The organism is Klebsiella sp. GW_Kp181, from assembly GCF_040062315.1.
Lineage (GTDB): Bacteria > Pseudomonadota > Gammaproteobacteria > Enterobacterales > Enterobacteriaceae > Klebsiella > Klebsiella oxytoca.
In genome coordinates, this window is the sequence record NZ_JBEAFR010000051.1 from 1 (window position 1) to 57,671 (window position 57,671).

Annotated in this window: 50 protein-coding genes (1 of these 50 running past the window's edge); 21 read left to right on the forward strand and 29 right to left on the reverse strand. The window is 59.3% G+C overall.

Translation table 11 applies throughout. The features are described from left to right. Positions 1-192 precede the first annotated feature (192 nt). The gene (locus ABLV11_RS10635; RefSeq protein WP_004100028.1) at positions 193-957 is read right to left on the reverse strand and encodes an SDR family NAD(P)-dependent oxidoreductase; all 765 of its coding nucleotides are present in this window, start codon (positions 955-957) and stop codon (positions 193-195) included. A gap of 182 nt (positions 958-1,139) precedes the next feature. Here ABLV11_RS10635 and ABLV11_RS10640 point away from each other — a divergent pair, with 182 nt between their 5' ends. Then, positions 1,140-2,477 carry an aspartate aminotransferase family protein gene (locus tag ABLV11_RS10640; RefSeq protein WP_108704092.1) on the forward strand — a complete coding sequence of 446 codons (1,338 nt, stop codon included), beginning with the start codon at positions 1,140-1,142 and terminating at the stop codon, positions 2,475-2,477. A 96-nt stretch (positions 2,478-2,573) separates the two neighbouring features. Here ABLV11_RS10640 and ABLV11_RS10645 read toward each other — a convergent pair whose 3' ends face one another. From ABLV11_RS10645 to ABLV11_RS10665, 5 genes are all read right to left on the reverse strand, one after another. Beyond that, a complete protein-coding gene (locus tag ABLV11_RS10645; protein ID WP_004100030.1) occupies positions 2,574-3,278 on the reverse strand; it encodes an ABC transporter ATP-binding protein in 705 nt (234 codons plus the stop codon). After that, positions 3,265-4,101, reverse strand: a complete 837-nt coding sequence (locus tag ABLV11_RS10650) for an ABC transporter ATP-binding protein (protein WP_004100031.1) — start codon at positions 4,099-4,101, stop codon at positions 3,265-3,267. The genes ABLV11_RS10645 and ABLV11_RS10650 overlap by 14 nt, the downstream gene beginning before the upstream one ends. Then, a complete protein-coding gene (locus tag ABLV11_RS10655) occupies positions 4,094-4,927 on the reverse strand; it encodes an ABC transporter permease (protein WP_004100032.1) in 834 nt (277 codons plus the stop codon). Before ABLV11_RS10655 ends, ABLV11_RS10650 begins: the two co-directional genes overlap by 8 nt. After that, on the reverse strand, positions 4,927-5,976 hold the full coding sequence (locus tag ABLV11_RS10660; protein ID WP_004100034.1) for an ABC transporter permease: 1,050 nt from the start codon (positions 5,974-5,976) through the stop codon (positions 4,927-4,929). Before ABLV11_RS10660 ends, ABLV11_RS10655 begins: the two co-directional genes overlap by 1 nt. A 164-nt stretch (positions 5,977-6,140) precedes the next feature. Further along, on the reverse strand, positions 6,141-7,709 hold the full coding sequence (locus ABLV11_RS10665) for an ABC transporter substrate-binding protein (protein WP_348855304.1): 1,569 nt from the start codon (positions 7,707-7,709) through the stop codon (positions 6,141-6,143). Positions 7,710-7,918: 209 nt separating this feature from the next. Between ABLV11_RS10665 and ABLV11_RS10670 the strand changes: the two genes are divergently transcribed. Continuing rightward, the gene (locus tag ABLV11_RS10670) at positions 7,919-8,614 is read left to right on the forward strand and encodes a GNAT family protein (protein ID WP_016808358.1); all 696 of its coding nucleotides are present in this window, start codon (positions 7,919-7,921) and stop codon (positions 8,612-8,614) included. Between the two features lie 139 nt (positions 8,615-8,753). Here the strand turns inward: ABLV11_RS10670 and betA are convergent, their stop codons facing one another. The 3 genes from betA to betI are packed head-to-tail and all read right to left on the reverse strand — an operon-like array spanning position 8,754 to position 12,509. Beyond that, positions 8,754-10,418 (reverse strand): choline dehydrogenase, encoded by a 1,665-nt coding sequence (gene betA, locus ABLV11_RS10675; RefSeq protein ID WP_004100038.1) that lies wholly within the window; start codon positions 10,416-10,418, stop codon positions 8,754-8,756. 14 nt (positions 10,419-10,432) lie between these two features. Further along, positions 10,433-11,905, reverse strand: a complete 1,473-nt coding sequence (gene betB, locus ABLV11_RS10680) for a betaine-aldehyde dehydrogenase (protein ID WP_064372242.1) — start codon at positions 11,903-11,905, stop codon at positions 10,433-10,435. Positions 11,906-11,915: 10 nt separating this feature from the next. Then, positions 11,916-12,509, reverse strand: a complete 594-nt coding sequence (gene betI / locus ABLV11_RS10685) for a transcriptional regulator BetI (RefSeq protein WP_004100040.1) — start codon at positions 12,507-12,509, stop codon at positions 11,916-11,918. 129 nt (positions 12,510-12,638) lie between these two features. Between betI and ABLV11_RS10690 the strand changes: the two genes are divergently transcribed. Continuing rightward, positions 12,639-14,672 carry a choline transporter gene (locus ABLV11_RS10690; protein WP_348855305.1) on the forward strand — a complete coding sequence of 678 codons (2,034 nt, stop codon included), beginning with the start codon at positions 12,639-12,641 and terminating at the stop codon, positions 14,670-14,672. Between the two features lie 222 nt (positions 14,673-14,894). Beyond that, the gene (locus ABLV11_RS10695; RefSeq protein ID WP_004100044.1) at positions 14,895-15,047 is read left to right on the forward strand and encodes a Hok/Gef family protein; all 153 of its coding nucleotides are present in this window, start codon (positions 14,895-14,897) and stop codon (positions 15,045-15,047) included. A gap of 145 nt (positions 15,048-15,192) precedes the next feature. Here ABLV11_RS10695 and yqaB read toward each other — a convergent pair whose 3' ends face one another. From yqaB to ABLV11_RS10740, 9 genes are all read right to left on the reverse strand, one after another. Beyond that, positions 15,193-15,774 carry a fructose-1-phosphate/6-phosphogluconate phosphatase gene (gene yqaB, locus ABLV11_RS10700; RefSeq protein WP_017146391.1) on the reverse strand — a complete coding sequence of 194 codons (582 nt, stop codon included), beginning with the start codon at positions 15,772-15,774 and terminating at the stop codon, positions 15,193-15,195. A gap of 74 nt (positions 15,775-15,848) precedes the next feature. Beyond that, positions 15,849-16,634, reverse strand: coding sequence for an SDR family oxidoreductase (locus ABLV11_RS10705; RefSeq protein ID WP_004111223.1), 786 nt, complete (start codon positions 16,632-16,634; stop codon positions 15,849-15,851). A 179-nt stretch (positions 16,635-16,813) separates the two neighbouring features. Further along, on the reverse strand, positions 16,814-17,611 hold the full coding sequence (locus tag ABLV11_RS10710) for an SDR family oxidoreductase (protein WP_224258123.1): 798 nt from the start codon (positions 17,609-17,611) through the stop codon (positions 16,814-16,816). Positions 17,612-17,671: 60 nt separating this feature from the next. Continuing rightward, on the reverse strand, positions 17,672-18,727 hold the full coding sequence (locus ABLV11_RS10715) for an ABC transporter permease (RefSeq protein WP_004100048.1): 1,056 nt from the start codon (positions 18,725-18,727) through the stop codon (positions 17,672-17,674). A gap of 17 nt (positions 18,728-18,744) precedes the next feature. Beyond that, complete coding sequence (locus ABLV11_RS10720) at positions 18,745-20,289, reverse strand: sugar ABC transporter ATP-binding protein (protein ID WP_004100049.1); 1,545 nt, start codon at positions 20,287-20,289, stop codon at positions 18,745-18,747. Between the two features lies 1 nt (position 20,290). Next, complete coding sequence (locus ABLV11_RS10725; RefSeq protein ID WP_004111235.1) at positions 20,291-20,911, reverse strand: DUF2291 domain-containing protein; 621 nt, start codon at positions 20,909-20,911, stop codon at positions 20,291-20,293. 43 nt (positions 20,912-20,954) lie between these two features. Continuing rightward, positions 20,955-21,890 (reverse strand): D-ribose ABC transporter substrate-binding protein, encoded by a 936-nt coding sequence (locus ABLV11_RS10730; RefSeq protein WP_004100051.1) that lies wholly within the window; start codon positions 21,888-21,890, stop codon positions 20,955-20,957. Between the two features lie 133 nt (positions 21,891-22,023). Then, positions 22,024-23,544 (reverse strand): FGGY-family carbohydrate kinase, encoded by a 1,521-nt coding sequence (locus tag ABLV11_RS10735; RefSeq protein ID WP_348855306.1) that lies wholly within the window; start codon positions 23,542-23,544, stop codon positions 22,024-22,026. 364 nt (positions 23,545-23,908) lie between these two features. Then, the gene (locus ABLV11_RS10740) at positions 23,909-24,859 is read right to left on the reverse strand and encodes a sugar-binding transcriptional regulator (protein WP_142478319.1); all 951 of its coding nucleotides are present in this window, start codon (positions 24,857-24,859) and stop codon (positions 23,909-23,911) included. Between the two features lie 364 nt (positions 24,860-25,223). Between ABLV11_RS10740 and ABLV11_RS10745 the strand changes: the two genes are divergently transcribed. Both ABLV11_RS10745 and ABLV11_RS10750 read left to right on the forward strand, forming a co-directional pair. Next, positions 25,224-26,054, forward strand: coding sequence for a transketolase (locus ABLV11_RS10745; protein ID WP_024273892.1), 831 nt, complete (start codon positions 25,224-25,226; stop codon positions 26,052-26,054). Beyond that, complete coding sequence (locus tag ABLV11_RS10750; protein ID WP_023329423.1) at positions 26,047-26,982, forward strand: transketolase C-terminal domain-containing protein; 936 nt, start codon at positions 26,047-26,049, stop codon at positions 26,980-26,982. Before ABLV11_RS10745 ends, ABLV11_RS10750 begins: the two co-directional genes overlap by 8 nt. Before the next feature lie 53 nt (positions 26,983-27,035). Here ABLV11_RS10750 and entD read toward each other — a convergent pair whose 3' ends face one another. Beyond that, positions 27,036-27,659, reverse strand: coding sequence for an enterobactin synthase subunit EntD (gene entD, locus ABLV11_RS10755; RefSeq protein ID WP_017146386.1), 624 nt, complete (start codon positions 27,657-27,659; stop codon positions 27,036-27,038). 67 nt (positions 27,660-27,726) lie between these two features. Continuing rightward, positions 27,727-29,976, reverse strand: a complete 2,250-nt coding sequence (locus ABLV11_RS10760; protein ID WP_004100062.1) for a TonB-dependent siderophore receptor — start codon at positions 29,974-29,976, stop codon at positions 27,727-27,729. 318 nt (positions 29,977-30,294) lie between these two features. On the opposite strand from ABLV11_RS10760, the gene fes reads away from it, so the two are divergent. The 3 genes from fes to entF are packed head-to-tail and all read left to right on the forward strand — an operon-like array spanning position 30,295 to position 35,617. After that, a complete protein-coding gene (fes, locus tag ABLV11_RS10765) occupies positions 30,295-31,494 on the forward strand; it encodes an enterochelin esterase (protein ID WP_134882914.1) in 1,200 nt (399 codons plus the stop codon). Between the two features lie 27 nt (positions 31,495-31,521). Next, the gene (locus ABLV11_RS10770) at positions 31,522-31,725 is read left to right on the forward strand and encodes an MbtH family NRPS accessory protein (RefSeq protein ID WP_004100064.1); all 204 of its coding nucleotides are present in this window, start codon (positions 31,522-31,524) and stop codon (positions 31,723-31,725) included. A gap of 10 nt (positions 31,726-31,735) precedes the next feature. Further along, positions 31,736-35,617: an enterobactin non-ribosomal peptide synthetase EntF gene (entF, locus tag ABLV11_RS10775; RefSeq protein ID WP_049127341.1), complete on the forward strand. Its 3,882-nt coding sequence runs from the start codon at positions 31,736-31,738 to the stop codon at positions 35,615-35,617. 222 nt (positions 35,618-35,839) lie between these two features. Here entF and fepC read toward each other — a convergent pair whose 3' ends face one another. From fepC to fepD, 3 genes are read right to left on the reverse strand one after another with little or no spacing between them, the layout of a single operon-like run. Further along, positions 35,840-36,634: an iron-enterobactin ABC transporter ATP-binding protein gene (fepC, locus tag ABLV11_RS10780; protein ID WP_016807587.1), complete on the reverse strand. Its 795-nt coding sequence runs from the start codon at positions 36,632-36,634 to the stop codon at positions 35,840-35,842. After that, positions 36,631-37,623, reverse strand: a complete 993-nt coding sequence (fepG, locus tag ABLV11_RS10785; RefSeq protein WP_032704620.1) for an iron-enterobactin ABC transporter permease — start codon at positions 37,621-37,623, stop codon at positions 36,631-36,633. Before fepG ends, fepC begins: the two co-directional genes overlap by 4 nt. Next, entirely contained in the window at positions 37,620-38,627 is a 1,008-nt protein-coding gene (gene fepD, locus ABLV11_RS10790) for a Fe(3+)-siderophore ABC transporter permease (RefSeq protein WP_123830235.1), read from the reverse strand. The genes fepG and fepD overlap by 4 nt, the downstream gene beginning before the upstream one ends. 112 nt (positions 38,628-38,739) lie before the next feature. Here fepD and entS point away from each other — a divergent pair, with 112 nt between their 5' ends. Beyond that, the gene (entS, locus tag ABLV11_RS10795; RefSeq protein WP_348855307.1) at positions 38,740-39,981 is read left to right on the forward strand and encodes an enterobactin transporter EntS; all 1,242 of its coding nucleotides are present in this window, start codon (positions 38,740-38,742) and stop codon (positions 39,979-39,981) included. Positions 39,982-40,440: 459 nt separating this feature from the next. On the opposite strand, the gene ABLV11_RS10800 is transcribed toward entS, so the two are convergent. Further along, a complete protein-coding gene (locus ABLV11_RS10800) occupies positions 40,441-42,582 on the reverse strand; it encodes a glycosyl hydrolase family 18 protein (RefSeq protein ID WP_126488766.1) in 2,142 nt (713 codons plus the stop codon). A 230-nt stretch (positions 42,583-42,812) separates the two neighbouring features. Continuing rightward, positions 42,813-43,772, reverse strand: coding sequence for a Fe2+-enterobactin ABC transporter substrate-binding protein (fepB, locus tag ABLV11_RS10805; protein ID WP_023320536.1), 960 nt, complete (start codon positions 43,770-43,772; stop codon positions 42,813-42,815). A gap of 188 nt (positions 43,773-43,960) precedes the next feature. Here fepB and entC point away from each other — a divergent pair, with 188 nt between their 5' ends. From entC to entH, 5 genes are read left to right on the forward strand one after another with little or no spacing between them, the layout of a single operon-like run. After that, complete coding sequence (entC, locus tag ABLV11_RS10810) at positions 43,961-45,136, forward strand: isochorismate synthase EntC (protein ID WP_004100073.1); 1,176 nt, start codon at positions 43,961-43,963, stop codon at positions 45,134-45,136. A 9-nt stretch (positions 45,137-45,145) separates the two neighbouring features. Then, positions 45,146-46,753: a (2,3-dihydroxybenzoyl)adenylate synthase EntE gene (entE, locus tag ABLV11_RS10815; RefSeq protein WP_004100075.1), complete on the forward strand. Its 1,608-nt coding sequence runs from the start codon at positions 45,146-45,148 to the stop codon at positions 46,751-46,753. Between the two features lie 13 nt (positions 46,754-46,766). After that, positions 46,767-47,618 (forward strand): enterobactin biosynthesis bifunctional isochorismatase/aryl carrier protein EntB, encoded by an 852-nt coding sequence (entB, locus tag ABLV11_RS10820; protein ID WP_004100078.1) that lies wholly within the window; start codon positions 46,767-46,769, stop codon positions 47,616-47,618. Continuing rightward, on the forward strand, positions 47,618-48,373 hold the full coding sequence (entA, locus tag ABLV11_RS10825) for a 2,3-dihydro-2,3-dihydroxybenzoate dehydrogenase EntA (protein ID WP_023320538.1): 756 nt from the start codon (positions 47,618-47,620) through the stop codon (positions 48,371-48,373). The genes entB and entA overlap by 1 nt, the downstream gene beginning before the upstream one ends. Beyond that, positions 48,374-48,787 carry a proofreading thioesterase EntH gene (gene entH, locus ABLV11_RS10830; RefSeq protein WP_023320539.1) on the forward strand — a complete coding sequence of 138 codons (414 nt, stop codon included), beginning with the start codon at positions 48,374-48,376 and terminating at the stop codon, positions 48,785-48,787. It abuts the gene before it with no gap. Positions 48,788-48,948: 161 nt separating this feature from the next. Here entH and ABLV11_RS10835 read toward each other — a convergent pair whose 3' ends face one another. Then, a complete protein-coding gene (locus ABLV11_RS10835; RefSeq protein WP_348855308.1) occupies positions 48,949-49,170 on the reverse strand; it encodes a hypothetical protein in 222 nt (73 codons plus the stop codon). A gap of 39 nt (positions 49,171-49,209) precedes the next feature. Here ABLV11_RS10835 and cstA point away from each other — a divergent pair, with 39 nt between their 5' ends. Both cstA and ABLV11_RS10845 read left to right on the forward strand, forming a co-directional pair. After that, positions 49,210-51,315, forward strand: coding sequence for a pyruvate/proton symporter CstA (gene cstA, locus ABLV11_RS10840; protein ID WP_032727939.1), 2,106 nt, complete (start codon positions 49,210-49,212; stop codon positions 51,313-51,315). 55 nt (positions 51,316-51,370) lie between these two features. Beyond that, positions 51,371-51,568 (forward strand): YbdD/YjiX family protein, encoded by a 198-nt coding sequence (locus ABLV11_RS10845; RefSeq protein WP_004100083.1) that lies wholly within the window; start codon positions 51,371-51,373, stop codon positions 51,566-51,568. On the opposite strand, the gene ABLV11_RS10850 is transcribed toward ABLV11_RS10845, so the two are convergent. From ABLV11_RS10850 to ABLV11_RS10860, 3 genes are all read right to left on the reverse strand, one after another. Next, entirely contained in the window at positions 51,565-51,969 is a 405-nt protein-coding gene (locus ABLV11_RS10850; RefSeq protein WP_004100084.1) for a helix-turn-helix domain-containing protein, read from the reverse strand. The genes ABLV11_RS10845 and ABLV11_RS10850 overlap by 4 nt on opposite strands. Further along, entirely contained in the window at positions 51,950-52,243 is a 294-nt protein-coding gene (locus ABLV11_RS10855) for a type II toxin-antitoxin system RelE/ParE family toxin (protein WP_004100085.1), read from the reverse strand. The genes ABLV11_RS10850 and ABLV11_RS10855 overlap by 20 nt, the downstream gene beginning before the upstream one ends. 187 nt (positions 52,244-52,430) lie before the next feature. Then, positions 52,431-53,519: an oxidoreductase gene (locus tag ABLV11_RS10860; RefSeq protein WP_004100087.1), complete on the reverse strand. Its 1,089-nt coding sequence runs from the start codon at positions 53,517-53,519 to the stop codon at positions 52,431-52,433. 160 nt (positions 53,520-53,679) lie between these two features. Between ABLV11_RS10860 and ABLV11_RS10865 the strand changes: the two genes are divergently transcribed. From ABLV11_RS10865 to ABLV11_RS10880, 4 genes are all read left to right on the forward strand, one after another. After that, complete coding sequence (locus tag ABLV11_RS10865) at positions 53,680-55,182, forward strand: sugar ABC transporter ATP-binding protein (protein WP_004100089.1); 1,503 nt, start codon at positions 53,680-53,682, stop codon at positions 55,180-55,182. Continuing rightward, positions 55,179-56,177 (forward strand): ABC transporter permease, encoded by a 999-nt coding sequence (locus tag ABLV11_RS10870; RefSeq protein ID WP_004100091.1) that lies wholly within the window; start codon positions 55,179-55,181, stop codon positions 56,175-56,177. The genes ABLV11_RS10865 and ABLV11_RS10870 overlap by 4 nt, the downstream gene beginning before the upstream one ends. A 20-nt stretch (positions 56,178-56,197) precedes the next feature. Then, on the forward strand, positions 56,198-57,262 hold the full coding sequence (locus ABLV11_RS10875) for a sugar ABC transporter substrate-binding protein (RefSeq protein ID WP_004100093.1): 1,065 nt from the start codon (positions 56,198-56,200) through the stop codon (positions 57,260-57,262). Between the two features lie 75 nt (positions 57,263-57,337). Next, on the forward strand, positions 57,338-57,671 hold the 5' end (the start) of the coding sequence (locus tag ABLV11_RS10880) for an LVIVD repeat-containing protein (protein ID WP_004111283.1). 908 nt of this gene lie beyond the right edge of the window; only the first 334 of its 1,242 coding nucleotides appear in the window; the start codon lies at positions 57,338-57,340; the stop codon falls past the right edge of the window.

A 57,671-nucleotide genomic window follows, 5' to 3' on the forward strand; every position in this document is an offset into this window, starting at 1 on the left:
GGGACCGCGGGGATTGTAAAGGGGGAGACGGTTTTCTCCCCCTTTACCCGTTCACCTACCACGTTGAGACATTTTCTGCGGGATAATAGTGAACGGAACCCCTGCACACTTTCCCGGAGGCGGCGCTTATCGCGCCTGTCCGGGCTACCATTCCCGGAGGCAGCGCTTCGCGCCTCTCCGCCCTACCAAACCTCAATCCCGATCGATCGCGAACGGCTGCCAGGCTTGACGTACCGGCATTACCTCGACCCGGTTAATGTTCATATGGTCCGGCAGGGTGGCGATATAAAACATCTGTTCGGCAATATCCCGCGCGCTCAGCGGCGTGGTGCCTCGATACAGATTGTCCGACGCCGCCTGGTCGCCTTTGGTGCGCACCAGGGTAAATTCCGTTTCGGCAATACCCGGCGCGAGATCGGTCACCCGCACCCCGGTCCCGAGCAGATCGCAGCGCAGGTTATAGCTGAACTGCTTCACGAAAGCCTTACTGGCGCCGTAGACGTGGCTGCCGGGATAGGGCCACTGCCCGGCGATAGAGCCAATATTGATGATGCTCGCCCCCGCGCCGTGACGAATCAGCGTCGGTAGCAGGGCATGGGTCACGTTGACCAGCCCGGTGACATTGGTGTCGATCATCGTTTTCCAGTCGTCCAGATCCACTTTCTGCGCGGGCTGCGGCGACAGCGCCAGCCCGGCGTTGTTAATCAGCGTCGTGATATCGGCGAATTCAGCGGGCAGCGCCGCCACGGCCCCGGCGACCGCATCGCTATCGCGGACGTCGAGTTCGATAATGTGCACCGGCACCTGCGAGGCGAGCTTATCCTGTAGCGCCTTCAGCCGCTCAAAACGGCGTCCGCTCAGCACCAGCGACCAGCCCGCATCGGCGAAGACCTGCGCCGCTGCTTCCCCAAAACCCGAGGTCGCCCCGGTAATAAACACCACTTTGCTCGTTGCCATTTCATTCTCCTGTGCAGGTTGTCGCTCCCACTATAAAAACCCCGCGCGCGCGGGCACAGAGCCAGTCGGCGCGCGGCGATGTGACACGGTGTCACATCATTTTCGCCTGACTGGCTCTATCCGTTTCTGCCCTGAACGACCAATGATGAGGCCAACAACAACGACATGAGAGAGGGCAGGGTATGAAGCTGGCACTACAGAACGAGGTAGCGATAAGCAATGATGAAGTTCGGCAGCTGGATCGCGCTTATGTGTTTCATTCATGGTCGATGCAGGGCAATTTAAATCCGCTGGTGATCGCCGGGGCTAAAGGCTGCGAGCTGTGGGATTACGAAGGCAATACTTACCTGGATTTCAGCAGCCAGCTGGTCAACGTCAACATTGGCTATCAGCATCCGCGCGTGCTGGCGGCGATGAAAGCCCAACTGGAAGAGCTGGTGACCATCGCGCCCGCCACCGCCAACCTCGCCCGCGGCGAAGCGGCGAAGCGCATCGTCGAGCTGGCGCCGGAAGGCTTTAGCAAAGTGTTCTTCACCAACGCCGGCGCCGACGCCAACGAGAACGCCATCCGCATGGCGCGGCTCTATACCGGGCGCGACAAAGTGCTCTCCGCCTATCGCTCCTATCACGGCAACACCGGCAGCGCCATTGCCGCCACCGGCGACTGGCGCCGGGTGCCGAACGAGTATTCCCGCGGCCACGTACACTTTTTCAATCCCTACCTCTATCGCAGCGAATTTAACGCCGCGACGGAAGAGGAGGAGTGCCAGCGCGCGCTGGCCCATCTGCGGCGGATGATTGAATGCGAAGGCCCGAACGCGATAGCCGCGATTCTGCTGGAGTCGATTCCGGGCACCGCCGGGATTCTTGTCCCGCCCGAGGGCTATATGCAGGGGGTGCGGGCGCTGGCCGATGAGTTCGGTATTGTGCTGATCCTTGATGAAGTGATGGCCGGTTTTGGTCGTACCGGGAGTTGGTTTGCCTTCGAGCAGGATGGCGTGGTGCCGGATCTGGTGACTTTCGCCAAAGGGGTCAATGCGGGCTACGTCCCGGCCGGCGGCGTGCTGATTAGCGAGCCAATCGCCCGCTACTTTGATGACCATTTCTTTGCCGGGGGGCTGACCTATTCCGGCCATCCGCTGGCGATGGCGGCGATTGTCGCCACCATTGACGCGATGAAGGAAGAGAAGGTGGTGGAGAACGCGGCGACCATCGGCAACGAGGTGCTGCGTCCGGGGCTGGAGGCGCTGGCGGAGAAGCACGCGATTATCGGCAACGTGCGCGGCCGCGGTCTGTTCCAGGCGCTGGAGCTGGTCAGCAGCCGCGAACATAAAACGCCGCTGGGCGCTGCCGATATGGCGGCCATTAAAGGCGCGTTAACCGAAGCCGGCCTGCTGGCGTTTGTGGTGGAGAACCGCATTCATGTGGTGCCGCCGTGCACCATCAGCGCCGGGCAGGTGGCAAAAGGCCTGGCGATTTTTGATGCGGTATTCGCCCGCTTCGCGAACCTGGCTCAGTAAGGGGATGATTTCCCGGGTTGCGGCGTAAACGCCTTACCCGGGCGACCTTCTCGCAGATGGCGTCGAACCCGTAGCCCCGCAAGCGGGGGCGGGTTTTCAGTCTAACCGATGTTCGCCGTTCGCCAGCGCTTCGCGGTCAAAGAAGCGCTGAATCACGCCCTCCGCCATAAACGCTGCCCGGTCCGACATATGGGCAATCACATCGGCATCGTGGCTGACCAGCAGATAGGTCATTCCGTGCTCCTGCTTTAGCCGATTGAGCAGATTCAGTATTTCCGCCTGCACCGACATATCCAGCGCCGACGTTGGCTCATCCAGCAGCAGAATCTTTGGCCGCAGCAGCAGCGCGCGAGCAATCGCCACCCGCTGGCGCTGGCCGCCGGAAAGCTGGTGCGGATAGCGGCGCGCGGCGTCGGCAGGCAGCCCCACCTCTTCCAGGGCGGTGGACACCCGCTGCTCGATCTCGCCGATAGCGTGAATTTTCAGCGGCTCCGCCAGCGTACGCCATAGCGTATGATTGGGATGCAGCGAGGCGTACGGGTCCTGAAACACCATCTGTACGTTGCGCCGCAGTTCGCCCTGAAAACGCGCGCCCGGCGTAATGGCCTTATCGAACAGTTCAACGCGGCCGCGCCAGTCCCGCTGCAGCCCGGCTAATACCCGGAGAATCGTCGATTTTCCGCAGCCGGATGCGCCGATCAGGCTGAACGTTTCCCCTGCATCAACGGCAAAGCTGGCGGCGGACACCGCGGTTTTTTCAGCAAAATTCACCTGTAGATTGTTGAGATTAACGATTGCCATGCGCTGCCTCCGTCAAGTTCAGGGTTCGGTCGAGGGTCGGCAGCATCTGACCGTAAGTTTGCGCGGCCGGGCGACAGGTCCAGAGCGTACGGGTGTAGGGATGCGTCGCCGTCGGCAGATCTCGCGCCGCCATCTCATCGACCTTTTTCCCTTGATACAGGACCAGCACCCGCTGGCAGTGCTCGGCCACCAGCGGCAGGTCGTGGCTAATCAATAGCATCGCCATCCGCCGCTGTTCGCACTGCTCTACCAGCAGTTCAAGGATCTGATTGCGCAGTCGGGCATCGAGGGCTGAAGTGGGCTCATCGGCGATCAGCACCTGCGGATTATTGAGCAGCGCAAGGGCAATCATCACCCGCTGGCCCATCCCGCCGGAGAGTTCGCCAGGATAGCGGTTGAGCACCGGTAAATCCAGACCGACGGCGGCAACGGCGGCTTTGACCGCCTCCAGCCGTGCGCGGCGGCTAAGGCGCTGATGCAGAGTTAATGCCTCTTCCAGCTGCGCCTGAATGCTTTTTACCGGATTGAGCGCGTAGCGCGGATCCTGCAGCACCATCGCAATATCGTTGCCGCGTAGCGCGCGCCAGCCGCGCTCGCGAAGGGTTAATGCGTCGCGCCCCAGCACGTTGAGCGCATCGGCGCTGACGACGCCGGGCCGGCGGACCAGCCCCATCAGGGCGCGTGCGGTCATGGATTTACCGGAGCCGGATTCGCCGACCAGCGCCAGCCGCTCGTTGCCGAGCGTGAAGCTTAAATGGTCCACCACTCTGGCGGTGGGATAGTCGATGGTCAATCCCTGAACGATCAGACGAGTATCAGTCATGTTGCGGCTCCAGAACGTCGCGCAGGCCATCGCCCAGCAGGTTAAACGCCAGGCTGGCGATCAGGATGACGGCGCCAGGGGCGGCGGCGATCCACCACTGGTCAAAAATGACCTGCATGCCGTCGGCGATCATCGCGCCCCATTCCGCCATTGGCGGGCGGGCGCCGAGGCCAAGGAAGCCGAGACCGGCAGCGGCGAGAATAATCCCGGCTAGATCCAGCGCCAGCCGGACGATCGCCGAGGGCAGACAGAGCGGCAGAATATGGCCAATCAGCAGACGCCAGCCGCGAATGCCCATCATCTCCGCCGCCGCCAGATAGTCGCTGTGGCGCAGGCGCTGAATTTCGCTGCGCGCCTGACGGGCGTAAGCGGGCCAGGTCGTTAGCGCCAGCGCCAGGGCGCCGTTCACCAGGCCCGGGCCGAGCATCGCGACAAACGCGAAGGCCAGAATTAGCCGCGGCATCGACATTACCACGTCGGTAAAACGCATCAGCACGCGCTCCAGCCAGCCGCCGTAATAGCCGGACAGGATCCCCACCAGCAGACCGGCGGGGAGCGTAATCGCTGTCACCAGCGCAACCAGCCCCAGCGCCGGACGGGTGCCGAAAATCAGCCTTGAGAGAAGATCGCGACCGTAGCTGTCGGTGCCGAGCCAGTGCCGCGCGCCCGGACCCTGCAGCCGCGCGGCGGCGTCCTGCCAGTTCGGGTCGAGCGGAGCCAGCCAGGGCGCAAAGAGCGCAGTCAGCAGGAGTAACGTAATGATGATCAGACCGCAAAAGGCGGCGGGAGAACGGCGCAGGCGGCGTAAAAAAAGGTAGCCAGGCATCAGCGTATCCTCGGATCGGTCAGCCGCACCAGCAGGTCGGTGAGGTTATTAATCAGCACAAAGCTCGCGCCGATCAGCAGCGTACCGCCCATAATCGCCGTGGTATCGCCGGCAAAGAGCGCGGTGGTCAGATAGCGGCCAATTCCCGGCCAGGAGAAGACGGTTTCGGTCAACACCGCCCCTTCCAGCATGGAGGTCCAGGCGAGGGCGGTCACCGTCAGCAGGGTGCCGCGGATATTGGGCAGGACGTGACGCAGCAGAATCGTCATCTCACCGGCCCCTTTGGCGCGCGCCAGCAGGATGTACTCTTTGTTCATTTCGCTCAGGCAGGCGGAACGGGTCAGGCGGGTGATGCTCGCCAGAGAGTAATAGGCCAGCAGCAGCACCGGCAGCAGCAGGTGCCCGGCGGCGTTTTTAACCGCCTCTTTATCACCCGAGAGCCAGGTATCAATGAGCGCAAAGCCGGTGCGCGGTTCGACGGTGTACTGATAAATATCGTCCAGCCGCCCCGGCCCCGGCGTCCACTGCAGTTTGGCGTAAAACAGCGCCAGCATCAGCAGGCCGAGCCAGAAGATCGGCACCGAGTTGCCGAGCAGCGTAAAGGTGCGCATCGCCAGATCCCACGGCGAGCCGACGTAGCGGGCGCAGAGAACGCCTGCGATAACGCCCGACAGCGCGCCGATAATCAGCGCCAGCGTGGCCAGTTCGAGGGTGGCCGGGAACGCGGCAAGCAGGTCGTGCAGCACCGGCTGGCCGGTTGAGCTGGCGATTCCAAGATCGCCGTGGGCGAGATTCAGCAGATAGTGCCAGAACTGCAGCGGCAACGGCTGGTCGAGGCCGAGCTGGTGGCGTACCTGGTCATAGGTGGACTGACTGGCGTGGTCGCCGACGATTTGCAGCACCCGATCAACCGGCGACAGCGCAGAGAGCGCAAAGGTCACCAGCAGCAGGCCGAGCAGCGTCAGGGCCAGCGTCAGCAGTCCCTGAAACAGCGCGAGCAGGGGGCGTTTTGCGCGCCGCTCTGCTCGGGGAGGTAAAACAGCAGACATGGTTATTCCGTTGGTAAAAAGTACAGTGTTATCAGCTGGTGCGATCTGTTGTTGTAGCCCGGTCAGCGCAGCGCCAACGGGAAAACATAAGGTATCGGGGCCTGCGTTCCCGGAGGCGGCGCGTTGCGCCTGTCCGGGCTACCTGATCGTACCTGCCCCAGGCGTTATTTGGTTACCCGGTCATACCACACCATATCGGCATTGAGACCCTGCTGATAACCCTTCACGTTATCGCGAACCACAATCTGGGTTTTACCCTGATCGATAAACACGTAAGGCGAATTGCGCTGCAGTTCCTCCTGCATGTTTTTATACAGATCCTGGCGCTTCGCTGCGTCCGGCTCGGCGACTGCCGCCAGGGTCGCTTTATTCAGCTCCGGGATCTGCCAGCCGTTTAGCCCGGCGACGGTACTGGATTTACCGTCGTTGTAGGCAAAGGCGCTGGCGTTAGAGTGGGCGTCGAAATAGTCAGGGATCCACAGCCGAATCGCCGCCTGATGCTGTTTGGCGCGCACGCGAGCATAGACCTGGCTACCCGCGGCCGGCAGCAAATCCACCTTCACGCCGCCCTGGGCGAAGCTCGCCTGCATCGACTGAGCAATAGTGATAAACGGCGGCTTGTTTTCGACGTCGAGGGTGAAATGCGCCTCATTAATGCCCGCTTTAGCGAGGATGTCTTTGGCTCTTTGCGGGTTGAATGTAAACGGGTTATTCTCCAGCGCGCCCGGCAGGCCGACCGGCAGGAAGCTCTGATGGACGAAATATTGCCCTTTCAGCAAATCTTTCGTGATGCCGTTGTAATCCACCAGCCAGCGCGCCGCTTCCCAGAAGGCCGGGTTTTTCAGCAGCGGGTTAGCGCTGTTGCCGGTATTAAAGACCAGATAGTTCTGCTCAGCGGAGGGGATGCTGAGAACCTTGACGCCCGCTTTACCCTGCAGAGCCGCAATCTGGTCGGCGCCGAGATCGCGCGCCACGTCAGCATCACCCTGCTGGATGAGAAGACGACGTGAGGCCGGGTCCGGAACGTTTTTAATGATGATGCTTTTCAGCTTCGGCGCGCCGCCGGGTGCGCTGCTGTTGGCCTCCAGCACGATGGCCTGATGCGGCTGATAGACCCGCATTTTATACGCGCCGCTGCCCGCCGAGTGCATTTTCAGCCAGCCGTTGCCGAAGTCGTTATCTTTGGCGTTCGGGGCGACCTGTTTCTCATCGACGATAGAGGCGATCGGCGTGGAGAGAATATTCAGCGCCACCGCCGGGCTGACGTCGGCAGTCCAGCGTAGCGTGAGGGTATGGTCGTCTACCTTCTTCAACTGGCTGGCGATGTTATCCGGCTGCCAGCCGAGGACGTTAAGAATAAATGCCGGCGATTTGTTCAGGGTGACCGCGCGGGTGTATGAGTAAATGACATCTTCCGGGCGTAGCGGGTTACCGGAGGCGAATTTGGCGTCGGGCTTTAGCTTGATGGTCAGGGTTTTCGCCGCCGGATCGGCCTGCCAGCTTTCGGCCAGGATCGGGGTGATTTTTTCAGGGTTATCGCGGTCCGGCTGCACCAGACGCTGATAGAGGCTCGGTACCGTCTGGATGCTGGAGAGCTCGTTGGCTTCCGCCGGGTCGAGGCTGACGATATCGTCGAGGCCCTGGGCGACCACCAGGGTCCCCGGCGGCGTGGCGGCGTGAACGGCGGCGGATAACGCGGCGAGCGCCAGCAGCGGCAGCAGTTTTTTAGTCATATGCGATCCCTGAAAAAAGTTATTGTGATTATTGATGTTTCGCTACGTTAGGCCGCTTAATTACGGGCGTAAAGTCAAAGATCGGCTAAGTTTATGCTTAAAAAGCATAAGCAAGACCAATGGGTTATGACGATCGATCGTACCGGGCATCTTCCGCCCGTTCGGCTTTCTTGCTATAACAATTTGATAACAATACGGGAGAGATAAGCGTGCCGGAAATTAATGAATTTGGTCAGCAGGTCAACGATCGCGTGCCCGGGTGGCGGGGGGCGGGGCTTCTGCGCCGCACGGCGTTAAATGGCCGCTATTGCCGACTGGAGCCGCTGGATACCGACCGGCACGCGGCGGATCTGTTTGCTGCCTATGCTCTCGGCGACGACAGTGACTGGACGTGGCTGGCGAGCACGCGCCCGCAGAGCGTTGAGTCAACGGCGAACTGGATCACCGGCAAGGTTATGGATGACGGACTGGTGCCCTACGCGGTTGTCGATCTGCGCTGCGAGCGAGCCGTCGGGCTGGTCAGCTATATGGCGATTGAGCGGGCGATGGGCACGGTGGAGATTGGCCACGTCACCTGGTCGCGGGCGATGAAAAATACGCCGCTCGGCACCGAGGCGGTCTGGCTGCTGCTGCAAAATGGTTTTGCCCATGGCTATCGTCGACTGGAGTGGAAGTGTGACTCAATGAATATTGCTTCCCGCCGCGCCGCTGACCGACTGGGATTCACCTGGGAAGGACGCCTTCGCCAGAGAATGGTGCGTAAAGGACGAACCCGTGATAGCGATATGCTGTCGATTATCGACAGCGAATGGCCCGCGCGCGATGCGGCGCTGCGGGCCTGGCTGGCGCCGGAGAATTTTGATGCTAATGGATGGCAGATAAAGCGGCTGGAAGATTTTCGCTAGTTTTCCCTCTCCCGGATGGAGAGGGAGAGGGAGCCGTTCGGCGCAAACGTTGCCTCCCGGCACAGGGCCTGAGGGGGCTACTGATGCGGTTTTCGCCCTCGCCCCGTTGGGGAGAGGGCGGGGTGACGGGAACCGCCTCTTACCGGCGAACCGGCGCGCCGTTCGCCACGTAATACGCCGCCGTGCTCTTCGGCAGCGGCTGACGGCCACGAATGGCATCAGCCATTTTTTCGCCAATCATAATTGTGGTCGCGTTAAGGTTGCCGGTAATAATCTGCGGCATGATCGAGGCGTCGACCACGCGCAGGCCTTCCAGTCCGTGAACCCGACCTTCGCCATCGACCACCGCCATCTCGTCATAGCCCATTTTACAGGTGCCGCACGGATGGAAGGCGGTTTCCGCATGATTGCGCACGAACTCATCCAGCTCGGTATCGCTCTGGCACTCCGCACCCGGGCTGATCTCCCGGCCGCGATAGTTATCCAGCGCCGGCTGATGCATGATTTCGCGGGTAATCCGAATCGCATCGCGAAACTCCTGCCAGTCCTGTTCGCTGGACATATAGTTAAACAGAATCGCCGGATGTTCGTGCGGATCGCGCGATTTCAGCCGCACGTGGCCGCGACTCGGGGAGCGCATAGAGCCGACGTGGCACTGGAAGCCGTGCTCTTTCACCGCGTTTGAGCCGTTGTAGTTAATCGCGACCGGCAGGAAGTGATACTGAATATTCGGCCACGTAAAGGCTTCACGGCTGCGAATAAATCCGCCCGCTTCAAACTGGTTGCTGGCGCCGATGCCGGTTCCGCCGAACAGCCATTCGGCGCCGATTTTCGGCTGGTTCCACCACTGCAGCGCCGGGTAAAGCGACACCGGCTCTTTGCATTCGTACTGCAGATACATCTCCAGATGATCCTGCAAGTTTTCCCCGACGCCCGGCAGGGCGTGTACCAGCGGAATATCGAACTGGCGCAACAGTTCCGGGCTGCCGACACCGGATCGCTGCAGAATTTGCGGCGAAGCGATAGCCCCCGCGCAGAGCAGCACTTCTTTATTGGCGGTCGCTTTCGACGGCGCGGTGCTGTCGCCCTCCAGCCACTCGACGCCGACGGCGCGCTTGCCGGCAAAAATAATATGATCGGTCAGCGCATGGGTGCGAATAGTCAGATTGGGACGCGCGCGCGCCTGGTCGAGATAGCCGCGCGCGGTACTGGCGCGGCGTCCCTGCGGCGTTACGGTACGATCCATCGGGCCAAACCCCTCCTGCTGGTAGCCGTTAAGATCGTCGGTGCGCGGATAGCCCGCCTGTACGCCGGCTTCAATCATCGCGTGGAACAGCGGATTATTGCCCTGCTTTGGCGTGGTGACGCTGACCGGGCCGTCGCCGCCGTGGTAATCGTTGGCGCCGATATCGCGGGATTCTGCTTTGCGGTAATAGGGCAGGCAGTCCAGGTAGCTCCAGTGCTCAAGCCCCGGCGCCGAGGCCCAGTTATCAAGATCCATAGCGTTGCCGCGGATATAGCACATGCCGTTGATTAACGAGGATCCGCCGAGTCCCTTACCGCGTCCGCACTCCATGCGGCGATGGTTCATATGCGGTTCAGGCTCGGTCTCGTAGGCCCAGTTATAGCGACGCCCCTGTAGAGGAAACGCCAGCGCGGCGGGCATCTGGGTGCGGAAGTCGAAACGGTAATCCGGGCCGCCCGCTTCCAGCAGCAGGACGGTGGTGTCAGGATCTTCCGTCAGTCGTGTAGCCAGTACGTTGCCGGCGGAACCGGCACCAATAATAATGTAGTCAAACTGCAAAAATGACCTCCTGGTTAAAATATGGATTGAAACTGACCCATCTCAACCTGGATGGATTTTATCTGGGTGTAGCTGTGCAGCGTCTGTACGCCGTTTTCGCGGCCAATCCCGGAGTGCTTGTAGCCGCCGACCGGCATCTCCGCAGGGGATTCGCCCCAGGTGTTGATCCAGCAGATCCCGGCCTCCAGCCGATGAATCAGACGATGGGCGCGGTTTAAATCCGGCGTGACGACGCCAGCGGCGAGGCCGTATTCGGTGGCATTGGCGCGGCGAACCGCTTCTTCCTCATCGTCGTAGCTCAGAATCGACATCACCGGGCCGAAGATCTCTTCGCGGACGATGGTCATCTGGTCATCGCAGTCGGTAAATACCGTCGGGGCGACCCATGCCCCGTGGTCGAAGCCTTCCCCTTTCAGCACTTCGCCGCCGCAGAGCAGGCGCGCGCCTTCTTGTTTACCCGTCTCGATGTAGCGCAGCACGTTCTCGCGGTGCGGGAAGCTCACCAGCGGCCCGAAGTTGGTGCTTTCAGCAAACAGATCGCCGGGGTGGATACGCGCCACGCGGGCGAGGACTTTCTCTTCAAATACCGCTTTCAGGCGCGCCGGAACGAATACCCGGGTGCCGTTGGTGCAGACCTGGCCTGAACTGTAGAAGTTAGCCATCATCGCGATGTCGGCGGCGAGGTCGAGGTTGGCGTCTTCGCAGACGATCAGCGGTGATTTGCCGCCCAGCTCCATGGTCACTTCCTTCAGTGAGGAGGCGGCGGAGTTGGCCATCACTTTTTTGCCGCTGGCGACGCCGCCGGTGAAGGAGATTTTGGCGATGTCCGGGTGCTCGGTGAGATACTGGCCGGTTTCGGCGCCGGTGCCCGGCAGCACGTTAAATACGCCCGCCGGTAGTCCCGCTTCGTGGTAAATTTCCGCCAGCTTCAGGGCGGTGAGCGGGGTGACTTCACTCGGCTTAAAGATCATCGCGTTCCCGGCCGCCAGCGCCGGGGCTGATTTCCATAAGGCGATCTGGATCGGGTAGTTCCAGGCACCGATCCCGGCGACGACGCCCAGCGGTTCCCGGCGGGTATAGACGAATGAACTTTCGCGTAGCGGGATCTGGCTCCCTTCCAGCGCCGGGATCAGGCCCGCGTAGTACTCCAGGACATCAGCGCCGGTGACGATATCGACGGCGGCGGTTTCGCTCAGCGGTTTGCCGGTATCGAGAGTTTCCAGACGCGCCAGTTCGTCGTTGCGCTCGCGCAGAATGTCGACCGCTTTACGCAAAATGCGCGAACGTTCCATGGCGCTCATCGCCGCCCAGATTTTTTGCCCTTTTTGGGCGCTCTTTACCGCCCGGTCGACGTCTTCGCGGCCGGCGGCCTGGACGGTCGCCAGCACTTCCCCGTTGGCGGGGTTAATCGTCTCGAAGGTTTTACCGCTGGTGGCGGAAACATAACCACCGTCGATGTAAAGCTGCTGTTCGGCCATTCGGGACATGGGTCCTCCATTATTGAGAAGTCGGTGGCAGATATTTGCTGATGAAGTGCTCGGCGAGCGTTTCGGCGCGGGCTTTATCGAGCGGTTTACCGCTCAGCGCCGCGCGTAGCCACAGCCCGTCGATCAGCGCGGCGAGACCGTACCCGGCCTCCTGCGCCTCTTCGCGCGGCAGGGCGCGCTGAAACTCATAGACGATATTCGACAGCAGTCGTCGGCTGCTGACCTGCTGCAGGCGATAGAGCATCGGCTGATGCATGCTGCTGGCCCAAAAGGCGAGCCAGGCCTTCATTGCCGCGCTGCTTATCTGACTCTCGTCGAAGTTGCCGGCCACGATGGCGCGCAGGCGTTCCCGCGGGCCGGCATCGGGCAGGGCGTGCAGGCGGCTCAACACCGCCTGGCGCAGCTGGCCGGTGATATCGCGCATCGTCGCCTCCAGCAGGCCGTTCTTATCTTTGAAATAGTGGCTGATGATGCCGGTCGATACGCCAGCACGTCGGGCGATCTGCGCGACGGTGGCATCGTGCATTCCCACTTCATTGATGGCGGCCAGGGTCGCGTCAATCAGCTGCCGCTGCCGTATCGGTTGCATCCCCAGTTTGGGCATTTCTCAGACTCCATTCATCAGCTTTGTTTATCTATTAAAGCGGTTTTTGATTGGACGTTCAATATAAAATGTGTCTTAATTGTTGCCGATTTTGGTTTTAATAGTTGCAAAAAAAAGTAAGGAGAATGGATGACAGACCTTTCGCCGAGCAGAGAAAAGGACAAAATCAATCCGGTGGTTTTTTATACCTCCGCCGGACTGATTTTGTTGTTTTCCCTGATGACTCTCTTCTTCAGCGATTTTTCCGCGGCCTGGATTGGCCGTACCCTGAACTGGGTTTCAAAGATCTTCGGCTGGTACTATTTGCTGGCGGCAACGCTGTATATCGTGTTTGTGGTGTGCATCGCCTGCTCGCGTTTCGGTTCGGTGAAGCTCGGGCCGGAGCACTCGAAGCCGGAGTTTAGCGTCATGAGCTGGGCGGCAATGCTGTTCGCCGCCGGTATCGGTATCGACCTGATGTTTTTCTCCGTCGCCGAACCGGTGACCCAGTATATGCAGCCGCCGGAAGGGGCGGGGCAGACCATGGAGGCGGCGCGCCAGGCGATGGTATGGACGTTGTTTCACTACGGGCTGACCGGCTGGTCGATGTATGCCCTGATGGGGATGGCGCTGGGATACTTTAGCTATCGTTATAATTTACCCCTGACCATCCGCTCCGCGCTCTATCCGATCTTCGGCAAAAAGATTAATGGCCCAATCGGCCACAGCGTGGATATCGCCGCCGTTATCGGCACCATTTTTGGTATCGCCACCACCCTCGGGATTGGCGTGGTACAGCTAAACTACGGCCTCAGCGTGCTGTTTGATATTCCGGATTCGCTGGGCGCGAAAGCGGCGCTGATCGTGCTATCGGTCATTATCGCCACCATCTCCGTGACCTCCGGGGTGGATAAAGGCATTCGTATCCTTTCCGAGCTTAACGTGGTGCTGGCCCTCGGGCTGATCCTGTTTATCCTGTTTATGGGCGACACCGAGTTTCTGCTCAACGCGCTGGTGCTCAATGTTGGCGACTATGTGAATCGTTTTATGGGCATGACCCTCAACAGCTTCGCCTTCGATCGTCCGGTCGAGTGGATGAACAACTGGACCCTGTTCTTCTGGGCGTGGTGGGTGGCGTGGTCGCCGTTTGTCGGCCTGTTCCTGGCGCGTATTTCACGCGGGCGCACCATTCGTCAATTTGTGGTGGGAACGCTGATTATCCCGTTCACCTTTACGCTGCTGTGGCTGTCGGTGTTCGGCAATAGCGCGCTGTATGAAATCATCCACGGCAATGAGGCCTTCGCCGCCGAGGCGGTCGCCCACCCGGAGCGCGGCTTCTATAACCTGCTGGCGCAGTATCCGGCGTTTACCTTTAGCGCTTCGGTGGCGACGATTACCGGCCTGCTGTTTTACGTGACCTCCGCGGATTCCGGGGCGCTGGTGCTGGGTAACTTCACCTCGAAGCTGAAGGATATCAACAGCGATGCGCCAAACTGGCTGCGGATCTTCTGGTCGGTGGTTATCGGCCTGCTGACCCTGGGGATGCTGATGACTAACGGCATTTCCGCCCTGCAGAACGCGACGGTGATTATGGGGCTGCCGTTTAGCTTCGTGATCTTCTTCGTGATGGCGGGGTTATATAAGTCGCTGAAGGTTGAGGATTATCGCCGCGAGAGCGCCAACCGCGACACCGCCCCGCGACCGCTGGGCGTGCAGGATCGCCTGAGCTGGAAGAAGCGCCTGTCACGGCTGATGAACTATCCCGGCACGCGCTATACCCGCCAGATGATGGAGACGGTGTGCTTCCCGGCGATGGAAGAGGTGGCGCAGGAGCTGAAGCTGCGCGGCGCCTATGTCGAGCTAAAAAGCCTGCCGCCGGAAGAGGGGGACAACCTGGGCCATCTTGACCTGCTGGTGCATATGGGCGAGGAGCAGAACTTTGTTTATCAGATCTGGCCGCAGCAGTACTCCATTCCCGGCTTTACCTACCGGGCGCGTAGCGGGAAGTCGACCTACTATCGTCTGGAGACCTTCCTGCTGGAAGGGAGTCAGGGCAACGACCTGATGGACTACAGCAAAGAGCAGGTCATTACCGATATTCTTGACCAGTACGAGCGTCATTTGAACTTTATCCACCTGCATCGCGAAGCGCCGGGCAACAGCGTGACCTTCCCCGGAATGTAGGCCATCTAAACGTTTTCTGAAAAAGGGATTTAGCTGGTTAAATATACAGTGAAAAGCGCAGGGAAGCGTATGATGGCGGCGGGTGCCTGAGGCTTTCTGCGTTCAGGCTTAGGTGAGGATTCAGAAAGACGAAGCCCCAGGAGATGTTCCCATCAACCTGAGGCTCACGATCCAACCCTAGCACGTTGGATAGTAGCCTCTTCTTCGCATGGAGGCAACGAGATGCTGACAAAATACGCCCTGGTGGCAATCATCGTGCTGTGTCTGACAGCGCTGGGATTGACGTTAATGGTGCACGACTCGCTGTGCGAGCTGAGCATCAAAGAACGTAGTATGGAGTTCAAGGCCGTTCTCGCTTACGAAACGAAGAAGTAGCCGGTATGCGGGGAGCTATCCCCGCTTATCCGCAGGCTGGGTAAGGAACCTTAAGGCACCTTTTTTCTGCTGATCCGGGAGCAGGATGGACGGCGAGAGAACAGAGACCGGTTAAAAGCAAAAGCGCCGCCACCCTGCATAATGCTTATCTGGCAGGCGTCAGAGTATTGACGTCGACCACGTCCATACCTGCATTTTTTGCGGCTTCAATACCAAATCGTGAGTCTTCAAAAACCAGGCAGCGTTCAGGCTGAACCTTAAGCTCGCTGGCACATAATAAAAAAGTGTCGGCGGCGGGTTTATGATTTTTAACCCGGTCAGCGGAGACGATAGCGGCGAAATGCTGAGTTAATTGAAAGCGTGCAAGCAGTATATCCACGGTGCTACGTTCGCTTCCGGTTCCCAGCGCCAGGGGAATTTTGCCCTGCCACTGCTGTAAAATCTTCATGGCCGGTAAAAGCTGAATATCGACCGTCTGCAGCAAGTTCTCGATCGCCTGTTTTTTACGCTCGGCCAGGGAGAACGGATCGGCTCGTAATCCTTTTAAGGCTACAAGCTGGCTGGCCACCTGCCAGGGCGCTGAACCATTGAACGGAATCAGCTCCTCTTCAGAAATGGCAATATTGTCGGCAGCGAATACGCTTAGCCACGCTTTGCGGTGCAAAGGTTCGGTGTCAAAAAGCGTGCCATCCATATCAAAAATCAGGGCCTGATAGTGGCGATACATAATGATTGCCTGTGTACTGTGATCATCGTCAGGGAGGGAAATGCGGAGAAGGCTCCCCGCATTGTTATACCGTCTTACCAGCAGACAAAGCCGCCATCGACAACCAGATCAACCCCGGTACAGAATGAGGCCGCGTCGCTGGCAAGGAACAGCGCCGGACCGGCCATCTCTTCAACCTTCGCCATGCGCTGGATCGGCGTCTGGCTTTCGAACTCGCGGGTCTGATGAACCATCTCAGGGCGGGTGTTCATCGGCGTGGCGGTGTAGCCTGGGCTGATGGAGTTAACGCGGATCCCTTTGCCGATCCACTCCATCGCGAGGCTTTTCGACAGGTGGATCACGCCCGCTTTCGAGCAGTTGTAGTGAGCCTGATCGAGGCCACGGTTAACAATAATGCCGGACATGGAAGCGATATTAATAATCGAGCCGCCGCCGGATTCCTGCATCAGTTCAGCTTCCGCCTTACAGGAGTTCCACACGCCGGTAAGGTTAATATCGATAACCCGCTGCCACTGCTCGGTTTCCATTTCCAGCGCCGGATTGGCATTAGCAATCCCGGCGGCGTTTACGGCGACATCAAGGCGGCCAAAGCGGCTTTTCGCCAGCGCGACGCCGGCGCGTAGGTCGCTAAGCTGACGAACATCGCCGGTGTAAAAACAGGCTCCGCCGCCGATCGCCTCAATATTTTTGACGGTTTCAGCAAGACCGCCGTCTTCACGTAGATCGAAGCAAACGACCCGGGCCCCCGCGCTGGCGAGTCCGTAAGCAATCATCTGGCCGATGCCGCTGCCCGCGCCGGTGACAAAGGCTACGCGGTCCTGCAGATTAAATAGCTGTTGGGCAAAATCTTTTGCGATCATAGTTATTTCTCTCTAAAAAATATTCTTTAGCATGCCCGGTGTTGGCGTTCCCGGAGGCGGCGAGTTGCGCCTGTCCGGGCTACGGGGCCTGTGCCGTCGGGTAGCCCGGACAGGTGCGCAGCACCGCCTCCGGGAGATGATTTGTGTAGCCTGACCTGAAAAATGCCAGGCTGGAGGCATTACGACATAATCAAGCCGCCATCGATATTGATGGTCTGCCCGGTGAGGTAGCGCGCGTCGTCGGAGGCGAGAAACGCCACCAGCCCGGCAACGTCTTCCGGTTTGCCGGCGCGCTTCATTGGAATGCCTTCGACCCACTCCGCCATTAGCTCGCCCTTACCGTAGCGTTTCTGCTCGGTGCTGAGGATCTCGCCCCAGACGCGGTCGTTGTAATCCCACATTTCGCTTTCAATAATGCCCGGACAGAAGGCGTTAACGGTGATATTCCACGGCGCCAGCTCGTGCGCCAGGCTTTGGGTGATGCCGATGACGCCCATTTTGCTGGCGGCATAGTGCGGGGTGTAGATAAAACCCTGTCGACCCTGGCCGGAAGAAGTATTGATCAGGCTGCCGTGGTTCTGCTTAACCATGTATTTGGCGGCTTCGCGGCAGCACAGCCAGACGCCGGTGGTGTTAACGGCGAGCACTTTTTCAAAGTCGGCTTTCGGCATGCGATCGTAATAGTCGATGGTGATCACGCCTGCGTTCTGGATAGAGACATCGATGGTGCCAAAACGCGCTGCAGCCTGCTCGTACAGCGACTGCACCTGCGCTTCGTCGGTCACATCAACCTGTAACGACAGGATATCGGCCTGATAGCGCTGGCGTAAGGTTTCCGCCGTTTCATGGACGCGCTCGGTGTTAGAGACCATCACCAGATTCGCACCATCGCGCGCGAAGCGCTCGGCGATACCTGCACCAATTCCGCGGCAGGCGCCGGTGATCACAACCGTTTTGTTCTGGAAATTTCTTTGCATGTTTTTCATCCCTTATTGAAGCCGGACGGCAGTGCGTCCGGCGGGGTAATAAATAGGTGATTAACTGGTGGCTCCTGCCGCAGCCAGCTTCTCCTCATGGCGGCGCATCAGGATGACTTTGTTCTGCAGTTTCTGCTGGAACTGGTCGACGACGACGGCGGTGACGATAACGACGCCTTTAATGACCATTTGCCAGAAATCGCTGACCCCCATCATCACCATGCCGTCGGCGAGGAAGACGATGACGAATGCGCCGATGATTGACCCGGTAACCCGGCCGCGACCGCCTGCCAGCGCGGTTCCGCCGAGCACGGTGGCGCCGATGGCGTCCATTTCGAACATATTGCCGGTCATCGGGTGCGCGGTTTGCAGCTGTGACGCGACGATGAGGCCAACGAATGCGGAGCACAGGCCGGAGAAGGCGTAAACGAAGATTTTTGCTTTGACGATAGGCACGCCGGCCAGGCGAGCGGCGGATTCATTACCGCCGATTGCGTAGATATAGCGGCCCAGCGGGGTTTTGGTGGTCAGCCAGTAGCCCAGCAGAAGGAAGCCGATCATCAACCAGATAGGCAGATAGATGCCCATCAGCGTCCCGGAGCCGAGAGTGGAGAAGCCGGTATTGCCCAGCGCTTCCATGCCGTTGAGGTTCGGATAGGTACTGCCGTCGTTGAACAGCAGCGCCGAGCCTCTGGCGACATACATCATGCCCAGGGTGCAGATAAAGGGCGCCACGCCGAAGCGGGTGATTACCGCGCCGTTAACAAAGCCAACCAGCACGCCGAAGAGCGCCACGCAGAGGATCACCTCCGGCACGTTGAAAAAGATAACGCTGCCGTTCCATAAGGGCAGACCGTTGGTTAAGAGCGCCCCGGCAACCATACCGCAGATCCCGGCGACGGCGCCGACGGAAAGGTCGATACCGCCGGTCAGGATAACCAGCGTCATGCCGATGGCCAGCAGGCCGGTGATGGCCACGTGCTGGGTCATAATCAGCAGGTTAGATGTGGTCAGGAAATTCGGTACCATCACGCTGAAGAATGCGATAACCAGCAGCAGAGCGATAAACGTTCTTGCCTTCAGCAGGTACATATAAATCATATATTTCTGGTTCATGATGGGTTCCAGCCTGATTAATCTTGAGGTGTTGAAGCCGCGATCAATTTTTCGCGGGTAACCGCATGGCGCGGTAAATCGGCGGTAATCCGGCCATCGGCCATCACCAGAATGCGATCCGCCAGCGCCATGACTTCATCCAGCTCCGATGAAGAGAACATCACCGCCAGACCCTGTTGGGCCATTTTGCCGATCAGGTGATACACGTCGGTTTTCGCGCCGACGTCGATACCGCGAGTGGGCTCATCGAGAAACACCACTTCGGGCCTGGTCATCAACGCCTTGCCGAGCACCACTTTTTGTTGATTGCCGCCGCTGAGCGAGGTGATGGGCAGATCGGGGTCGCTGACCTTGATCGCCAGTTCGCGGATCATCTCTTTGACGCAGGTGATTTCTTTCTGCGGATTCAGCCATTTCCACGCCCGACGAAAGCCCTGAAGGCTGAAATCAGAGAGGGTCATATTCGATTGAATCGACATCATCTGCACCACGCCTTCTCCCTGGCGGTCTTCGGGAACCAGCGCCAGCCCTTTTTTCAGCCGCGCCTGGAACGGGGACTTTTCGATATTTTCGCCGTTGAGATGGACGTTACCGCTTTGGCAAGGCATTAATCCGACCAGGCCTTTAAACAGCTCCGTGCGTCCGGCGCCGAGCAGGCCATAGATGCCGATCACCTCTCCCTTACTTAAGGTGAAGGTCACGTCGTTGAGCTTATAGCCGCCGCTCGGGTGCAGCGCCGTTAAACCTTCAACGGCAAGGACCGCTTCGCCTTTCGGCGCGGGCCGGTAGTCGAAATGTTTTTTCTTATCGCCGACCATCTGTTCGATAATCCACGGGATACTGGCGTCGCTGACCTCGCGTTCACTGATAAAGCGTCCGTCGCGGAAAATGGTGATGTGGTCGCCAATTTCCATCAGTTCTTCGAGGCGGTGGGAAATATAGATAATGGTGACGCCGCGACGTTTAAGCTGTTCAATAACGTTAAACAGGATTTTGACTTCCGACTGGCTGAGCGCGGAGGTGGGCTCATCCATAATTAATACCCGGGTGTCTTTTGAAAGCGCGCGCGCAATTTCGACCAGCTGCTGATGGCCAATACCGAGCTCGCCGAGCTGGGTATAAGGGTCGACGTTGAGCTCCAGCCTCTCGAGTAATTTTTTGGCTAACTCGTATTGATATTTTTCGTTGATCTTTCCTTTTTGAAAGAACTCGTTAGCCATGAAAATATTATCCATGACGTTCATATTCGGAAATAAATTTAATTCCTGGAAAATGATGCTGATTCCCTGCTTTTCGGCCTGGTGAGTCGAGCTCAGGGTAACCGGAACGCCATCAAGAATAATTTGACCGGAGGAGGGTGTTTCAACGCCAGCAAGCATTTTCATCATGGTGGATTTACCCGCACCATTTTCACCGATCAGAACGTTTACTTTATTTCGATAGACCCGGTAATTGACGTTATCTAAGGCAACGACGCCGGGATAAACGCGCGATAATTCACGGGTTTCGATAATAACTTCAGATTCGACTGGTTGGGAATTGACGAGTTCTTGCCGTTGCATTTTATTGTCCTCCCAAACGAACAATTTTTGCCGGCGTAATATCAGGAACGGTCTGCGGAATATCCCAGGCCGAGAACACGCCATATACCTGCACCGCTTCACCGGTTTTAACCTGCGCCGTCTGGATCATTTTGACCGCATGTTCGTTAATCGCCCGGCTATATTCACCAAACAGCACCTGATCGTTGAAGTCCTGATAGCTGGCGCCCTGGTAGCCGTCGCGTAAAAGCGTGCCGCGCAGCGTCGGGCCAATCTGCACCACCACGTTGCCGCCGCTGGTATCCTGGATCGTCATTTTTCCGCTGCGGGAAGCGGAATCAATTTTGCTGATATTGCCTTCCACTTTGACGTAGAACACGCACGGGTTCTCATCCTGAGCGCGATAACCTAACGCTTTGCAGGCGCTATCAATGTCTTTCGCCGTGCGCAGGGCAGTCATTAACTCGGCAACGGGGCGGGCCCTGGCCACAACCTGAGGAACGACCTGCTCTTGCCATGTCCGATCGATATCCGCCATATGCGGATTAGGCGGGGATTTCAGGTCGGCCAGCTCCTGCTGAGAAACAATTCGGCAGCCTCCGAGGGCAACAACGACCAGCATCAGCGAGATTTTTTTATACATAATACTCTCCTGTGCGCCCCGGAAGGGGCGCAACAACCTGGAATCAGGATTTGATATTGAAGTCCTGAACTTTGTCTGCATTGTCCTGGGTGATCAGAATGCCGCGGAACATCACGCGCTGCCTGGCCGGTTTTTCGCCTTTTTGCAGGTAGTTATCGAGGTCGGTCACTCCCTGAGCGGCGATGGCCTGCGCCTGAAGCATCACGGTGGCCTGCAGGGTGCCGGCTTTTACCGCGTCGCGCTCATCGTTGCTGCCATCGATACCGACCACCACCACGTCGTTGCGATTAGCGGCTTTCAGCGCGGCAATGGCGCCAAGCGCGACAGGACCGTTGCCGCAAATCACGCCTTTCACGTCGGGGTGCGCCTGCAGGATGCTGTCCATAATGCGTTTGCCGTCGATTAACGTGCCCTTCGCGTCCTGCTTAGCGACGCTGACCATATCCGGGTACTGGTCGATAACCTGGTGGAAAGATTTTGAACGCGTTACGCAATTATTATCCGCCAGGTTACAGGTCAGCTCGGCGTATTTTCCTTTCTCCGCCATTTTCTCGACAAATACGTTGGCGACTTCAGAACCGGCCTGGAAGTTATTATGGGTAATTTGCTCCAGCGCAATATCATCGACAGGAATTTCACGGTTGATTAAAACCACCGGAATACCCGCTTTCTTCGCTTTTTCAATGGCGGCGACGCTGGCGGTGGAGTCGGCGTTATCCAGAATAATGCCCTGAACTTTTTTACCGATGGCGGTATCGATCAGCTCGTTCTGTTTTTTGACATCTTCGCCATGGGACAGAATGGTAGTTTGATATCCCAGCTCTTTGGCTTTCTCGCTGGCGCCCTTGGCTTCAGAGGCGTAATACGGGTTATCCAGCGAGTTAACCATGATCATAATGGTGCCTTTTTCTGCGGCCTGAGCGGCAAAAGAAAAGGCGGTCAGGGTAGCAGCAGTTAAAAGCGTTAAACGTAATTTCATGACAATTTTCTCTCTTGGTTGTTATTGTCGGGTACGGTGAAACAACGTAAGGCCTGTAAATCGAGTTTATGGGCCGGGGGTCTCCTTTTGTTGATGAGTAAGGTGCGTCACGCGTGCGATTCCCTGGTGGGCGTCAGGCGGACGTTGCCGGTTTCCATAATGTTCTGTTCACCGCATGGCGCCACTCCTGCCATCTCTTCTGCAGGCGCTGGTGGCGGGCCATATCGGGAATAAATTCGCTATGTTCGGTTAAAAAGGCTTTCAGGTCGGTGACCGTTCCCGGATTCAGGGCCTTGCGCGCAAGGAGGGCTGCGCCAATCGCCGACAGTTCGGCAATGTCGCTGCGCATCACCGGGCAGCCGAGCAGGTCAGCCTGATACTGCATTAACCAGTCGTTTTTGGTCGGGCCGCCGTCGACCATCAGCGCCGCTAAATGGAAGTCATCCTGCTGGCGCATGGCGACGACGACATCGGCGATTTGATAGGTAATGGATTCCAGCGCGGCGCGAATCAGATGGGCGCGCTTGACGCCGCGGCTCAGACCGCAAATCACGCCGCGGGCGCTGTCGTCCCACCACGGTGCGCCGAGGCCGGTTAAGGCTGGTACAAAATAGACGCCAAGAGTGGAGTCCACGGAGCCGGGAAGGGTGTTAAGCTCGTGAGCCAGTTCGGCATCCGAAAGCTCGCTTAACCCGGTGCTGTCGGCCATCCACGCCACGGCGTCGCCGGTATGGGGAATATTACCTTCGAGCCCGTAGGTGATGCTGTCGCCGTCGTGCCAGGCGATGGTGGTGGCCAGCGCGTCGATATCGCACTGTGCGGATTTTACCGGCGCCATCACCGATGACCCCGTACCGTAGGTGGCTTTAACACAGCCGAGTTCGCCCAGTGCGTGGCCAAACAACGCGGCGTGGGAATCCCCGACCATCGCCATCACCGGAATACCGTCAGGAATATTATTCAGCCCGCGGGTATAGCCAAATAATCCGCTGGACGGTTTAATCTCCGGCAGCGCGGCGCGTGGGATCTGGAATAGCGCCAGCATTTCGTCGTCCCACTGGCCGGTTTGCAGGTTCAGTAGCTGCGTGCGCGCGGCATTGGAATAATCGCAATGAAACGCTTCGCCCTGGGTTAAGTTCCACAGCAGCCAGCTGTCAATAGTGCCGAGGCAGATTTCTCCCCGCTCTGCCAGCATGCGACCCTCAGGAATGGATTCCAGCAGCCAGCGCATTTTTGAGGCAGAGAACAGGGGGGCAATCGGCAGGCCGGTAGCGGCCTTAATTTGTTGCTCTTTACCGTCGCGGCGTAGTTCATCGCAAAACGCAGCGCTGCGGGTACATTGCCAGGTGATAGCCGCGTTGATCGTCTTACCGCTCTGGCGATACCAGCCGATCGCCGTCTCGCGCTGATTGCTGATGGCTAAGGCAGCGATGTTTTCCGCGCCAACGTGTTCAACCGCTTGCGCAATAACGTCCAGTGACGCCTCTACCAGCACTTCTCCCGACTGCTCAACCCAGCCCTCACGCGGTGTTTGAATCGCCAGCGGCTGGGAGAATTTCACCACGACCTGGCCGCGGCTATCGAGCACGACGGCTTTGGCATTCGTGGTGCCTTCGTCCAGTGCAATGATGAACTCTTTAGGTGTTGCCTGCATTAGGTAGTCTCCTGAGTCACACTTCGTCCTGGTGCGGAGGGCAAAAGGTGAGCATTCCTCTTGTTCGCATTGCTTCCTGGCAGGGCATGATGTGACAATTCGTTTTCACTTTTTTAATCACTGAATATATATTCGATAGTGATTATTTATTTGATACCTTAGCCAGAAACTTCCCGTCGGGCTACTGGAAAAGTTATCAATTGTGCTGGCAATCACACTTATCCGATCGGCGAAGCGTTCAGCTATGGGTGGGAAAGGAGGTGATTTTCGAGTTTTATATTATTGAAATATAATGACTTATTTGCGTAACCTTTACGCTTCTGGCAAAGCGTAAAGGCTGTGGGAAAGTGTTTGAGTGAGGAAATTAACCGGCAATAAGCAGTCTGGCCGTTGGGTAATCGGTGATCAGAACATCGATATAACCGCCCGAAAGCGCACCTTTGATAGCCGCGACCTTCTCGCTGCCGCCGGCCAGGGCCACCACGTTAGGGCACTTCTTCACCTTCTCCAGCGCCATACCGATAACAGGATCTTCATCATCGCGTAACACTGCTCTGCCGTTTTTATCGTAATAGTGCAGGCAAATGTCACCCACGGCACCGCGTTCCGCCAGCACCTGCAGCATATCTTCGTGATAGTAGTTGCCGGATGTTTTCAGCAGCTGCGAAGGTTCAAGAATACCGATCCCGACAATTGCGATATCGACTTCATCAAAGCGGGCAATAACGTCGGCGACATCTTTACTGGCAACAAGACGATTCTTCTCCTCGGTGGATCCTTCAATGCTCTGTGAAGGGAGCAGCCAGGCTTCACAGTTCAGATGCTGCGCCAAAGTCTGGGTGAGAATAGTGGCCTGCACGTTGCCGTTCGGCCCTACGCCGCCGAGCAGCTGGATGACGCCGCTGGCTTTCAGGTTTTGGGCGTGTACTTCATCCACCATCGCGCGGATGGTGGAACTCCACGAAGAGACGCCAATCAGATCCTTTGGCCGTAATCGCGTTTCGAGGTAGTGGGCAGCGGCGGAACCGATAGCGCGCTTGATGGTGTGATCGCTGGCATCCTCTTCGGTATCCACCACGATGGCTTGTTTAATGCCGTAACGATCTTCAATTCCCTTTTCGAGATTGAGAAAAATATTTGACGGCTGGACAACGCTAATTTTCACCACGCCCTCTTTCTGGCAGCGGGTGATCGCTCGGGAGATAAATGACTGAGAAAGCGAGAGAAGTTGAGCAATGTCGGACTGCTTGCGTCCTTCGAGATAGTAGAGCGTGGCAATCTTAACTAATAGCCGTTGTTCATCCTGCTTAGCCATATATTTCCCCGAAAATCATTTACGTGCAGCCATTATCTTAGAGCTCATTATCATACGCGAAAAGAAAAGACATTTAAGTGTGATGGATATCTAACTTTCGCCAATCCTCAAAATCAGCTATGGACAAAAACAGAACAGTAGCTGCATAATTGAATAAAGAATCGTTATTGAATATATATTCATAGCGATTTCAGGTCAACTGAAAAGTGCCCGGGTGAAGTGATACCCGGTGGTAAGGAGGCAGAATGTTCCTGAGTATGATGCAGCGGCGTGAGCCCTACGATGCGTTGCCTGGGGATGTCTGGTTTTTTTAGTCCCTGACGGAATAAATATTCCAAGTTGAAAATAAATTCAGAGGTATTAAATGAATCCCTATAGCTATGATGTCCAGGCACTTGAGCGTAAAGCCCGCGCCGTACGTCGCCATATCGTCAGATTGAATGCCAATAGCCCTGCTGGCGGGCACACCGGCGCCGACCTGTCGCAGGTTGAACTGCTCACTGCGCTCTATTTTCGCATTATGAACGTCGCGCCGGACCGCGTGGATGATGACCAGCGCGATATCTACATCCAGTCGAAAGGCCATGCGGTGGGCTGCTACTACTGCGTGCTGGCCGAAGCGGGCTTCTTCCCGGTTGACTGGCTGGAAACCTATCAGCATGCGAATTCTCATCTTCCTGGTCACCCGGTTCGTCAGAAAACGCCGGGGATTGAACTCAACACCGGCGCGCTGGGCCACGGTTTGCCTGTTGCGGTGGGGCTGGCGCTGGCTGCGAAAAAAAGCAACAGCTCCCGCCGCATCTTTTTAATTACCGGCGATGGCGAACTGGCGGAAGGCAGCAACTGGGAAGCGGCGCTGGCTGCGGCGCACTATGGCCTTGATAACCTCGTCATTATTAATGACAAAAACAATCTCCAGCTGGCGGGGCCGACGCGGGAAATTATGAATACCGATCCGCTGGCCGATAAATGGAAGGCCTTCGGAATGACGGTTACCGAATGCCAGGGTAACGACATGGCGTCGGTGGTGGCGACCCTGGAAGGGCTGAAGCAGGAAGGTAAACCCAACGTTATTATCGCCAACACCACGAAAGGTGCCGGTATTTCCTTTATCCAGGGGCGCCCGGAGTGGCACCACCGGGTACCGAAAGGCGAAGAAATTGCACTGGCACTGGAGGAACTGAAAGATGAGTAATGCAGAACACCTGGCGAGCGTGATGGTTCAGGCCTTTATTGATGCGGTCGACAGCGGTGTCGATCTGGTGCCGGTGGTGGCTGACTCCACGTCAACGGCCAAAATCGCGCCGTTTATTAAACAGTTCCCCGGGCGTCTGGTGAACGTGGGCATCGCCGAGCAGAGCATGGTCGGGACGGCGGCGGGCCTGGCGCTGGGGGGGAAAGTGGCGGTCACCTGTAACGCCGCGCCGTTCCTGATTTCCCGTGCCAATGAGCAGATTAAAGTCGACGTTTGCTATAACAACACCAACGTTAAGCTATTTGGCCTTAACGCCGGCGCCAGCTACGGCCCGCTGGCCAGCACCCATCATGCGATTGATGACCTGGCGGTGATGCGCGGCTTCGGCAATATCCAGATTTTCGCCCCGTCTTCGCCGCGTGAATGCCGGCAGATTATCGATTACGCCATCGGCTATCAGGGGCCGGTCTATATTCGTCTTGACGGCAAGGCGCTGCCGGAACTGCATGATGAAAGCTATCGCTTCGTGCCGGGAGCGGTCGTTACGCTGCGGGAAGGCGAGGATATCGCTCTGGTCGCTACCGGATCGACGGTGCATGAGATCGTCGATGCCGCGCAGATGCTGGCCGACGCGGGGATTCAGGCTAAAGTGGTGAGCGTGCCGTCCATTCGCCCTTGCGATACCGCCGCGCTGCTGGCGGCGCTGAAACCGTGCAAGGCGGTGATAACGGTGGAAGAGCATAACGTCAACGGCGGGTTGGGTAGCCTGGTGGCGGAAGTGCTGGCTGAAGCCGGGGCGGGAATTCCGCTCAAACGCCTGGGGATCCCGGATGGTGAGTATGCGGCGGCGGCAGATCGCGGTTGGTTGCGTAAACACCACGGTTTCGATGCCGCTTCCGTCGCCGGGCTGGCGCAGAAAATGCGCTGACTTTACGCCGGCTTAAACCGATAACCCGTGCGGCTGCCGCGCGGGTTTTGCTTTTACGCCGCGCAGAGCGTAATGACGTAGTCACCGGCCTTAATCCATTGCAGCCGATACTCCCCGGCGGAGAGCCGAAGAAGCAGATTTCCCTCCTTTATATACGCCAGCGTAAAATCGCTAAAACCGACGCCCGCCTGTACGTCGGGATGGCTGGCCTTAAACGCGCTCTCTTTCGCCGAAAATGCCAGCGTGAGCGCCAGCTCGGGGCCCAGGCCGCTGGCGTCCAGCAGACTTTTTTCCGCGCTGTTGATGATGCAGCTTTCCAGCTCAGCCGCCAGGTCAGGAGTCAAGATGCGCTCAATATCAACGCCGATCGGCCGGACAGAGACGACTGCCAGCGCGCTGCGTTCACAGTGGCTTATGCTGCCGTACCACGGGTGCGGCCATAGGGGCTGGCGTTGGTCGCCAATGGCAGGGACCTCTGTCTCACCGACTTCCCGCAGCGCATAAACCGCAGCGATACGCCCGGCAAGATGTTCGCTCTGCCGCTTGCGGGCGCAGCCGGTTAGCCGGGCATGGTGCGGCAGCCAGAGGAGATCTTCAGGCCGAAAGGTCAATGGGTCGAAATCGACACGCTGCAGCGAGCGATCGGCAAGCTGAATGATAGAACGTTGGGTTTGCATAGGGGGATGTTAACAGATTCTCCCCTCCGCCCTCTATGGGAAGAGGGCGGGGGGAACGGCCGGACAATCAGAAGTGGGTATTGACGCCCAGATACCAGGTGCGGCCTGATTCGTTATAGGTATTGGCGCCAGCGCCAGCCATATAAGAAACATCCGTCAGGCTACCGGTGGTTTGCGCATTACCCGCGCGCCAGTGGCGCTTGTCGAAAACGTTATCCACGCCGCCGGTCAGGCTGACGTTTTTCGTCACATCCCAGGTGGCGCTCAGGCCAACGATGCTGTAAGGGCTGACTTCATCCGTTTCAGAACCCACCGCCGGCTCACCTTTGTAGTTATATTTCTTCGGCTGCTGCTTGCCGTACCAGGTGAAGGTCGACTGCACCGAAATATCCTCCTGAATCTGCCAGCTCAGAGTGGAGTTCAGGGTATATTCCGGAATAATCGACAGACGATCGCCGGTTTTCTTGTTTTTACTTTGCAGCATATAAGTGATGTTATTGGTCCAGTTCACCGTTTCGCTGACCGGCACGTTCAGGGTGCCTTCGAGACCTTCAACCACCGCTTTAGGCACGTTTTCCCACTGATAGATATCGGTTTTCACTTTACCGTTCGTCGTCTGTGAAATCGGCGCGTAGCCCGCTTCGATTTTATCGCGGTAGTCGTTACGGAACCATGTCACACCCGCCAGCCAGCCGTCGCGTTTAAACTCAAGGCCAATCTCTTTGTTGATGCTGGTTTCGGCTTTCAGGTCATCGTTACCCATCATGTAGCAACCGGTACCGTTGCCGCTGGCATAGCAGCCCTGGCCTTTACTATAGAGAATATAGTTCGGGTTGGTTTGGTACAGGCTCGGCGCTTTATAGGCGCGGGCGATGCCCATTTTTAACGTGAAGTCATCCCACAGACCCTGAGACAAGTTAAGCGACGGGCTCCAGTTGTTGCCGACGATCGTGTGATGATCGAAACGCAGCGCCGGCGTCAGCATGGTGGTGTCGGTCAGCTCCACGTTGTCTTCGGCAAACAGGGAGAAGATCTCGGCCTTCGAGTATGGGCTACGGCCGGTGCTGTCATAGCCGTCGATATCGCCGCCCATAAAGGTCTGGGTATTTGACGCCAAATCCTTCATCCGCTGCTGATTCCACTCGGAGCCCAGCGTCAGGTTCTGGTTAAACACCAGATCCAGAGGGATGTTGACTTCGCTGTGCAGCATCACGTCGGCGAGGTCGATATCGCTGAACTGGTTGCTGTTGAAGATACCTTCCGTGCCGCCCGCCAGACCTTCGCCTTTACGCGAGTTACGGGTACGTTCGTACTGGGCCCAGTTGCTGGTGGTCACGCCGTTATCCCAGCCGCCGTTCCAGGTGACGGAATAAGTCTGGCGATAGAGGCGGTTCGTCTCTTTCCCGTAGTTCTCTTTCACCAGATCGTTAGTATTGGTGTTCTGCGTATCGCCCGCGTAGAGGTTGCCCTGACGGCTGTAGCCGGATTCAAACTCCAGCGACTGCATCGGCGCGAAATCCCAGCGCACGACGCCGTTAATATTCTTATTTTTCACCCCTTCACGCCCGGCAGGCATGGTATTGGCATAGGCGCCGGTACGCTCGGATTGATGTCCGTCGTTGATATCCCAGGCATCGGCCTGGGTTTTGTCGAGGTTGCCCAGCAGGCGGAAGCTGAAATCGCCCCCCAGCGGGCCGCTGAGGCTAAAGTTGGTGCGTTTAGTCGAACCTTCGTCTTTATGCTCCGGGGCGTTCATGTAGGTATTCCATGAACCGTGCCATTCGCCGTCACTCTTCTTGGTGATGATATTGACCACGCCGCCCGCCGCGCCGTTGCCGTAGCGCGCGGCCGCCGGGCCGCGAATGACTTCAATACGTTCGATCAGCTCCGGCGGTACCCATGAGGTATCGCCGCGGGTATCGCGCTCGCCGCGCCAGCCCAGACGTACGGAGTTGCGGCTGGTCACGGGCTTGCCGTCAATCAGGATCAGGGTGTTTTCCGGGCCCATGCCGCGAATATCAATCTGGCGATTGTTGCCGCGCTGGCCGCTGGTGGAGTTGCCGGTCAGGTTTACGCCCGGCATGGTACGGATAATTTCAGATACGTCGCGCGCAGGCGGACGTTTACGAATTTCATCTGCGGTGATGGTTGATACGCCAGGCGCCTGCAGGTTCTGCTCGGCGGCGGTGACAACCATGGTTTCATCAGCGGTTGCGGTTTTGCTATCGGAGACCGTTTCCGCCGCGCTTAGCGGAAAAGCAGCCCCGTAGATTCCCAGATTGACCAGCAAGGCCAGGGATTTGATCCTGTTATTCATTGTAAATCCTGCTTTTCGTCGCCGCCTTCCCCAAAGGCCCCTTCCCGTCGGGAGGGGAGGCGGTATCAATGTTGCCGGTAGAGAGCACAGGCACTCCGTCGCTGACCAGAACCCGGCTTTCGGGCTAAATTGTTTCCCCGAAAGTCCCGGCGCTGCATAAGCTCTCTCTGACATGTTTATTTTTTAAAAGACGCGCTTCCCACAGCGCGCTAATACGCTATTGCAAATGAAAATAGTTATCAATAATATTATCAATAAATATTGCGTTTATTAATGCGTTTGTTGATAAATGTCACGATAAACATAGGGTTGAAAGGAATGCATAAGACAGGATGCGAAGACTGGTGGCGCCATATCTCCGGTCCGCAAATTGAGGTCGTGGACGACGCGTATCGGGTGACCTTTTGGTGGCGCGATCCGGCGGGCAACGAAGCCTCTTCGCCAACCCGGCGGGTATGGATTTATATTACCGGCGTGACTGACCATCATAAAAACGCCGTACCGCAAACGCTGCAGCGCATTCCCGGTACCGATGCCTGGTGCTGGCAAACCACTCTCTCTGCCGCCTGGCGCGGCAGCTACTGCTTTATTCCTTCCGCGCGGGACGACGACTTTTCCCCTCAGCTTTTTAACGGCGACAGCCCGGACCGCGCGCTGCTGCGCGAAGGCTGGCGCAAGCTGCTGCCGCGGGCGATTGCCGACCCGCTTAATCCGCAAAGCTGGAAGGGCGGGCGCGGCCACGCGGTCTCTGCGCTGGAGCTGCCGGACGCCCCCGACCAGCCCGGCTGGGCGCTGCGTGATGAACCTTATCAGCCGCCGGTCTGCATTGAATGGCAGAGCCAGCGACTCGGCAACCGGCGGCGGATATGGATTTACGCCACCGGCGATGCGCAGCCGCAAGCGCGCCCGCTGGCGATTTTGCTTGATGGTCAGTTCTGGGCTGAAAGCATGCCGGTATGGGCGCCGCTAGCAGGATTAACCCGCGAGAAGCGGTTACCGCAGGCGGTTTATCTGCTGATTGACGTTATCGATAACCAGCATCGCGCCGAAGAGCTTCCCTGCAATGAAACGTTCTGGCTGGCGGTTCAGGAAGAGCTGCTGCCGATGGTTCACCGGATAGCACCTTTCAGCGATAGCGCCGACCGAACCGTGGTGGCAGGCCAGAGCTTTGGCGGCCTGGCCGCGATGTTCGCCGCGCTCTACTGGCCCCGGCGCTTTGGCTGCGTGCTCAGCCAGTCTGGCTCCTACTGGTGGCCGCATCGCGGCGGCGTGCAGACGGGCCTGCTGATTGAGCGGCTCAGCCGCGGCGAAATACAGCCGCAAGGGCTACGCATCTGGCTGGAGGCCGGCGTTCGCGAGCCGATCATTTTTCGCGCGAACCAGGCGCTGCTGACGCATCTGGAACAGCAGACGATTTTCTGGCGTCAGGTTGACGGCGGACATGATGCGCTTTGCTGGCGCGGCGGGCTGACGGCCGGGCTCATCCAGCTGTGGCAGCCATTAGGCCGTGAAGAGTAGCAAAGCGCGATTTACGAGGAATTTGATATGCAATTCAGTAACCCCTTCGACAATCCGCAAGGGCAGTTTTACATTCTGCGCAATGACCAGCAGCAGTTCAGCCTGTGGCCGCACCACTGCGCCCTGCCGGAAGGCTGGACGGTAGAGTGCCCGCCGCAGTCGTTAGAGGCGTGCAACGCCTGGCTGGCGGAGAACTGGTCAACGCTTACCCCCGCGCACTATGCATCCTGAGGAGCCCACAATGACCACACGTTTACCGCTGGTTGCGGCTCAGCCGGGGATCTGGATGGCGGAGCGCCTCTCGACGCTGCCCGGCGCCTGGAGCGTGGCCCACTATGTTGAGCTGCGCGGCGATATCGACCCGACCTTGCTCGGGCGGGCGATTGTCACCGGGCTCTCTCAGGCTGACACCCTCAGCATGCGTTTTTGTGAAGATAACGGCGAAGCCTGGCAGTGGGTCGATGAAAATCGTCATTTTGCCGAGCCGGACTATCGGGATCTGCGCACGTCGCACGACCCGCACGCTGCCGCGCTGGCGCTGATGCAGGCCGACCTCGGGCAAAACCTGCGCGTGGACGGCGGTAATCCGCTGGTCTGCCATCAACTGCTGCGGGTGGGGGATAAGTGCTGGTACTGGTATCAGCGTTATCATCATTTGCTGGTCGATGGCTTCAGTTTCCCGGCCATTACCCGCCAGATCGCCGCGATTTATCGCGCATGGCAGCGCGGCGAAGAGACACCAGCTTCGCCGTTCACGCCGTTTGCCGAGGTGGTGGAAGAGTACCAGCGCTACTACGGCAGCGACGCCTGGCAGCGTGATAAACAGTTCTGGCAGGCGCAGCGTCAGGCGCTGCCGGCTCCGGCCTCCCTTTCCGACGCGCCGCTGGCGGGAAGGGCGACCAGCACCGATATCTGGCGCATGAAGCTGGAGGTCGACGCCGGCGTATTTAGCCGGCTGGCGGCAGGCGCGCCGCAGTGCCAGCGCGCGGATCTGGCGCTGGCGCTGACCGCCCTGTGGCTGGGACGGCTGTGCAGCCGAATGGATTACGCCGCGGGCTTTATTTTCATGCGCCGCATGGGCTCTGCGGCATTAACCGCTACCGGCCCGGTGCTCAACGTTCTGCCGCTGGCGGTCAATATTGACGCCCGGGAAACGCTGGCGGAGCTGGCCATGCGTCTTGCCGGACAGCTCAAGAAAATGCGCCGCCACCAGCGCTATGATGCCGAACAGATTGTCCGCGACAGCGGCAGGGCGGCGGGCGATGAACCGCTGTTTGGCCCGGTACTCAATATTAAAGTCTTCGACTATCAGCTGGATATCGACGGCGTACAGGCGATTACCCACACCCTGGCCACCGGCCCGGTCAATGACCTGGAGCTGGCGCTCTTCCCGGATGAAACCGGCGGTCTATCGCTGGAGGTGCTGGCGAACAAGCAGCGATATGATGAGCAGACGCTGCGCGGGCATATCGCCCGTCTATCTTCTTTGCTGACTCAGTTTGCCGATAATCCCACTCTGCCCTGCGGCGAGGCGAATATGCTGTCGGCGGCGGAAAACCAACGCCTGGCGCAGGTGAACGCGACCGCTGTCGACCTGCCGCTCACCACCCTGAGCGCGCTGGTGGCGGCGCAGGCGGCAAAAACCCCGGATGCCCCGGCGCTGGCGGATGGCTGCTGGCAGTTTAGCTACCGTGAGATGCGCCAGCAGGTGGTAGCGCTGGCCGAGCGTCTGCGCGCACGGGGCGTCAAACCGGGCGATAGCGTGGCGGTCGCGCTGCCGCGATCTGTATTCCTGACGCTGGCGCTGCACGGCATTGTTGAGGCCGGAGCCGCGTGGCTGCCGTTGGATACCGGCTATCCCGACGACCGCTTGCGGATGATGCTGGAAGACGCCCGTCCGTCGCTGCTGATCACCTCTGAGGATCAGCTGGCGCGCTTTAGCGATATTCCCGGCCTGGAAAGCCTCTGCTACCAGCAGCCGCTGGCGGCGGGCGAGTCCGCGCCGCTGGCGCTCTCGCAGCCGGAGCATACCGCGTATATCATCTTTACCTCCGGCTCCACCGGGCGACCGAAAGGGGTGATGGTCGGGCAGACCGCCATCGTCAACCGCCTGCTGTGGATGCAGGACCATTATCCGCTCTGTGCTGAGGATGTGGTGGCGCAGAAGACGCCGTGCAGCTTTGATGTCTCGGTATGGGAGTTCTGGTGGCCGTTTATCGCCGGTGCGCAGCTGGTGATGGCCGAGCCGGAAGCCCACCGCGACCCGCTGGCGATGCAGCAGTTTTTTGCCCGCTACGGCGTGACAACGACCCACTTTGTGCCGTCGATGCTCGCGGCGTTCGTTGCCTCGCTGGAGGCGGAAAACGTCGATTGTTGTCAAACCCTGCGCCGGGTATTCTGTAGCGGAGAGGCGCTGCCGACGGCGCTATGCCGTGAATGGGAGCAACTCACCGGCGCGCCGCTGCATAACCTGTACGGCCCGACGGAAGCCGCTGTGGACGTCAGCTGGTATCCGGCCTGCGGGCCCGAACTGGCGGCAGTCACCGGCGCCAGCGTACCGATTGGCTGGCCGGTGTGGAATACCGGCTTGCGCATCCTTGATGCCGCCATGCGCCCGGTACCGCCGGGCGTGGCGGGGGATCTCTACCTGACCGGCATTCAGCTGGCGCAGGGCTATCTGGGGCGTCCCGATTTGACCGCCAGCCGCTTTATTGCCGACCCCTACGCGCCGGGCGAGCGGATGTACCGCACCGGCGATGTTGCCCGCTGGCTGGATAACGGCGCGGTCGAGTATCTCGGACGCAGCGACGACCAGCTAAAAATACGCGGCCAGCGAATTGAGCTGGGCGAAATTGACCGCGCGCTATCTGCGCTGCCGGACGTTGCGCAGGCGGTGGCTCACGCCTGCGTCTTCAACCAGGCGGCGGCGACCGGCGGCGATGCCCGTCAGCTGGTGGGCTATCTGGTTTCTGCTTCCGGTCTGCCGCTGGACACCGCCGCGCTCAAAGCGCAGCTTGGCGAACAGCTACCGCCGCATATGGTGCCGGTGGTGCTGATTCAGCTGCCGGCGCTGCCGCTAAGCGCCAACGGCAAGCTGGATCGTAAAGCGCTGCCGTTACCCACGTTGAGCAGTGAGCGCAGCGGACGTCCGCCGGAGCCGGGCGTGGAAACTGCCGTTGCCGCAGCGTTCAGCCAGCTGCTCGGCTGTGAGGTAAACGACATCGATGCCGATTTCTTCGCCCTTGGCGGCCATTCGCTGCTGGCGATGCGCCTGGCGGCGCTGCTGAGCCGCGAACTGGAACGCCAGGTGACGCCTGGCCAGATAATGGTCGCTTCTTCCGTCGGCAAGCTGAGTGCGCTGCTGGCATCGGATCTGAGCGATGAGCAGGCGCAACGGCTGGGCTTCGACGCGATCCTGCCGCTGCGCGAGAGCGACGGTCCGACGCTGTTTTGCTTCCATCCGGCTTCCGGTTTTGCCTGGCAGTTCAGCGTGCTGGCGCGTTATTTAAGCCCGCGCTGGTCGATCGTCGGCATTCAGTCGCCGCGACCGCAGGGGCCGATGGCGACGGCGGCGGATCTGGATGCGGTATGCGAACATCATCTGCAAACCCTGCTTTCGCAGCAGCCGCGCGGCCCGTACTATCTGTTTGGCTATTCGCTCGGCGGTACCCTGGCGCAGGGAATTGCCGCCCGTTTACGCCAGCGCGGCGAAGCGGTGGCCTTCCTCGGGCTGCTGGATACCTGGCCGCCCGAGACGCAGAACTGGGCGGAGAAAGAGGCGAACGGTCTGGATCCTGAGGTGCTGGCGGAAATTGCCCGCGAACGTGAGGCGTTTCTGGCCGCCCAGCAGGGGCAGGCTTCCGGCGAGCTGTTCAGCGTGATTGAAGGCAACTATGCCGATGCGGTGCGCCTGCTGACTACCGCGCACAGCGCGAAGTTTGACGGTAAGGCGACGCTGTTCGTGGCGGAGAAGACCCGGCAACCCGGGATGGACCCGCAGGTGGTGTGGGGGCCGTGGATCGGCGAGCTGGAGGTGTTTAGCCAGGATTGCGCCCACGTGGATATTATCTCTCCGCAGGCTTTTGAAGCGATCGGTCCGGTGGTCAGGGAGATACTCGGTTAGGGAAGATGAACTCCCGGGTTGCGGCTGACGCCTTACCCGGGCTACCGTTTGTGCCAGATTGGGTAGCCCGGCTAAGCGCAGCGCGAGCCGGGATGCAGTAGCGCCAATGTATCAGCCCGGCTCATTTACCGGAGGCGGCACCTGACACGGCTGTCCGGGTTACCGGCCCGCAGATGGCGGTGAACCTGTAGCCCGGCTAAGCGCAGCGCGAGCCGGGAATTTCTACTTGCGACCCAGCGGCACTACCAGCGGCGTATGCGCCACCGGATCTTCAATAATCGTACAGCGCAGGCCGTAAATCTTCTCGATCAGCGCCGCGTTGACAATCTCCTTCGGCGCGCCCTCGGCGACGATTTTACCGTCGCGCAGGGCAATCAAGTGGGTGGCGTAGCGGCAGGCCTGATTCAGGTCGTGCAGCACCGCCGCCAGCGTATAACCCTTTTCCTGATTCAGCTCGCTCAGCAGCTCCAGCAGATCGATTTGATGGCTGATATCCAGCCAGGTGGTGGGCTCATCCAGCAGCATAATCGCCGTTTCCTGGGCCAGCACCATGGCGATCCACGCCCGCTGGCGCTGGCCGCCGGAGAGCGTATCGACGCTTTGTTGCGCGAGGTCGGTAATGCCGGTGGCCTTCATCGCCCTGGTGACCGCCTCTTCATCCTCTTTGCGCCAGCGGGTAAACAGCGGCTGGTGCGGATAGCGGCCGCGGGCGACCAGCTCCTGAACCGTTATATCCCCCGGCGTGGTGGCGTTCTGCGCCAGCAGGCCGATGCGCTTTGCCACCTCTTTACTGGCGTAATGCTGGATCTGTTCGCCGTCGAGCCAGACATGACCGCTGGTAGGCGTCATCAGGCGGCTCAGGGTGCGCAGCAGGGTCGACTTACCGCAGCCGTTGGGGCCGATAATCGCGGTAAAGTGGCCATCGGGAATGGTGACGTTCAGCGATTCGGCGATGGTCTTTTTGCCGTACGCCAGGGTCAGCCGATCGCCGCGCAAACGGGAGGTAACAGCGGTCATTTTTTGCGGGACTCCTGAATTAACAACGCGATGAGGTAGATGCCGCCAATGCTGACGGTCACCACGCCCACCGGTAACTGATAGGGCATAAACAGACGCTGCGCGGCGTAGTCGGAGATGGCCAGCAGCAGGGCGCCGCACAGCGCCGCCTGAGTCAGCCCCCAGCGCGCGGTACCGCTGAGGCGGCGCGCGATATGCGGGGCCACCAGGGCGATAAATGAAATCGGCCCGGCGAGCGCGGTGGCGGCGGCGGTCAGTACCACCCCGACCAGCATCATCAGCAGGCGCGAACGCTCAACCCGCACGCCCAGCGCACAGGCGGTATCGTCACCCATCTCCAGCAGCCGCATGCGCCGCGCCAGCAGCGCCCCGCAAACCAGCATCAAGAGAATCAGCGGCGCGGAGGGCCAGGTTTTTCCCCAGGTCAGTCCGTTAAGCGAGCCGGCATACCACAGCCCGGCGGAGAGGGCGGTTTCCAGCGAAGCGCGCAGCAGTAGCCAGGTATTGAATGCTACCAGCATGGCGCGGACGCCGATGCCGATAATAATCAGGCGAAAGGTTTCAATCCCGTTGCGCCACGCCAGTATCCAGACCACCAGCGCGGTGAGGATCCCGCCAGCCATGGCCGCCGCGGCGATGGCCGCCAGGTTCTGGCCGAACATGACCATGGCGACCAGCACGCCGCTCCACGCCCCGGTGTTAAAACCCATCACGTCCGGGCTACCCAAGGGGTTGCGGGTGAGCGACTGGAAAATCGCGCCGCTGACGCCGAGGGCGGCGCCGATCAGCAGCGCCATCAGCACGCGGGGCAGGCGCCACTCGGTCACCACCAGGGTGATATTGCGCGGCGCATCGCCGAGCAGCGCGGAGATAACCTGTTCAACGCTTAACGGTACCAGGCCGGTGCCGAGCCCCCACAGGGAGACCAGGGCGCTGGCGATCAGCAGCAGCAGGCAGCTAAACATCAGGCGGCGGGACGGGGCCATCACATTCCACCTCCGCGCGGCTGGCGGCGGACCAGCCAGATCAGCACCGGCGCGCCGATAAAGGCGCTGACTACCGAAACCCGCAGCTCACCGGGGACCAGCAGACGGCCCAGCACGTCGGCAAACAGCAGCAGGGCAGGGGTGGCCAGCAGGGTGACCGGTAGCGACCAGCGATGATCCGCGCCCACCAGCCAGCGGGCCATATGCGGCATCATCAGGCCAATAAAGGCGATGGGCCCGACCACCGCCGTGGCGCTGCCGCACAGGACGGTAATCGCCAGCAGGCCGATGAGCTGGGTACGTGCCACCCGGCTGCCGAGCGCGGTGGCCGTATCGTTACCGAGGCTCAGGCTGTTTAAGGCCCTGCTCAGCAATAGCGTCACCAGGCTGGCAATGAGTACCGGGATCAGGACAATTTTAAGCGTTTGCAGGGTGCGCACGTCCAGCGAACCCGCCTGCCAGAAGCGCAGTTGATCGTAGACGTCGGGGTTGAGCAGGGCGATACCGCTGGAAAGGCCTTCCAGCACCGCCGCCAGGGCGACCCCCGCGAGGGTCAGGCGAACCGGGCTCAGCTGGCCGCCGCCCTGGCTGCCGGTAAAGGCGACCAGCAGCGAGGCGCCGAACGCGCCGCAAAAGGCCATCAGCAGCTGCTCTTGCGGTGAGGAGATACCAAACAGCGCCGCACCCAGCACGATAGCGAAGCTGGCGCCGGAGTTGACGCCGAGGATCCCCGGATCCGCCAGCGGGTTACGGGTCAGCGTTTGCATCAGCGCTCCGGCCAGGCCCAGCGCGGCGCCGGCCAGCAGCCCGGCAAGGGTTCGCGGCAGTCGGGCATCAAGGACGATGGTGCAATCGGCGCTCTGGCAGGTGCCGGCGAAAGCATCGATGACGACGCTAAACGGTAGGGGTTTGGCGCCGATCAGCAGGCTGAGCGCAACCGCAATGATTAACACGATTAAAAGACCCGGCACGGCAAAGGCGCGCGCCGCGGTCGTTGAAGACGACATGGCTTACATCCCTGACATGATAATGATAGTAATTATCGTTATCGATTCTATCCAGTTATGTTAGCATGTGCACCCATAAAAATGGTATGGAAAATAATAACAAGGCGCTGTCATGAACCGACAATCCTGGCTGCTGAATCTCAGCTTGCTGAAAACCCACCCGGCCTTTCGCGCCGTCTTTATCGCCCGCTTTATCTCAATTCTGTCGCTTGGCCTGCTGGGCGTGGCGATCCCGGTACAGATCCAGATGATGACCCATTCGACCTGGCAAGTGGGGCTGTCGGTCACCTTAACCGGCGGTTCGATGTTTGTCGGTCTGATGATCGGCGGCGTGCTTGCCGACCGCTATGAGCGTAAGCGTCTGATCCTGCTGGCGCGCGGCACCTGCGGCATCGGCTTCGTCGGCCTGTGCCTCAACGCCATGCTGCCGGAACCGTCGCTCATCGCTATCTATCTGCTGGGCATCTGGGACGGCCTGTTTGCCTCAATCGGCGTGACCGCGCTGCTGGCGGCGACCCCAGCGCTGGTTGGCCGGGAAAATCTGATGCAGGCCGGGGCGATCACTATGTTGACGGTGCGGCTGGGATCGGTCATTTCACCGATGATCGGCGGTCTGCTGCTGGCAACCGGCGGCGTGGCCTGGAACTACGGGCTGGCGGCGGCAGGTACTTTTATAACGACGCTGACCCTGCTGCGTTTGCCGCGGCTGGCACCGCCGCCGCAGCCGCGCGAGCACCCACTAAAATCGCTGAACGCGGGATTGAAGTTTCTGTTTAATAGCCCGCTTACCGGCGGCATTGCGCTGCTTGGCGGACTGCTGACGATGGCCAGCGCGGTGCGCGTGCTCTATCCGGCGCTGGCCGGAAGCTGGCAGATGTCGGCGTCGCAGATTGGCCTGCTGTACGCGGCGATCCCTTTGGGAGCGGCGTTCGGCGCGTTGACCAGCGGACAGCTGGCGCAGACGGCGAAGCCCGGCGTGCTGATGCTGGCGACCACCGTCGGCTCGTTTGTGGCGATTGCGCTGTTCAGCCTGATGCCGGTGTGGGAGCTGGGCGCGCTGTGCCTGGCGCTGTTTGGCTGGCTGAGCGCAATAAGCTCGCTGCTGCAATATACGCTGATCCAGACGCAAACCCCGGAGAATATGCTCGGGCGCATCAACGGGCTGTGGACCGCGCAGAACGTGACCGGCGATGCGATAGGCGCGGCGCTGTTGGGCGGTCTGGGCGCGATTCTGACGCCGGCCGCTTCGGCGAGCGCCAGCGGCTGGGCGCTGGTGATTGTGGGCGTAGCGCTGGTCGGGCTGCTACGCGAGCTGCGCCGCTTTCAGCGCCCGGAGACGGTCAGCGAAAGCTAGTTCCGCTGGTCTTCCCGGAGGCGGCGCGTCGCGCCTGTCCGGGCTACTGGCCCGCAGACGGCGGTGAACCCGTAGCCCGGTCAGCGCAGCGCCACCGGGGAAGCACACCGCAGACGACGGTGAGTTGGCCGGAACCACAGACGGCGCGTTACCCGTAGCCCGGGTAAGCGCAGCGCGACCCGGGAAGAAGCCTCACCGATGTACTCATCCCGGCACCTCCTCGGGTTGCGGCGTAAACGCCTGACCCGGGCTACTGGCCTGCAGACGGGGGGGGACTCGTAGCCCGGGTAAACGCAGCGCGACCCGGGAAGAAGCCGCGTCGATGTATTCATCCCGGCGCATCCCTGGCTATCGACTTGAAGTAGCCCGCTAGCGCCACCGGGTAAACCGAAAAGAGCGCCAATAAAAAGCCCCGGATGGCTCCGGGGCTGGCTATCACTCGTCAGTGACGATTAAGGCTTAGTACGCGCCGAGGTCGGTCCACACCTGGAACTGGCCGCAGTTCAGGTCCGGCTGATTGCCCTGAGACCACCATTTCACCTGGTAGTTATGGCCTTTCCAGCTGACGGTTTCAAAGGTACCCCAGTTGCCGCCATACACGGTGCTGGCATTCCACAGCGGATAAGGCGTGGTTTCGTCTGACGGCACTACATCATCATCCGCCGGTTGAGGTTGATCATCGCTGTTATCCTGGTCGTCCGCCGGCTCATCATCGTTCTTGTCTTCCGACTCGTCTTCGCTGTCATCGCTCTGGGTAGCGGCGACGACGGAGAGCACAAAGCGCTGCTGCGTTGACGGCTCACCCCAGGTATCGCGTACGAACAGAGTAAAGGTGAACTCGGTATCTTCGCTCACTTTCGGGACGTCGAACTCGATGACGGCGGCGGTTTTATCCGCCACGGCGATCGCCGCAGGCACGCCCCAACTGAAGGACAGGTCGTCGCTATCTTCATCCGAGGATTTTTCGCCGGAAAGACGCACGCGGGAGCCGCCAACCACCATCAGTTCGATGGCTGCTTTCGGCGCGTGGTTGACCGCCGGTTCAGGCTGAACGTCGTCTTCCTCATTTTCATCCGTTTCATCCGCTTCATCCGTCGGTTCGACGTTGATGCCTTCGAAATAGAACGGCTCCATATCGATAACTTCAGAGGCCATTTCATAGCCCAGACCTTCACGCGCGGCGTTCACCAGCACGCCGTTGTCCTGGTCGATAGTCCAGGTGAACAGCGCGCCCAGACCGAGGCTGGCGGCGTATTCGCCCTTGGCTTTCACCGTACGCGGGGTGTCCAGAGACATGAACAGCTTCGTTTCCGGATTGTAGAGGTAATCCGCGTTGGCCACCTGGTCGGTATAGACGTTGAAACCGTTACGGCCTTTCTGGTTTTCCAGATCCAGGTAGTTATAAATGGTGTCATACCATTCGGTGGTACCCGACTCGAAGGTACCCACGGTGGTGCCGGTGCCCGGGTTATAGGTACCCTTGAGCGGAGACAGAGATTCTAGCTCTGCATTGCGGCCGTTACGGCTGTAGGCAGCGTAACCAATATTAATGCGGTCTGACGGGAAGCCTTCGGCCAGCAGATGGTTGACGATGGTATCGACCGCCCAGCCGCCTTCTTCCAGCGCGTTCAGGTTGGTGTGATGCGTCAGGGTTTCCGCCCACGGCGTACCGAAGAAGTCATAGGTCATCACGTTGATGCCGTACAGACCGGCCTGCAGCAGCGCTTTCACGTTGGAGTAATCGAAGGTCTTCACTACCGCGGAGCTGGCAATGGAGATTTTGACGTTGCTCAGACCGGCGGAATCCAGCTGCTTACGCAGCTCGCCGATCAGCAGCGCATAGTTTTCGCCGTCTTCCGGGCCGTAAGGGTTGCCCGCGCCTTCCGCGTTCGGGTATTCCCAGTCGATATCCACTTCGCTGAACATCGGGAACTGTTTGAACAGTTTTACCACGCCTTTCGCGAAGGTTTTACGGGCGGAATCAGAAGCTGCGGTTTCGTGGAAGCTGTTACTCATGGTCCAGCCGCCGATGCTCATGGACAGCACCAGATCGTGACCCTGCTGCTTCGCTTTGGCCTGCAGATCGCGCAGGCCGCCGAGCAGACCTTTGGTATTCGCCTGAGTGACGGTTTTCGGATCGACGTCCCAGCCGCTGACGGAGTGGCCAACGTTAACGTAGGACTGGAAATCGCCCCACGGGTCGAGGAAGGTCGGCTCATATTTGACTTTTCCGCACTGCTCGGCGGCTTCGGCAACCACATCGCGGTACATCCCATCCACTTTATGGAAGCCGGTGACGCCGACGAAGCCGACGATGATTTTATCGTAAGCCGTAGGGGAGACGTTAGTCAGATCGTAGCCGCGACCGCGGTTATCTTTCGCATCGCCGCCCTGCAGACGTCCGTCATACTGAGACCAGTCGGTGTAGTAACCAAAGACTTTCGGTTTGCTGGTTGAGGCTTTGTATTTGTTATAGACCGGTTTGGCGACGCGAGCGGAGGTATAGCTGTAGTTGCTCACTTCGGTTGCCGGGTTAAAGCCGTCTGCGGCGTTGCTGGTTTCGGTCAGCGTATCGCCCTTAATCAATTTGCTTGTTGCCACGTTAATTTCCTTCTGTGTTGAATGCCCACCTCAAGCGGTGTGGGGCAAATAATCGGGCAACGCGGCGGCCAGGGCTAATCACAAAACAACACCGGCGACGATGATATTTTGGCTGAGGCGGCGATGAGACTGATGAGGTTCAGTGAGGGAAAATAAGCTTTTATAACAAACAGATGATGTGAGGAGTGATGCGCGATGAGATCCCGGCGACCCGCGCCGGGAGAAGAGCTTTAAGCAAAGAGCGCGGCTAAGCGCTGCAGCACCAGTACGGCGCTGTAATAATCCAGGCGAAAGGTTTCCGTTCCCAGCGGATAAACGCGTTTACCTTCGACTGCGGGCAGATGCGACAGCAGCGGGTTGGCGTAAATCGCATCGGCGTCTTTTTGGTCGCCAGCGAACAGGAACAGGCTCTGACCGTTAAGTCCGGCGGCTAAATTTTCACCGCCCAGCTGCACGATATCATGACGTTTCCCCTGACTCTGGCTGGCATGCAGACCGGCGGGCAGATCGGCAAGGGTAAAGCCCAGCTGTTGAAGCATCTGCCCCTGAGCGGACTCTTTCGTCCAGATATTGGCGCTATGGGCCGCGGCGGTGTAGACCAGCGCGGTGACCGGCTGCGGCGGCAGCTTCATCTTCTCTTTCAGCGCCGCCAGCTTAGTATCAAATTCCGCAATTCGCTCTGCCGCCTGTTTTTCATGGCCGGTGATCGTCCCCAGTTGGGTCAGCAGGGCCTGCCAGCTTTTGTCATCGTAGTTAATGACAAGCGTTGGGGCGATGGTGGAAAGCTGGTCGTAGAGCGTCAACGCCGAATCGCCGCCGGTGGCGCTAATCAGAATCAGATCCGGCATTTGCGCAGCGACGGCCTCAGCGCTCGGTTCGCCAATGTAGAGGCGCGACAGCTTCCGCGCTTTCGCCACATCGCTCCACTGACGTAAAAATCCCTGACCGTCGGCGACGCGGTTGTTCGGCGTCGTGGCGCCGCTGGCGACTACCGGCGCGTCAATCGCCAGTAGTGAGCCGGTCAGCGTCACGCTGGTGGAAACAATTCGCAGGGGCTGGCTTTCCAGCGTGTGCGTTCCCCGGCTGTCGGTTATCTGCCGCGGCCAGTCTGCCGCCAGCGCTGAGCTAATTCCTAAAATCGCCAGACCGCTGGCGAGGAGGGTACGGCGGCAAAAGGTGGAGAAATTCACGTATTCGCATCCTGATTAAGTGGTGATAAATGCTTCTCATTTTCAGCTTTGCGCCGCGTGGATGCAAGCCTAAGTCGCACAACATGCTACCTGTACGGTTGACATAGCGCGCAATACCTTTTAGGTTACCCAACCAAAATATAAATGATAATTATTCGTAATATCTTTATCGTTTTTTGGAGGATGATATGGAAACGTCTTTGGCTGAGGAAGTACGGGAGAAAAAAATGACTCTGCCGCCGGAAAGCTTCTTCTTTATGTCGCCGTACCGCAGTTTCACCACCGCTGGCTGCTTTAGTCGGTTTTCTCATCCTGCCGCCGATGGCGAAAATCTGGATGGGGAATTCCAGCACAAAATGGCCGCCGCCTTTACAGCGGCGCGGGCTGCCGGGATCGCTAAGCCGATAATGGTCGGCGCCATTCCGTTTGATACCAGCGAGCCGTCCGAGCTGTTTATACCCACAAGCTGGGAAACCTTCTCCCGACCAGAAAAGCAGCACTCCGCGCGCTATGCGTCGGGGCTGCAGCCCATGGACGTGATTCAGCGCCGGGAGATCCCCGAACAGGACACCTTTATGGCGATGGTGACGCGCGCGGCGGCCCTGACCGCGACGCCGGAAGTGGACAAAGTGGTCCTGTCGCGCCTGATTGATATCACCACCCGTGAGCGGGTTGATAGCGGTGCGCTGCTGGAGCGCCTGATTGCCCAGAACCCCGCCAGCTATAACTTCCACGTGCCGCTTTCGGACGGCGGCGTGCTGCTGGGCGCCAGCCCGGAGCTGCTGTTACGTAAAGAAGGGGCGCATTTTTACTCTCTGCCGTTGGCCGGTTCGGCCCGCCGTCAGCCGGACGATGTGCTGGACCGCGAAGCGGGGCACAAGCTGCTGGCGTCGGAAAAAGACCGCCATGAACATGAGCTGGTGACCCAGGCGATGAAGGCCGTACTGGCGCCGCGCAGCAGCGAGCTAAGCCTGCCGGATTCTCCGCAGCTGATCACCACGCCGACCCTGTGGCATCTGGCGACGCAGATTCAGGGCGCCGCGCTGGCAAACGAGAATGCCATGTCGCTGGCCTGTCTGCTGCATCCCACCCCGGCGCTGAGCGGCTTCCCGCATCAGGCGGCAAAACGCCTGATTAACGAACTGGAGCCGTTCGATCGCCAGCTGTTCGGCGGTATCGTCGGCTGGTGCGATGATGAAGGCAACGGCGAGTGGGTGGTCACCATCCGCTGCGCGCGCCTGCATCAACGCACGCTGCGGCTGTTTGCAGGCGCAGGGATCGTCCCGGCGTCTTCGCCGCTAGGCGAGTGGCGCGAAACCGGCGTCAAACTGACCACCATGCTGAACGTATTCGGCTTGCAATAAGGGACTATGATGATCGAATTTACCCGCTGGCCGGAAGCGTTCGCGGCCCGCTATCGGCAAAAAGGTTACTGGCAGGATCTGCCGCTGACTAACCTGATTACCCGTCATGCCGAAAACGATGCTCCCGCCATTATCGACGGCGACAAACGCTACAGTTATCGTGAGTTCAACCGCCTGGTTGATAATCTCGCCTCCTCGCTGCAGCGTCAGGGCCTGAAGCGCGGCGAAACGGCGCTGGTGCAGCTGGGCAACGTCGCGGAATTTTATCTGACGTTTTTCGCGCTGCTGCGGATCGGCGTGGCGCCGGTGAATGCGCTGTTCAGCCATCAGCGTAGCGAGCTCAACGCCTACGCCGCCCAGATTGAACCCGCCTTGCTGATTGCCGATCGCGAACACGCGCTGTTTGCCGATGACGAATTTCTGAATGATTTTGTCAGCCAGCATCCGTCGATACGCGTGGCTCTGCTGCTCAACGACAGCGGCGAACGGAGCCTGACGGCAGCCATTGAGCGGCCTGGCGATAATTTCATTGCCGGACCAACGCCTGCCGACGAAGTGGCCTTTTTCCAGCTTTCCGGCGGCAGCACCGGTACGCCGAAGCTCATCCCGCGTACCCATAACGACTACGACTACAGCATTCGCCGCAGCAACGAGCTGTGCGGCGTGAGCGCCGAAACGCGCTACCTGAACGCGCTTCCCGCCGCCCATAACTACGCGATGAGTTCGCCAGGTTCTTTAGGCGTCTTCCTCGCCGGCGGTGTGGTGGTACTGGCGCACGATCCGAGCGCCACACTCTGCTTCCCGCTGATTGAAAAACACCAGATTAACCTGACCTCGCTGGTTCCGCCTGCGGTCAGCCTGTGGCTGCAGGAGATCCAGGATTCCGGCAGCAACGCCCGCCTGCAATCGCTGCGGCTGCTGCAGGTTGGCGGGGCGCGCCTGTCCGCGACGCTCGCGGCGCGTATTCCGGCGGAAATCGGCTGTCAGCTTCAGCAGGTCTTCGGCATGGCGGAGGGGCTGGTGAACTATACCCGCCTCAACGATAGCCCCGAGCGCATTATCAATACTCAGGGTTGCCCAATGTGTCCGGACGATGAAGTGTGGGTGGCCGATGCGCAGGGCAATCCGCTGCCGCGGGGCGAAGTCGGACGGCTGATGACCCGTGGTCCTTACACCTTCCGCGGCTATTACAAGAGTCCGCAGCATAATGCCGAAGCCTTTGATGCCGACGGGTTCTACTGTTCTGGCGATCTGATCTCGATCGATGAAGACGGCTATATCACCGTGCAGGGACGGGAAAAAGATCAGATCAACCGCGGCGGGGAGAAGATCGCGGCGGAAGAGATCGAAAACCTGCTGCTGCGCCATCCGGCGGTGATCCACGTCGCGCTGGTCAGTATGGAAGATAGCCTGCTGGGAGAAAAGAGCTGCGCATATCTGGTGGTAAAAGAACCTCTGCGCGCGGTGGCGGTACGCCGCTTCCTGCGGGAACAAGGGGTCGCAGAATTTAAACTGCCGGACCGCGTGGAGTGCGTTGATGCGCTGCCGCTGACGCCGGTGGGCAAAGTCGATAAAAAACAATTACGTCAGTGGCTGGCTGAACGCAAGCTGGGCTGAAGGAGAAGACAGAATGGCAATCCCTAAATTACAGGCTTACGCGCTGCCGGAAGCCAGCGATATCCCGGCGAACAAAGTGAACTGGGCATTTGAGCCGTCCCGTGCCGCGCTGCTGATCCATGATATGCAGGAGTATTTCCTTAATTTCTGGGGCGAAAACAGCGCGATGATGGAGAAAGTGGTGGCCAACATCGCCGCCCTGCGCGAGTTCTGCAAACAGAATAATATTCCGGTTTTTTACACCGCCCAGCCGAAAGAGCAGAGCGATGAAGACCGCGCGCTGCTGAACGACATGTGGGGGCCGGGTCTGACCCGTTCTCCTGAACAGCAGCAGGTCATTGCCGCTCTTGCGCCGGACGACAACGATACCGTACTGGTGAAGTGGCGCTACAGCGCGTTTCATCGCTCGCCGCTGGAGGAGATACTGAAAGAGGCGGGGCGCGATCAGCTGATTATCACCGGCGTGTACGCCCATATCGGCTGCATGACCACCGCAACCGACGCGTTTATGCGCGATATTAAGCCATTTTTCGTTGCCGATGCGCTGGCTGATTTCAGCCGCGAGGAGCATCTGATGGCGCTCAACTACGTGGCGGGTCGCTCCGGTCGCGTGGTGATGACGGAAGAGCTGCTGCCGCTGCCGGCATCGAAAGCGGCGCTGCGCGCGCTGGTGCTGCCGCTGCTCGATGAATCCGATGAACCGATGGATGACGAAAACCTGATCGACTACGGCCTGGATTCGGTACGCATGATGGCGCTCGCCGCGCGCTGGCGTAAAGTGCACGGCGATATTGACTTCGTGGTGCTGGCGAAAAAACCGACCATCGATGCCTGGTGGGCGCTGCTTTCTCGCGAGGTGAAATAATGAACGGGCTAGATTTTCACGGCCAGACCGTGTGGATCACCGGCGCGGGTAAGGGGATCGGCTACGCTACCGCGCTGGCGTTCGTTGAGGCCGGCGCGCAGGTAACCGGTTTTGATCTGGCGTTCGACGGTGAAAGCTATCCGTTTGCCACCGAGACGCTGAACGTCGCCGACGCGCAGCAGGTGGCGCAGGTATGCGGCCGCCTGCTGGCAGGGATCGAGCGGCTGGATGTGTTGGTTAATGCGGCCGGTATTTTGCGGATGGGGGCGACCGATGCGCTGAGCCTTGAAGACTGGCAGCAGACCTTTGCCGTCAACGTTGGCGGGGCGTTTAACCTGTTCCAGCAGACGATGGCGCAGTTCCGCCGCCAGAAAGGCGGGGCGATTGTGACTGTGGCGTCCGACGCTGCGCATACCCCGCGCATCGGCATGAGCGCCTACGGCGCATCAAAGGCGGCGCTAAAGAGCCTGGCGCTGACCGTCGGCCTGGAGCTGGCGGGCAGCGGCGTACGCTGTAATCTGGTTTCTCCTGGTTCTACCGACACCGATATGCAGCGGACGCTGTGGGTGAGCGATGATGCAGAGCAGCAGCGCATTCGCGGCTTCGGCGAGCAGTTTAAGCTGGGGATTCCGCTGGGTAAAATCGCCCGCCCGCAGGAGATTGCCAATACCATTCTGTTCCTCGCCTCCGCTCACGCCAGCCATATCACGCTGCAGGATATCGTGGTGGACGGCGGCTCGACGCTGGGGGCATAAATGGCCTGGAAACGTCAGCTGACGCTGGATGAGCTTAACGCCACCAGCAGCAATACGATGGTGGCCCATCTGGGCATCGTCTATACCCGGATTGAGGAGGGCGTGCTGGAAGCGGAAATGCCGGTCGACGCGCGAACCCATCAGCCGTTCGGGCTGCTGCACGGCGGCGCCTCTGCGGCGCTGGCGGAAACCCTCGGCTCGATGGCCGGATGGTTGATGACCGCAGAGGGACAGTGCGTGGTGGGGACCGAGCTCAACGCCACCCATCACCGGGCGGTCTCCAGCGGTAAAGTCCGCGGCGAATGCCGGGCGCTGCACCTGGGGCGTCAGGGCCAGAGCTGGGAAATTGCGATATTCGACGAGCGAGGACGGCGCTGCTGCACCTGCCGTCTGGGCACGGCGGTCCTCGGCTGAGGCATAGCCTGTTCCCGGGTCGCGCTGCGCTTACCCGGGCTACGGTTTCACCGCCGTCTGCGGGCCGGTAGCCCGAGTCAGGCGTTTACGCCGCAACCCGGGGATGCGCCGCGATGAATACATCGGTGCGGCTTCTTCCCGGTGGCGCTGCGCTGACCGGGCTACGGGTTCACCGCCGTCTGCGGGCCGGTAGCCCGGACAGGCGCGTCAAGCGCCGCCTCCGGGGAAACAACCTGCGATGCAGTTACAGAATATCCCTCCCTGTTTTCATCCATTTTCCTGCCAGAAGTGATCTCGCTTGCAATGTGAGATAAATCCTTGCCGTCAGGCGACATCTGCAACGTTTCAGAGTTGTTAAAACTCGTATTGTGTTCTAGAAACAAATTGTAACATCCTGATTACCCTACCTGTGGAACACAATGATGAATAATTCAGGGAAATACCTCATCTGGACACTGCTCTCCGTTATCGGAGCCTTTGCCCTGGGCTATATCGCGCTAAACCGGGGTGAGCAGATTAACGCGCTATGGATTGTCGTTGCGGCAGTCTGCGTCTATCTGATCGCCTATCGCTTCTACGGCCTATATATCGCCAAAAACGTGCTGGCGGTTGACCCGACGCGCATGACTCCGGCGGTGCGTCACAACGACGGCCTTGACTACGTTCCGACCGATAAGAAAGTGCTGTTCGGCCACCATTTTGCCGCTATTGCCGGCGCAGGGCCGCTGGTTGGCCCGGTGCTGGCGGCGCAAATGGGCTATCTGCCGGGAATGATCTGGATCCTGGCGGGCGTGGTGCTGGCCGGGGCGGTACAGGACTTTATGGTGCTGTTCGTCTCAACCCGTCGCGACGGACGTTCGCTCGGCGAGCTGGTGAAAGAGGAGATGGGCCCGACCGCCGGGGTGCTGGCGCTGGTGGCCTGCTTTATGATCATGGTTATTATCCTTGCGGTGCTGGCGATGATCGTGGTGAAAGCGCTAACCCACAGCCCGTGGGGCACCTACACCGTGGCCTTCACCATCCCGCTGGCGATATTCATGGGCATTTATATTCGCTATCTGCGCCCCGGGCGCATTGGCGAAGTGTCGGTGATTGGTCTGGTGATGCTGGTGTTCGCCATCATCTCCGGCGGCTGGGTGGCGGAAAGCCCGACCTGGGCGCCGTGGTTTGATTACACCGGCGTACAGCTTACCTGGATTCTGGTGGGCTACGGGTTTATCGCCGCCGTACTGCCGGTCTGGCTGCTGCTGGCGCCTCGCGACTACCTCTCTACTTTCCTGAAAATCGGCACCATCGTCGGTCTGGCGATTGGGATTCTGATCATGCGTCCGACGCTGACGATGCCGGCGCTGACCAAATTTATCGATGGCACCGGGCCGGTATGGAGCGGCAGCCTGTTCCCGTTCTTGTTTATCACCATCGCCTGCGGCGCGGTTTCCGGCTTCCATGCCCTGATCGCTTCCGGCACCACCCCGAAAATGCTGGCCAACGAAGGCCAGGCGTGTTTTATCGGCTACGGCGGCATGCTGATGGAGTCCTTCGTAGCGATCATGGCGCTGGTGGCGGCCTGTATTATCGACCCGGGCGTCTACTTCGCGATGAACAGCCCAATGGCGGTGCTGGCTCCGGCGGGCGTGACCGATGTGGTGGCGTCGGCGGCGCAGGTGGTGAGTAGCTGGGGCTTTACCGTAACCCCGGATACGCTCAATCAGATCGCCAATGAGGTAGGGGAACAGTCGATTATTTCACGCGCGGGCGGCGCGCCGACGCTGGCGGTGGGCATGGCCTATATCCTCCACGGTTCGCTGGGCGGCCTGATGGACGTCTCTTTCTGGTACCACTTCGCGATTCTGTTTGAGGCGCTGTTTATCCTGACCGCGGTGGATGCCGGCACGCGGGCGGCGCGCTTTATGCTGCAGGATCTGCTTGGGGTGATCAGCCCGGGGCTCAAGCAAACCAGCTCCCTGCCGGCGAACCTTCTTGCGACCGCGCTGTGCGTGCTGGCCTGGGGCTACTTCCTGCATCAGGGCGTAGTTGACCCACTTGGCGGCATCAACACCCTCTGGCCGCTGTTTGGTATTGCCAACCAGATGCTGGCAGGGATGGCGCTGATGCTCTGCGCGGTGGTACTGTTTAAGATGAAGCGCCAGCGTTATGCCTGGGTCGCACTGCTGCCAACCTCCTGGCTGCTGATCTGTACCCTGACCGCGGGCTGGCAGAAGTCGTTCAGCACCGATACCAAAGTGGGCTTCCTGGCGATTGCCAACAAGTTCCAGGCGATGATTGACAGCGGCAATATTCCGCCGCAGTACACCGAGTCGCAGCTGGCGCAACTGGTGTTTAACAACCGTCTGGATGCCGGGCTGACCATCTTCTTCATGGTGGTGGTGGTGGTTCTGGCGCTGTTCTCAATTAAGACCGCGCTGGCGGCGTTGAAAGAGGACAAACCGACGGCGAAAGAGACCCCTTACCAGGCGATGCCAGCTGATGCTGAAAGCCTGGTCACCCAGGCGAAACGCGCCCATTAAAGCGTCATTTTATTGCCCTCCTTCATGAGAAGGAGGGCGGTTAGCGGAGTTGGAAATGTTTGATACCCTTTCGAAAGCAGGAAAATATCTGGGCCAGGCGGCGAAGATGATGATCGGCGTCCCGGATTACGACAACTACGTGGAGCACATCCGCGTGACCCACCCCGAGCAAACGCCGATGACCTATGAAGAGTTTTTCCGCGAACGTCAGGACGCACGCTACGGCGGTAAAGGCGGCGCGAAGTGCTGTTAACCCTCTTTCGGCAGATACAGGCTGATCTGCTCCTGCGTACAACCGTAAATGGCCGCCAGCTTTTCGCGAGTGCGCTTTTGCGGGCGGGAGTCGATAGCTTCTAGCTGGGAAACCGCAGACTGGCTAATCCCGAGCTTATTGGCCACCTCCTGCTGCGACAGGCCGCGCAGAATGCGCCAGGCCGCCTGCAGGCTGACTTTCTCTTTATCCATGATGTCGCAGACGTCACCCGGCAGCATCACGTTGTCGTAGATATCGTGTTCTACCGGAATATCTTCAAGATCGGCTTCCGTTTCATCATCCAGCTCGGCTAGCTGCAAACACATCTGGAAGTATTCGTCGTAGGGGATCACCGCGTACTGCGCTTTCCCTTCATCATCCTTAATTATCTGAACAGCCATATGGCATATTCTCCTCATGCAAATAGGTTGTTGAGGTTCTGCGCTTAACGGACACGATAAACAGGTCGTTCAGCGTCAGCCCCTGACGTGTGAAAATGATCCGATAATCCCCTACCCGAAGACGGTAATGATTCTCTGGTTTAGATAACTTTCTGACATCGGGCCGAGGAGCCGTACGGTCACCTAAATCCGCTAGCCTGCTTTTGATTCTCTGCTGATAGCGATAATCGATATTTGCCAGTTCCTTTTTTGCCACTTTTGACCAGATGAGCATGCTATGTACTTCCACTGTACACCTCAGTTGAACATAAGAAAATAATAAGTTTATAAGATAAGTTTGCTATTTTCTTATGAGGGTACCCTAACGCAGAATCGTCATCTGGCGAAGGCCGAAACATCGGCTTTGCGAGGCGGCTCGAAAGCGCCTCCGCCGGGCGGCAGAGGCGAATAAAACGGAGGGGTTAACCGGCGAAACGTTCGACTTTTTCAAACGCGGCGCGCAGGGTTTCGGCGTTCAGTTCAACCGGCAGAAAATGGATAGACTCCACCGGGCGCAGGGTATGGGCAATCACCTTATCCAGCTGTTCGCGGTTATTGATATCCACCTCCAGCGCCGCCAGGGTGGTTGGCAGATTAAAGCGCTGATACGCCTGCACCAGCTGTGCCAGCACGTCGTCCTGGCCGAGCAGGGCGCTCTGGACCAGAATACCGTAGGCGACTTTGGTCCCGTGAAGATACTTCTCGGTCTGCGGCAGCACCGTCAGCCCGTTATGCACCGCATGGGCGGCGGCGACGCGGGTATAGCGCTCGCCGAGCCCGCCGACCATACCGCCGCCGGCGACGATCGCATCCACGACGTCGCGGAAAGCCTGGGTTAGCTCGCCGCGTTGCTGGTCGGCCAGCGCGGTTTCGCTGCTTTCCAGCAGTACATCGCGGATGGCCAGCGCGCCGTTGATGCCAAGACGCACGGTGAGCGGCAGCGTCTCCGGCTGCGGGGCCAGCACTACCGCTTCATACCATTTCGCCAGCGTATCGCCGATGCCCGCCAGCAGATATTCCGCCGGCGCGTTAAGAATAATGCGCGGCTCCACCAGTACCAGAAAGTTGGCATCGTCGAAGATTTCAAACTGCAGCGCCTGACCGGCATCGTTATACCACACCGACAGCGGCGTCCAGGCCGCGCAGGTGGCGGCGATGGTGGGGATAGCCACCACCGGCAGGCCGAGGCGTCGGGCCAGCGCCTTCGCGGTATCCAGCAGCGCGCCGCCGCCTACGCCAATTACCACCGACCGATCGTCGCCGGACGCGCGGGCCAGCTCGCTGACATCGCTTTCGCTACAGTGGCCTTTAAAGAGGATTTTTTTGGCTCCGGGAGCGTTAAACGCTGCCGGCAGAAAAGCCTGGGCGCCTGCGATAGCCCGCTCGCCGTAAACCCACACCGCACGTGAAAGCTGTTCTTCGCTATAAAAATCCTGCAGCCGGGCAAGGCTGCCGGGATGGGAATAGTAGTTGGCGGGGCCGGGGACCACGCGGATATCACTATGACTCATTCATGCTGTCCTTGTTCTGTTTCGCTAACCCGATGTTATGTCTGGACATCCAGATGGCTAATATTATTTCGCTTTATCTTATGCCTTTTATGCATTTGTCAGTCAAGGGCAGCTATGAAAAATTCGTTAAATCAGAAGATTAATCGACAGGGTGCAGGGGATGACCGGCAATCGCCTTGAGATGCAAAATATTAGCCTGGCCTTTTCCGGCTTTCGGGCGCTCAGCAACGTGGCTTTTACCCTGCAAGGGGGCTCGGTGCATGCGCTGACCGGCGCTAACGGCGCAGGCAAGTCCACGCTAATGGCGGTGCTGTGCGGCACCCACGCCCATTACGAAGGCGAGGTGGTGATTAACAACCAGCCGGTGAGCATTCGCTCGCCGCGCGATGCTAAACAGCTGGGGATTCATCTGGTGCAGCAGGAGGTAGACGTGGCGCTGGTTCCGGGCCTGAGCATCGCGGAAAACATCATGCTCGACAGGCTGGCGGAACCGGGGCTCGCCTTCCGCTGGGGACGGCTGCGCCAGCTGGCGCGCGAGGCGCTGGCTCAGCTTGACGTCAGCCTCGACGTGCGCCGCTCCATCGACAGCTGCACGCTGGCGGAAAAACAGCAAATCCTGCTGGCTCGCGCCCTGTCGCATCACTGCCGCTTTCTTATCCTCGATGAGCCAACCGCGCCGCTGGACCAAAACGAAAGCGAGCGCCTGTTTGCGGTGGTTCGCCGCCTGCAACAGCAGGGCCTTGGCATTGTGTTTATCTCGCACCGCATTCATGAATTAAAAGCCGTTTGCGACACCCTGACGGTGCTGCGCGACGGCCGACTGATTGAGAGCGGGCCGATGGCCGATCTCAGCGGCGAACAGATCGTCGAGAGAATGCTCGGTCATGAGCTGAGCGATATCTTCCCGCCGAAGCGGCCGCCCCATAGCGATGAGGTGCTGCTACAGGTGGAAGGGCTGCACGACGAAGGGTTATTGCAGGATATCTCCCTGCGTTTGCGCAAGGGAGAGATTCTGGGGATCGCCGGACTGGCGGGCGCCGGCAAAACCGAGCTGTGCAAGGCGCTGTTTGGCGCCAGCAAAAGTCGTTTGACGCGCGGCGAACTGAATAGTCAGCCGTGGCGACCGCGTGACCCGGCGGACTCGGTAGCGCGCGGCCTGGCGCTGGTGCCGGAAGAGCGGCGCAAGGAGGGCATTTTTATCGAGGAGCCGGTGGCGATGAATCTGGCGGTCAGCGCCGATAGCAGCTTCTCCCGCTGGAGCCTGTTTGGCCATCGTCAGGCCTGGCGCTGGGCGGAAGAGGTGATTGCCCGCGTAGGCATTCGGACTTCAGGCCCGGCGCAGAGCCTGCGCCGGCTCTCCGGCGGTAATCAGCAAAAGGTAGCGATTGGCAAATGGCTGCGCGGCAACGCCAACGTCCTGATTTTCGATGAGCCGACCAAAGGGGTCGACGTCAAAGCCAAAACGGATTTATTCAATGTGATCGACGGCCTGGCGCGGGAAGGCAAAGGGGTGATTTACGCCTCGGGCGAATTCGCCGAGCTGGTCGGCCTGTGCGATCGCATCTGCGTGCTGTGGGACGGACGCATCGTGGCGGAAATTGCGGGCGCGGAGGCCCGGGAAGAAAACATTCTTTATTACTCCACCGGAGGAGCAGCAGCGTGAGTAAAGCCCTGGCAGTTAACGCGGCGGTTTCTGGCCGTCAGCGATTTTTCGATTTTCTCTACAAATGGGGCATGTTGCTGACCGTCGTCCTGCTGATCGCCGTTTTTGGTCTGGCATCGGACAACTTCCTCGACCCGTTTAACATCATCAATATCCTGCGATCTATCGCCATCGTGACGGTGATCGCTATCGGCGTATCGATATCCCTGACCATCGGCGGCTTCGATTTGTCCGTAGGCTCCACCGCCTCGCTGGCCAATGCGCTGGTGATTTCGCTGTTTGTCTGGCACGGCTTCGGCACCACCGAGGCAATTCTTGTCACCCTCGCGCTCTGTACCTTAGTGGGGCTGTTCAACGCGTTTCTGATTGTGATCCTGCGTATACCCGACATGCTGGCGACGCTTGCCAGCCTGTTCGTGATTCAGGGCGTGGCGATGACTTACAGCTACGGCGGGTCGATCACCGAAAATATGGTGCTGCCGAGCGGCGATATGGCGGAAGGCGCGATTCCGGCGGCGTTTGGTTCGCTCGGACAGGTGCCGACGATAGTCATCATTATGCTGGTGGTGACCGTTGTCGCCCAGCTGGCGCTCTCCTTGACCACTCACGGCCGGCGGATGTACGCCATCGGCGGCAATCCGGAAGCGGCGCGCCTCTCGGGTCTGCGGATCACCCGGTACAAAGTCGCCGCTTACGTGATCGCCTCCCTGCTGGCGGGGCTCGGCGGCATTCTGCTGGCGTCGCGCATCGGCTCATCGCAGGTGAACGCCGGCGGCGGCTATCTGATGGATGCGGTGGCGGCGGCGTGGATTGGCTTCTCGCTGGCCGGTTCCGGTAAGCCGAACGCGCTCGGTACGCTGGTGGGGGCGGTCATTTTAGGCGTGCTCTCCAATGGACTGGTGATGCTCTCGGTTCCCTATTACGCGATGGACATTATTAAAGGGCTGGTGCTGGCTGGCGCGCTCGCACTGACCTATTTTCAGCGCCGTACCTAAAATTTTACAGGGTAAACACTATGAAAAAGATAACGCTTTCACTCATCGCGCTGGGATTGTTTAACGCGACGGCAGCTTTTGCTGAAACCCCGGCGCCGCTTCCGACAGCGATCGCCGACCATAGCGGGCCGATTCGCATTGCGGTGATCCGCAACCTGGGCTCCGACGATAACACCACCCAGTTTGTCTCCGGAGCGGTCCAGGAGGGCAAAAAGCTCGGCTTTAAAATCAGCACCTTCCTCAGCAACGGTGATGACGCCAAATTCCAGGACTTCGTTAACCAGGCGATTAGCCAGAAATACGACGGCATTATTCTTTCTCAGGGACGCGATCCCTACGCCACCGCGCTGGTGAAAAAAGCGGTGGACGCCGGGATCAAAGTCTCGGTCTTCGATACCGCGGTAAACGGCCAGATCCCGGGTGTCACCGTCACCCAGCAGGATGACGCTTCCCTGACCGAGCTCTCCTTTGGCCAGCTGGTGAAAGATTTCAACGGCAAAGCCAATATCGTCAAACTGTGGGTCGCGGGTTTCCCGCCGATGGAGCGTCGCCAGGCGGCCTACCAGACGCTGCTTAAACAAAATCCCGGTATCAAAGAGCTGGAATCGATCGGCGCCGTCTCATCCGATGTGCAGGGCGATACGGCCAACAAGGTTGGCGCGATCTTAGCGAAATACCCGAAAGGTAAAATTGATGCTATCTGGGGAACCTGGGACGCGTTCAGCCAGGGTGCTTATAAAGCGCTGAAAGAGAACGGTCGCAGTGAGATCAAACTCTACAGCATCGATATTTCTAACCAGGATCTGCAGCTGATGCGCGAATCCGGCAGTCCGTGGAAGGTGAGCGTAGCGGTGGATCCGAAGCTTATCGGCGCCACTAACGTGCGTCTGATCGCCAATAAGATTGCCGGCGAACCAACCCCTGCAACCTACGACTTTAAAGCGGCGGCGATTCCGCAGGCGCTGCTGGCGGCGCAGCCGGGAGCGGTCAACGTCGCTTCGCTGGGTAAAATTATTCCAGGCTGGGGCCAGACTGAAGACTTTATCGCCCCGTGGTTTGCCACTCTCGAAGCGAAAAACAAATAATAGCGTCCGGCGGCTGTCAGGTACCCTCTGCCAGCGGTAGAGGGGAACCAGCGCTGCCCGGCAACAGGAGGTTATGTGGCTGAATTACCGCGCCCGGAATACAGCCGCAATATGCGGCTGATTGGACATAGCGATCAGGGAGGACGCCCGGACGGCGTCCAACTGATGGTACATCGGGGTTATGCCTATATTGGCCATATGGTATCGCAGGGCTTTTCCGTAGTGGACGTACGTGACGCGAAAAATCCGCGAACGGTCAATTACATCGCCGCGCCACCCGGTACCTGGAACGTCCATTTACAGGCGCACGACGATCTGCTGCTGGTGATCAACGCCCGGGATCTGTTCGCCGATGCCCGCTTCGCCGACGAGAAGGTTTATTACACCCGTTCGGTGGGCGAGACGGTCA

What these genes read in the sequence shown, in the direction of transcription:
- ABLV11_RS10635 (WP_004100028.1), bottom strand. Translation starts at nt 957, where the DNA reads ATGGCAACGAGCAAAGTGGTGTTTATTACCGGGGCGACCTCGGGTTTT.
- ABLV11_RS10640 (WP_108704092.1), top strand. Translation starts at nt 1,140, where the DNA reads ATGAAGCTGGCACTACAGAACGAGGTAGCGATAAGCAATGATGAAGTT.
- ABLV11_RS10645 (WP_004100030.1), bottom strand. Translation starts at nt 3,278, where the DNA reads ATGGCAATCGTTAATCTCAACAATCTACAGGTGAATTTTGCTGAAAAA.
- ABLV11_RS10650 (WP_004100031.1), bottom strand. Translation starts at nt 4,101, where the DNA reads ATGACTGATACTCGTCTGATCGTTCAGGGATTGACCATCGACTATCCC.
- ABLV11_RS10655 (WP_004100032.1), bottom strand. Translation starts at nt 4,927, where the DNA reads ATGCCTGGCTACCTTTTTTTACGCCGCCTGCGCCGTTCTCCCGCCGCC.
- ABLV11_RS10660 (WP_004100034.1), bottom strand. Translation starts at nt 5,976, where the DNA reads ATGTCTGCTGTTTTACCTCCCCGAGCAGAGCGGCGCGCAAAACGCCCC.
- ABLV11_RS10665 (WP_348855304.1), bottom strand. Translation starts at nt 7,709, where the DNA reads ATGACTAAAAAACTGCTGCCGCTGCTGGCGCTCGCCGCGTTATCCGCC.
- betB (WP_064372242.1), bottom strand. Translation starts at nt 11,905, where the DNA reads ATGTCCCGAATGGCCGAACAGCAGCTTTACATCGACGGTGGTTATGTT.
- betI (WP_004100040.1), bottom strand. Translation starts at nt 12,509, where the DNA reads ATGCCCAAACTGGGGATGCAACCGATACGGCAGCGGCAGCTGATTGAC.
- ABLV11_RS10690 (WP_348855305.1), top strand. Translation starts at nt 12,639, where the DNA reads ATGACAGACCTTTCGCCGAGCAGAGAAAAGGACAAAATCAATCCGGTG.
- ABLV11_RS10695 (WP_004100044.1), top strand. Translation starts at nt 14,895, where the DNA reads ATGCTGACAAAATACGCCCTGGTGGCAATCATCGTGCTGTGTCTGACA.
- yqaB (WP_017146391.1), bottom strand. Translation starts at nt 15,774, where the DNA reads ATGTATCGCCACTATCAGGCCCTGATTTTTGATATGGATGGCACGCTT.
- ABLV11_RS10705 (WP_004111223.1), bottom strand. Translation starts at nt 16,634, where the DNA reads ATGATCGCAAAAGATTTTGCCCAACAGCTATTTAATCTGCAGGACCGC.
- ABLV11_RS10710 (WP_224258123.1), bottom strand. Translation starts at nt 17,611, where the DNA reads ATGCAAAGAAATTTCCAGAACAAAACGGTTGTGATCACCGGCGCCTGC.
- ABLV11_RS10715 (WP_004100048.1), bottom strand. Translation starts at nt 18,727, where the DNA reads ATGAACCAGAAATATATGATTTATATGTACCTGCTGAAGGCAAGAACG.
- ABLV11_RS10720 (WP_004100049.1), bottom strand. Translation starts at nt 20,289, where the DNA reads ATGCAACGGCAAGAACTCGTCAATTCCCAACCAGTCGAATCTGAAGTT.
- ABLV11_RS10725 (WP_004111235.1), bottom strand. Translation starts at nt 20,911, where the DNA reads ATGTATAAAAAAATCTCGCTGATGCTGGTCGTTGTTGCCCTCGGAGGC.
- ABLV11_RS10730 (WP_004100051.1), bottom strand. Translation starts at nt 21,890, where the DNA reads ATGAAATTACGTTTAACGCTTTTAACTGCTGCTACCCTGACCGCCTTT.
- ABLV11_RS10735 (WP_348855306.1), bottom strand. Translation starts at nt 23,544, where the DNA reads ATGCAGGCAACACCTAAAGAGTTCATCATTGCACTGGACGAAGGCACC.
- ABLV11_RS10740 (WP_142478319.1), bottom strand. Translation starts at nt 24,859, where the DNA reads ATGGCTAAGCAGGATGAACAACGGCTATTAGTTAAGATTGCCACGCTC.
- ABLV11_RS10745 (WP_024273892.1), top strand. Translation starts at nt 25,224, where the DNA reads ATGAATCCCTATAGCTATGATGTCCAGGCACTTGAGCGTAAAGCCCGC.
- ABLV11_RS10750 (WP_023329423.1), top strand. Translation starts at nt 26,047, where the DNA reads ATGAGTAATGCAGAACACCTGGCGAGCGTGATGGTTCAGGCCTTTATT.
- entD (WP_017146386.1), bottom strand. Translation starts at nt 27,659, where the DNA reads ATGCAAACCCAACGTTCTATCATTCAGCTTGCCGATCGCTCGCTGCAG.
- ABLV11_RS10760 (WP_004100062.1), bottom strand. Translation starts at nt 29,976, where the DNA reads ATGAATAACAGGATCAAATCCCTGGCCTTGCTGGTCAATCTGGGAATC.
- fes (WP_134882914.1), top strand. Translation starts at nt 30,295, where the DNA reads ATGCATAAGACAGGATGCGAAGACTGGTGGCGCCATATCTCCGGTCCG.
- ABLV11_RS10770 (WP_004100064.1), top strand. Translation starts at nt 31,522, where the DNA reads ATGCAATTCAGTAACCCCTTCGACAATCCGCAAGGGCAGTTTTACATT.
- entF (WP_049127341.1), top strand. Translation starts at nt 31,736, where the DNA reads ATGACCACACGTTTACCGCTGGTTGCGGCTCAGCCGGGGATCTGGATG.
- fepC (WP_016807587.1), bottom strand. Translation starts at nt 36,634, where the DNA reads ATGACCGCTGTTACCTCCCGTTTGCGCGGCGATCGGCTGACCCTGGCG.
- fepD (WP_123830235.1), bottom strand. Translation starts at nt 38,627, where the DNA reads ATGTCGTCTTCAACGACCGCGGCGCGCGCCTTTGCCGTGCCGGGTCTT.
- entS (WP_348855307.1), top strand. Translation starts at nt 38,740, where the DNA reads ATGAACCGACAATCCTGGCTGCTGAATCTCAGCTTGCTGAAAACCCAC.
- entC (WP_004100073.1), top strand. Translation starts at nt 43,961, where the DNA reads ATGGAAACGTCTTTGGCTGAGGAAGTACGGGAGAAAAAAATGACTCTG.
- entE (WP_004100075.1), top strand. Translation starts at nt 45,146, where the DNA reads ATGATCGAATTTACCCGCTGGCCGGAAGCGTTCGCGGCCCGCTATCGG.
- entB (WP_004100078.1), top strand. Translation starts at nt 46,767, where the DNA reads ATGGCAATCCCTAAATTACAGGCTTACGCGCTGCCGGAAGCCAGCGAT.
- entA (WP_023320538.1), top strand. Translation starts at nt 47,618, where the DNA reads ATGAACGGGCTAGATTTTCACGGCCAGACCGTGTGGATCACCGGCGCG.
- entH (WP_023320539.1), top strand. Translation starts at nt 48,374, where the DNA reads ATGGCCTGGAAACGTCAGCTGACGCTGGATGAGCTTAACGCCACCAGC.
- cstA (WP_032727939.1), top strand. Translation starts at nt 49,210, where the DNA reads ATGAATAATTCAGGGAAATACCTCATCTGGACACTGCTCTCCGTTATC.
- ABLV11_RS10845 (WP_004100083.1), top strand. Translation starts at nt 51,371, where the DNA reads ATGTTTGATACCCTTTCGAAAGCAGGAAAATATCTGGGCCAGGCGGCG.
- ABLV11_RS10850 (WP_004100084.1), bottom strand. Translation starts at nt 51,969, where the DNA reads ATGGCTGTTCAGATAATTAAGGATGATGAAGGGAAAGCGCAGTACGCG.
- ABLV11_RS10855 (WP_004100085.1), bottom strand. Translation starts at nt 52,243, where the DNA reads ATGCTCATCTGGTCAAAAGTGGCAAAAAAGGAACTGGCAAATATCGAT.
- ABLV11_RS10860 (WP_004100087.1), bottom strand. Translation starts at nt 53,519, where the DNA reads ATGAGTCATAGTGATATCCGCGTGGTCCCCGGCCCCGCCAACTACTAT.
- ABLV11_RS10865 (WP_004100089.1), top strand. Translation starts at nt 53,680, where the DNA reads ATGACCGGCAATCGCCTTGAGATGCAAAATATTAGCCTGGCCTTTTCC.
- ABLV11_RS10875 (WP_004100093.1), top strand. Translation starts at nt 56,198, where the DNA reads ATGAAAAAGATAACGCTTTCACTCATCGCGCTGGGATTGTTTAACGCG.